Below are 57,671 nucleotides of genomic sequence, written 5' to 3' on the forward strand. Positions count from 1 at the left end.
GTCAAAAGCGGTTAAAGCTTACGCTGGACCATGGTTATCTGGACTTGGATCAAAAGTATCTCCAGACTGGATCATGTCATGGATCAAAAAACCATGGCACTATCAAGAAGATTCGATCATGCCGTCTCTTCGTCTGACAGATGCTGAAGCTAACGACATCACTGCTTACTTAATTTCACTAAGAAACAAGCAGTTCGAAAGCTTAACTTTCGCACCATTTGACTTAAAAGCTCGCGACGAACTTTTAGCTGACTACTTATCTGCATTCGACACAATCGAAAACGCAAAAGCAAAAGTAGCTAAGATGGGCGACCGTGAGAAGACTCTTGATCTTGGTAAGAGATCAATTGGTAAATACGGGTGTTTCTCTTGTCACAACATCGAAGGTTTTGAAGACTATGCTCCTATCGGACCAGAGTTAACAAAAGAAGGATCAAAGCCAATTACTCAGTTTGGTTTTGGTATCCAGCACGACGTTGCACCTAGAAGAGATGCTTGGATCACTGCTCACTTACAGAACCCAAGAAGATGGGATATCGGTATCGATAAAGTGTTCCGTGACTTAAACAAAATGCCGAACTTCTACATGGGTGAAGCTGAAGCTAAGAAAATTACAGTTGCTCTTCTTGGACAAGTTTCTGATCCACTTCCACTGGCAGGGGTGAAGAGACTGAACGCAGGAGAGACACTATATAATGATGCAATGAAAGTTGCGAACAAGTACGGATGTGTGGCCTGTCACCAGATCGACGGTCTAAGAGGTAACATTCTTGGTATGTATGCTGATGATATCAACCAAGGTCCACCTAGACTTGTTAACGAAGGACATAGAATTCAGACTGACTGGTTCTACCACTTCTTAACAAACCCTGAGATCCAAAAGATCAGACCATGGCTGTCAGTAAGAATGCCAACATTCAACCTGACAACTGCAGAGAAAAACACTCTGATCGCAGGATTCCAGCAAGGCGCTCACCAACCAACGTTTGAAGAGCCGGCAGAATTTGTGAAGTGGGCACCAGGTGAACGTGAAGAAACACTGAAACTTTTCACAGCTCTAAACTGTGTTCAGTGTCACACTCAAGGATTCAATGGAGAAACTCCACTGGCTCCGGATTTAAGAAAAGCTAGCAAGCGTCTGAGACCATCATGGATTAAAAAGTGGCTTACAAACCCACAAGCAATCCTGCCTGGTACGACAATGCCAAGTTTCTTCGGTGAAAATGGTAAAGAGCCAATCGAACCAAGTTACTTTGGTGGAGATGCTGAAAAGCAAATTAACGGTTTAACTAAATACATTATTGAATTAGGACAATAGGAGTAAAGACATGGGACACTCTCATACTCATGATGGACCACAACCATACCACGAGTATCCACACGATCCTCAGTTTGCAAAAGCAAGCCCGGGGAAAATCGGGATGTGGTTATTCCTTGCAACCGACGGTATGTCGTTTTCAGGGTTTCTTATCTCTTATGCAGTTCTAAGATGGACTCGCGCATGGCCAAACCCAGCTGAAGCCCTTGGTGGAGTTGAGCTTTCAGGTTTCATGACATTCCTTCTAATCTGTTCTTCAGTATCAATGGTTCTTGCGATTGATGCTTGTAAGCAGAAAAATAGACAAGCAATGCTAAGATGGTTAGCAGCTACGATCTTTGGTGGGGTTGCCTTCCTTTCGATCCAAGCTTACGAGTACTGGCACCTTCACCATGCAATGGGGATGAGTTTCAATACTTATGCTCACGGTGATGCACTTTTCTCTTCAACATTTTTTGCAATTACAGGATTCCACGGTCTGCACGTTCTCTCAGGGGTTATCTACCTGATCACTATGTTCGTTCACGCTTACCGCGGTGATTTCGATAATGGAGACTACAACCAACTAGAGATCGCTGGTCTTTTCTGGCACTTTGTTGACCTTGTTTGGATTCTTGTATTCACGTTCGTTTACCTACTGTAAAAAATTTATGTTAAAAAAATTATCATTGGTCTCGACATTATTACTCATTACATCTGGCCAGGCGCTTGCCTGTCCAGTGTGTATGGGGTCGAGTCCAAATGATAAATACTATCTTTGGGTCGTTGGCGCTTTCATTCTGGTCATCTACTTCCCAATGTTCTACTTGTTCAAAACCTTCATTAAGTTCAGAAACATCAACAACACTGACCTTAACCCTAAAAGCTAAATCCTATGCGCTCTGATAAAACAGTATTTGCAATCATCGGACTTCTTAGTGCCGCTGTTATTGGTTTTCTTTTTTGGTTAATTTACTTTAAGACTGGGGCAAGTGTCGGTGACAACGGATGGGTGAGTTCACTTCCGGCCGTGAATGCTTTCTTGAATGCATTGACTGCTATTTTTTTAGTGACCGGCTACTACGCGATTAAAACCAATGACCGCGAACTGCATGTTCGTTTGATGTTGGCAGCAACTTTAACATCGGCCTGTTTTCTTGTAAGTTATGTAACTTACCACCATTTCCAGGGAGACACTAAGTTTCTGGCCCAAGGGTGGATTCGTCCTGTCTATTTCTTTATTTTGATCACTCACATTCTGCTTTCAATCGTCCAGGTTCCATTAATCCTGACGACTTTATACCTGGCCTTCACTAAAAAATTCCAAAAGCACAAGAAAGTGGCGAGATACACTTTCCCAATCTGGCTTTATGTTTCAGTGACAGGTGTTCTGATTTTCGTGATTCTGAAGTGGTTTAACTAAGATTTTTTAAGCGCACTCAGGTCGATACACTCATTTTGATAAATCCCAAATCCAAAACGCAGCCTGCTTCCGCGGAAGTCTGTCCATACATTGATCGCTCGAAGTTCATCATGAAGTTTTTTTGTATGTTCCGGGCTTGGCATAGCAAAAGTTAAAAAGTGCCCATGGTTATCGTAATCGACACTGAGAATATTCTTTTCAACTAAGTAATTGTGATCAATTTCCAGAAGATGATTGCGGAAATTTTTCTGCATCTTTTGAACGTGAGCATGAATTTTTTCAACGGTTAATCCTTCTTTTTTAAAGAGAGAAAGAACTGCGTTTAAGCGATAAAGAGCAGAGAAGTCCATTGTCGATCCGGCAAAACGATAACCGTCTCGAGAGTAGCCTGTGTTTCCACCGTCAGTGGCCAGGCTGGTGAATCCAGCAAACCATCCAGTATAAAGAGGGCGAAGAGTTTCAGCATGAGGGGGCACTACCATAAAACAAGCGCCTTCTCCACCTTGAGCGTATTTGTATGAACCCGCGATATAAAAGATGCGCTCTTCGATTGCACTTAAGTCTGTCGGCACGGCCATGAATCCGTGGTAGCCATCGATGACGATCATAGTATTTTTTTCTTTTATAGCATCGACAATTTTTTTAAGATCTTTAACCACCATTCCCGAATTAAAAAAGACATGACTTAAGAAAATCATATCGTAGTGACTCGCAGTAATTTTTTCAATAAAACGATCTTCAAAGTTATCAAAAGGCTGAGTGGCAATCTTCTCAACTGAAACAATCTTATTTTCACTTAAGCGATTCACCTGGCGGTCAAAACTATAAAACTCAGAGTCAGTTGTTAAAACAGAAATCGTTTTTCCTGGTTCAAAACAAGAAAAGAGCCTGTACACAAACTCATGTGTGTTGGGAGCAAAAACAATTTGCTCGGGACGAGAAACGTTTAAAACTTCAGCAATCAGCTTTTGAGTGGCCGGAAGTTTTGTTGAAAAAATCTGGCTCCATTTATCATCCACATATTTTGCCGAATCATCCCAGTACTCCAGTGTCGCTTCGCGAGTGACATCCGGCCAGTAGTGATGGCTATGGCTGGCGTAGTGCTGGATATGTGGGTTAGCCGTTAAAAAGTGTGAATAATATTTTTTATACATGGAAACTCATCTTCTTTTTAACTTCAACCGGAAGCTTTGGCAGTCTCGAGTTTGGAATTAAAAATGTTGAAAGGTTAAATAGGTCTAAGAACACGCGGTTGTTGTCAGCGGCCCTCTTTAAATACTGATGTCCTGATGATCCACCTGTTCCAATTTTTGTCCCCAGCATTCTTTGAGCAAGAAGAGCGTGACGGTATCTCCAGGTTGTGAAGTTCTCATCAATATTCATAAGCCCGGTGATAACCTGGAAAGGAAGAGCGAGCATCGATTCATGACGATACAGAAGAATGAAAAGGGCATTGAGAATCGCTTTTTGCGAAAGCTTTCTTTGATTTTTTTCAATTAAGTCTTTATGTTTTGTTTCATCAAATAAACTTGAAAATGTTTCGCGAGTAAGTTTTAGATTTTCTAACTGGATTTGTTTTTGTCTGTCAGAAAGGTGAGCACTGTTGGTCTCAATAATATCCTGGTCATCTTTTAGAATATCGTTGATTGATTTTTGATATTCACTCCAGAAGTTGAAGCCTTCCATGTTGGTATATGGAATTCTCTCAAGCCATCCTTCCAGGCATTTTAAAATCGTCGGTGACTTTTCTACTTGAGTAAGATGAGCTCTGTCTTTTTCATCCAGACGTCCCATGAAAAATTCACGGTCCACATCTAAACGATCATTCGTATGAAGGCCTAACTTGATTTCAATTTCTCTAAACTGCACACTCTGGAATCCTGAAGCCGGAATGAGGAGGTCTCTGAACTCCAGAAAATCCATTGGGGTCATTGTTTCTAAAACATCGAACTGGCCAATCAGGAGCCCCTGTATCTTTTGGATGCGTTCAAGCTTCTGAACAATTGAAGAGAGTTCTACCTCTGGGATGTAAGTTTTCTTGAAAACCGAAAGAACAGAGTCCAGGTCGTGGATAATTTGTTTAAACCAAAGTTCATAGACTTGGTGGACCACAATAAAAAGCATTTCATCATGACATTCGCCGTTAGTGCTATCGGCATATTTACGGCTCAAGGGCAGTTGTGAATCGAGGAGCTTAGGCAGTTGTAAATAGTCCCCATAATAGACCGGACCTTTGTTTTTATGCATGTGCTTACTCCTTACGAAAATGACCCTTTTTACAGCGAAATTATCCTCAAGAACTGTATGACTTTGCAAGAAAGATTTAGTATAAAATGGGGCACCGATTACAGCCCTAATACAGAGTAAAAGATATGCGTCTTAAGAATCTTTCACTGACTAACGTCATCTTCACATTTGCACTGCTAATGTGGGGGGCAGTTGTTCACAACACTCAATCAAGTCTTGCTTGTCCAGATTGGCCATTATGTTATGACCAGGTTTTTCCAAACATGGAAGGAGCGATTCTAATCGAACACGGCCACCGTCTACTGGCGAGCTTTGTTGGTTTACTGACAATTGGTATGGTGGTGTTTTCTTTTAACGATAGAAAAAAATCAGAAGCTCACTTACATTTATTCAAAGCTTCTCTTCTGGCCCTTTTCTTGGTTATTGCTCAGGGAGCTCTTGGTGGGATCACTGTTATCTATAAACTTCCTACTATTGTTTCGACATCTCACTTAGGTCTTTCATTAATCTTCTTTTCTTTTATCGTTTACATTCACCACAAAGCTGCGACGCTGGTTAGTCCTGCTCGCGAACTTTCGGCCGCTGTAAAAGAGAAGTTCCAGAAGAACTGGAAGCCTGTTGTTCGTCATGGAATTTTATTTTCCCTGGCACTTCTTTATTCTCAAATCCTTCTTGGTGCGTTCATGAGACACGCCGGAGCAGGGGCTGCCTGTGGTCTTGGGCCAAACAGTGCTTTCCTTTGTATGGACGTGGCGAGCTGGTCACTAAAGCTTTGGCCTTCGATGCACCCATCTCAACTTCACATGATTCACCGTATGTACGGCGTGATCGTGTTCCTTGTTGTTTCATTCTTCTCTGTTAAGACTTACCACTTTTTTAAAGGTGATAAGACTTTAAGATCAGCAAGTATTCTTCCTTTTATTTTTGTTTCATTCCAGGTGTTCATCGGAATCATGACTATCTGGCTAAACATGAGTGTTCTTCCAACAACTCTGCACTTAGCAGGGGCTGCTCTTTCTCTGATTTCCCTATGGAAATTAAATTTAATGATGAAGGATGTGGAAGACTCTTTTTTTTTAGGTAATCGTCACTCATTCTTATCTGATGTGGTTGATTTAACAAAACCAAGACTGTCGTTACTAGTTATGGTGACGGCGATGGTGGGGGCTTTAATCGCTCCGGACAAAATCAATTTCTTCAAAGCACTACTGGCATTCTTTTTAATTACGATGGTGGTTATCGGCGCAGCGGCACTTAACTGCTACATCGAGCGCGAAGTCGATGCGAAGATGAATCGTACAAAAGACCGCCCTCTACCAGCTCAAAGAATGAATCCAAAAACAGCACTAATCTTCGGTGCGGTTATGATCCTTGTTTCAGTTCCGGCCCTTTGTGTGTTTATCAATCTGACAACCGGGGTGCTGGCATTAATTGCCGCAGCTCTTTATCTATACGCTTATACTCCGATGAAACAAAAGAGTGAGCTTGCTGTCTATGTAGGGGCAATTCCAGGAGCGATTCCTCCAGTTATGGGGTGGACTGCTGTGACGGGTCAAATTGATATTATGGCCATCACGCTCTTCTTGATTCTTTTTGTTTGGCAACTTCCACACTTCTTAGCGATTTCTCTTTACCACGCAGATGATTATGGTGCGGCAAGCATTAAGGTTTATCCTAACCTAAAACGTGGAATCACTATTACGAAAGTAGGGATTTTCGTTTTCACAGGCTTTTTGTTTGTGACTTCGCTTCTTCCGTCGATTTTTTCTCATGCAAGTTTTATTTATACTAGAGCAGCATTCGTCCTTAGTGGCCTTTTCCTTGTTTACTCGGCCTTCGGTTTCTTTATTAAAAAAGAAGACCAGGCCCGTGAAAGAGAGTGGGCAAGAAACTACTTTTATGGATCGCTTTTTTACCTGCCACTACTACTGATGGCGCTCATCTTTTTTAAGTAGACCGAAAAAATGCTCCAGCGGAGCATTTTTACTATGAGTGAATGACTAATGAGGTCAGCTGGTGTTTTAAGGGTTCGGGCTACCCCCGAAAAAATGGAGGACGGATAGCTTATCATCGGACCACTTTTTATAAGATTAGCTAGTGGCTAAAATTAGAATTTTTGATTATGATATACATCAATAATTGATAATAATAACGCATCTTTAACTTTCCCAAGACAGGATTGCTGATATGAATCTTCTTTTGAACTTTTTTATGAAATACTTCGTGGCCGGCGCTCAAGCTAATGTTAGCTTTTTTGAAGCGATCAAACCACCAGTTGATATTTCAACAACAGGACACTTAATCGATAGCTTATTCATGCTGACGACTTGGTTGATCCTTTTCTTCTTCGTGCTGGTATGTCTTGGACTATTTGGTTTCTCATACCTTTACTCAAAAAAGAAACACCCTAAAGCACACTACACTCACGGAACAAGCAGAAAGCAAATCGCAATCGTTGCAGCTATCGGTGCCTTAGTATTCATCATGGTAGATATGCAAATTACGACTATCTCTAACCGTGACTTCGTAAACGTATTCTTAAAATACCCAGATGAAAAAGAAGATATCATTCGCGTGGAAGTACTTGCTCAACAATGGGCATGGAACTTCCGTTACCCAGGTAAAGATGGAATCTTCAACACTGAAGACGACGTTGTCACTCTTAATGATCTTCGCCTTCCAGTAGGTAAAAAAGTTATCTTCCAAGTAACATCTAAAGATGTAATTCACTCATTATACTTCCCGAACGCTCGTCAAAAAGTCGATGCAATGCCAGGAAGAATTTCAAGACTTTGGTATGAACTAACAAAACCTGGTCTATACGATATTGCCTGCGCGGAAATGTGCGGGACTTTCCACTACAGAATGCAAGCGAAGCTTACTGTTTACACTCAAGAAGAATACAACACTTGGATGGGTGAGATGCAAGAGCGCGCGCTTAACGTAACTGAAAAAGACAACGCTGACATCTTCTGGGGATGGAAGTGGGTAGCATCTAACTAATTATTTGATTTTGATTTATTAAAGATAGAGAGGAAACTCATGGCATTTTTTGAACAAGAAATTCACGACGCACCTACGACATTCTTGTCGAAGTACGTTTTCTCATTTGACCACAAAGTCATTGCAAAACAATTCCTGTGGTACGGAATTGCTTTCCTTGGAATTGGCGGGATGATGGCACTTCTTATCCGTTGGACACTGGCTTTTCCTGGAGAACCATTTCCAGTTCTAGGTCAGATCCTTTTCCCACACACGGGAGGAGTTGTTCCACCAGATACATACGCCATGCTGTTCACACTTCACGGTACAATCATGATCTTCTTTGCCATTACTCCAATTCTGATTGGTGCTTTTGGTAACTACTGTATCCCGCTTTTAATTGGAGCGCGCGATATGGTTTTCCCAACGCTAAACATGCTTTCTTTCTGGTTAGCATTCCTTTCAGCTATCCTTTTACTAGCTTCACTTTTCACTCCATTAGGGGGAGCAGCTGGTGGATGGACTTCTTATCCAACTCTTTCAACATTAATTGGTTCGGCCGGAGTTGGTCAGACTCTTTGGTGTTTATCTTTATTCGTTCTTGGGGTTTCTTCGACAATGGGTGCGGTAAACTATATCGCTACTATCATTACACTAAGAGCACCTGGAATGGGTTACTTCGACATGCCACTAACGATCTGGGGACTTTGGCTGACAGCAATCCTGAACGCTATCTTCCTTCCAGTTCTTGGAGCAGGTCTCCTTCTTCTAACTTTTGACCGCGTATTCGGAACTACATTCTTCCTTGCTGGAGCAGCTGCTACATCAGGATCAGGGGACCCGGTACTATTCCAGCACGTTTTCTGGATTTTCGGTCACCCGGAAGTATACATTCTTATTCTTCCAGCTTGGGGTATCGTATCTGACCTTCTATCTTTCTTTGCTAGAAAGCCAGCATTCGGTGCAAAAGCTACAGCACTTGCGATGACATCAATCACGATTCTTTCGACTCTGGTTTATGGTCACCACATGTACTCAACTCAAATGTCTCCACTGTTAACTCAATCTTTCATGATGTTAACAATGACGATCTCGATTCCTTCTGCAGTCTTCTTCGCTAACTGGCTTGGGACACTTTGGAAAGGAGCGATCAGATTCCAAACTCCAATGTTATTTTCTCTTGGGGTAGTATTCGTATTCGGTTTAGGTGGATTAACTGGTCTATACCTGGCAACTGTTTCAACTGACTTATATCTACACGATACATACTTCGTAGTAGGTCACTTCCACTACACTATGGCCGCTTCGGTTCTTCTTGGTGGATTCGCAGCTACATATTTCTGGTTCCCAAAAATGTTCGGTCGCATGATGAACGAAACACTAGGGAAGTGGCACTTCTGGATTTCAATGATCGGTCTAAACGGAATCTTCATGGGAATGATGGTTATCGGACACGCGGGTATGCACCGTCGTATCTACAACCCATTCGTCTATGAGTTCCTACAAAACCTGATCCCGCTGAACATGTTCATTACAATTTCAGCGTTAACAATGGGTGCTGCTCAGTTATTCTTCGTATACAACTTTGTTTACTCAATGTTCAAAGGTCCAATTGCAACTCAAAACCCTTGGGAAGTTGGAACACTTGAATGGACGATTCCTTCACCAGCTCCACACTATAACTTCAAAGAAGTTCCAGTGGTGAAGTGTGGACCACATGAATTCGGTAACCCGAATTTATCTGGTAAAGATTTCCAATATCAAACTGAAGAACTAGTAAGAGCATAATAAAGATGGCGCAAGTACAGGCACACAACATCGCACAAGCAAAAGAAGGGGATAAAGTTATCTCTTCGATTGCTATGATCGTGACTTTAGTGTCATTCGGAATGTTATTTTTAACATTGATGATGGGCTTTGCGATTTTCCGTTTTACTGCTCCCGTATGGCCACCGGCCGGAATGGAGAAGCCATCACTTCTTCTTCCAACAATCAGCACACTGGTTATTGTTCTGAGCTCACTCATCTATATGTCTTTTGAAAAGAATGTAGCAAAAGGAGTAGCGGATAAGAGAAGCCTGACGTGGACACTGATTCTTGGTGTAGCTTTCATGGTGAGCCAGTTTTTATTTTGGAACCAACTTAAGTCTCACGGGATTTTTGTTTCTTCTGGAATTTTTGCTTCGATTATTTACGCTTTCACATGGATTCACGCTGCTCACATTGTGGCAGGCCTTGGATTATTAGTGTGGTTATATAGCGCGCTTAAGACTGCGGACTCGATGACGGCTGTTAAAGTCGCGAATGTTGGCAAGTTTTGGCATTTTCTCGGAATCGTTTGGATAATAATGTTTGTGACTATTTTCGTTTTATAATGAGGAATACTATGAAAGGTTTGAAACTAACTTTAACCGTCTTCTCACTTCTGGCATTAGTGTCATGTAGTGAAACACACTTCAAAGAAGACAAAATTTTTGCAGGTGGAGTTTATGCTCCGGCAAAGAGTTTGAATGACGGTAAATCACTTTACACTGAATACTGTATGCCATGTCACGGTGTAAACGGGGATGGAAAAGGTGTAGCTGCAAAAGGGCTAACTGTTCCACCAAGAAACTTCAAACTTGGACAGTTTAAATTTGGTAGAGTTGTGTCTGGGGAACTTCCACATGATGAAGACTTCTACGAAATCCTGAAAAAAGGTCTTCATGGTACAGCTATGCTTCCATGGGATTTATCTCAACAACAAATGCATGACGTAGTTCAATACATTAAAACTTTCGCACCAGAAAAGTGGGAAGGGGCTGACAAAAAACTGGGTGACGTAATTGTTGCAGGTAAAGATCCGTACGGAGAAGCTCATAAAGAGAGTGCAATCCAAAGAGGAAAAGAAGTTTTCCACGTAGTTGCTCAATGTTGGACATGTCACAGAGCTTACGTTTCTCACGCAGAATTTAGCCAAATCGCTCAAAAGATTAACGGTGCACCGGTCACTGAATTTGACCCGGATATGTACCACGTAAAGTTACAGCCATCTGATTATGGTGTTGCAACTATGCCACCTGATTTCACATACGACTCTGTTCGTTCTGCAACTACAGTTGAAGAACTATACGTTCGCCTAAACTCTGGTGTAGGTGGAACGGCAATGGCTTCTTGGAAAGGCGTTCTTCAGGACGACGAAATCTGGGCCGTAGCTCATTATGTAAAATCACTAATGGATATGAAGAGAACTCCAGCAAGAGCTAAGCTTCTGGAAAACATTAAGAATTAATTTATGACAACAACAGCGACTGGATTTTATAGAGAAGATAATTGGTTTCAAAAACTAGTCAGAAAGAAATCTTTCTGGCTGCTTTTTTGGGTCCTATCTTTCAGCTATCCAGTGTACAGGACACTTCACCGTACACTTCCGCCACCGCTGCCTGTTTATTACAAGGTTCCAGAATTCACTCTAACAAATGAATTCGGAAAACCTTTTGGAACAAAAGAGCTTCAGGGAAAATTCTATATCGCTAACTTTATGTTCACTTCATGCCCGACAACTTGTCCGGCACTGATGGCGAAAATGGATCTGGTCCAAAAAAGAATCAGAGGACTTGGGACAAAAGCTGCGATCGTGACTTTCACAGTTGACCCAGAAGTAGATACTCCAGAAGTTCTTTATAAGTACGCCAGAAAAAGACATTCAAACCCTTTTATCTGGAACTACTTAACTGGAACGAAGGGCGACCTGGAAAAAATCGTTATCAATGGCTTTAAAGTTCCGATGGGATCAAAAGAGCCGATTGAAAAACAATTAGCAGAAGAAAAAATTACGTTGTTCGATATCGCTCACTCAGAAAAATTAGTTCTGGTAGATGATAAAGGACAGATTAGAGGGTATTACGGAACTGAAAGAGTTGAGATGGATAAAATGATGATCGATCTTGGACTTCTAGTGAACAACAGTTTCAGTCATGCTCAACCACAACCAGCAGTACAAAATTAGTAAAGAGAGGAGATAACAATGGGTGACCATAACCACAAAGAATACAAAAGCCACACGAAAGAATATATCATCATATTTTTTGTTCTGACTTTTCTAACACTACTTGAGCTTATGATTCCAGGTCTGAAAACAGAATACTGGCACAAGGTTGTTGCTCTTGTTGGTTTAGCTTTCGGTAAAGCTTTCGTTGTTGCTTACTTCTACATGCACTTAAAGGAAGAAACAGCTTGGATGAAAGTTATCGCGGCCGTTCCTCTTTCAGCAGTCCTTTACGCTGCGGCACTAATCCTTGAAGGAATGTATCGTTAATCTTTTTGGACATTTTAAATAAAGAGCGGGCCTTTCGGGGCCCGTTTTTATTTGTCTCTTCAAGTCTCACACGATAAAAAATTCCATCATTTTATCGGGAGATGTACATATGAAAACCCTGTCACTTTTGGCCCTTCTTATTACGAGCTCTGCGATGGCAGCGAGCGATTCTGTCGGCGTATTCTACCGTCCGGAAAAAGTTGTCGTTTTAGTTAAAGAAAGAGGCGAAGAAGCAGACCTTCAAAATTTAATTAGAAGATTAGGCGCAGGAAAAAATTCTTTCCAGGCCATCTCTCAAGATAAAACAATTAAAGTTGTTTGCGGAAAATCAGAAATCGAAGCGTCTTGTACATTTACATTCTTTCCAGGATCAAATGTTGTAATTAACAGCAATCGTTCAGTTGAAGCCCAAACTTCACTTCAAGACCTTGGAATCGAGCTGGTTGACGATATCTCTGTCGGATATGAAAGCTCAATGGGCGATAAATTTACCCTGGAAGTGGCAAATGGAAACATTCACTTCTTGGGAAGCAAAAAGATTTTAAAGTAATTTTGATTTTTTACAGCTGTAGTCTTTGAAATTAACTTTCGGAATCACTAGGCCTTTGCACATTGATTTTGAAAGTTTTTTTCCAGCATTTTTCTCAATAAGATCTGCCATCCCCATAAAGGCAGGAGTCAGTCCATCGCGGACCTTTTTTACGACAGAATAAATTTTAGTCGGATTCCCGGCCTCATAACCTTTATCGCACATCTCGTTTTCAAAGATTTCTTTTCTCGACTCATTATCTCCACGGTAAATTTTGTAAAGCCCCGCCAGGTATCCCGTGCGGTCTTCACCCAAGGTGCAGTGAAAATAAATTTTTTGATTTTGGGCTTCAGCATTTTTAAGCATATTAAGCCCATCAACAGTCATTTCACATAAAGCTCCATAATCGGTGATGTCTTTCCATGGAAAATCCAAGTGCATCATGTCGCTTTTGGCAACTCCCAGTGACAGGAGAGTTTCAATCTCGCGGGCTATATCCCCGTTTGTATCAATCTTAATCATTAAAAACTTCTCAACTCCTAAGTCTAAAAGTTTTTGTAGGTCTTTTTTATTTCTTGGGCCATCCCGCGGATTACGTTTTCTGAAACCAGGTGAGAGTTAGGTATTCCTGACTCGGTGAAAGTTGAAGGCATAATAGAAGCACTACCGGCAAAGGTCTGTGATTGAATTGAAACCAATAACACTAGAGAAAGGATACAAGCTTTCATATTTTACGACCTGTTTGAGTTGGCCGGACTATATACTGAATGAGAGCACCTTCCTATGCCGGTTATAAATATTTCACTCTGTTATAATATTCCCCATCACCTTTCGATTCGCTTATTGAGTCGATAAATTCTTTGAATTATGAATATTTACGAGAGAGGCTTAAAATAGAAGGATGGATAGAAGAACTTTTTTAACATTATCCGGAACAGGACTGATGGCCATGACAGCAACAACTTATATAGGATCAAAACCCACTCAAAAAATGCCGGTGCTCTTTATCGGACATGGAAGCCCTATGAACGCGCTGGCCGATAATGCTTTTACTCGCCACTTAAGAACTTTGGGGGAAACCCTTCCTCGCCCAAAAAAAATATTAATGGTTTCAGCTCACTGGATGACCAAAGGGGTAGAGGTTCAGGCCTCTCCAACTCCTAAGATGATTTACGATTTTTATGGGTTCCCAAAAGCACTCTCTGAAATCGTCTACCCGGCCCCTGGAAATCCTGAGCTTGCTGGGGAAGTGAAAAACAATCTTCACACTTATCAGGTCGAGCTAGATCTCGACTGGGGATTTGACCACGGAGCGTGGAGTGTTCTTCATCATATGTACCCGAAAGCAGACATTCCAGTGGTGCAATTGTCACTCAATCAGAATTTTATGAACCTTCGCGATCACCACAAACTTGCCAAGGAATTAAATAAACTGCGTGAAGAAGGTGTTCTCATTATAGGAAGCGGAAATATCGTTCACAATCTTCGACAACTAAGTCGCAGCGAAAGTGCACCGGTCTTTGAATGGGCCCGCGAGTTTGATGGCATTATTAAAGATGCGATTTTAAAACACGATGTGACCCAACTGTTGGCAGAAGACCCTTCAAAGTATCCACTTTGGAAGATGGCCCACCCATCAATTGATCATTATCTGCCTCTTTTATATGTACTGGGTGCGAGTGACCCGAATGAAAAAGTGATTTTCCCTTATGAAGATTTTGAACTTGGAAGCCTTTCGATGCGCTCGGTTTTAATCGGCGCTTAAGTCCTCCTAAGACTAGAAGGGGCCTTTTCGGGCCCCTTTTTTATTTGTGATTATTGGCAAGCTTGAACTTGATTCCGTATGTAAAGCTGTAGCTTTTTGCTACTTCTTTCATAACATTATACTGAGCTTCTAATGTATTTCTTCCCGTTCCAGATTTAATCAATTTCGCTTCTACGTTTCCAGCGAAATCTTTACATCCAGCTACGCAGTAATTATTTGCTTCACGGCTTCTGATATCTTCTGTCTTAAGAACTGCGATAACGTCTGTGCAAGAGTATTTCGAAGCTACACTTTGAGTTGATAGTGTTTCTGCTTCAAGTGGCATACGTTCTTCAGCCGATTGAAGAAACCTAAGCTTCTGCTATATCATCGATCTGGCGACGAAGATCCATGTTCTCTCAAATTAGACGATCAATTGAATCATTTAATTTTCTGTTTTCTCTTCTAAGTTCTTCAACTTCTCTTCCTCCATCTGGTTCAGATGAATACAGACAAGAGATCAGTTGTTATTGAAGGTCATTGATTCTTCTATTGGCGTTATCAAGATTCTTTAAACACATTGGAAGATCATCGCGCCCACCATTTTTAACTGGAATATTAATTCCTACGCGAACGTCTGCTAATGCTTGAAAACTTAATACTGCTAGACCAAGAACAAGTGCCTCCTTCATAAAATCTCCTCAGGGAAAGATCGCTAGTTGTTTGGGAAGTTTATGAATGAAGATGAGGTGAGGATATAGCCCCTCAGTATTTCTATAAGGGGCCGTCTAAGAAATGAACAATTTGATTAATTAGCCGTAGTGTCTTTTAGATTCAAAGTAATAGAAATGATTCGATCTCCCTTAGAAAGCTTAGGAAGAATGTCTAATCCATCAACGACTTGCCCGAAGACAGTATTCTTTCCATCTAAGTGAGGGAGAGTTGTTAAGCTGATATAGAATTGCGAATCAGCAGAGTCATTATCAATCCCATGGGCCATCCCCATAGTTCCTTTGATGTGTTGAAGTTCATTGAATTCAGCTTTTAATTTTTGTCCGCTTCCTCCTGTCCCTGTACCAGTAGGATCTCCAGTCTGAATAATGAAATTAGGAATCGCTCTATGAATAATAAGACCATCATAGAACTTGCTTTGAATTAATTGCATTACTCTAGCTGATGTTCTTGGAGCAGCTTTAGTATAGAAGCGAAAAACGATATCACCATGGACGGTTTTCATTGTAGCGGAAGCAGTAGAGAGACCACCGATATCTGTTTTTAATTTCTCAATATCAATTTCTTCACCGTTAGGATTCGCTATCACTTCAATTTTATGATTGTTTCTATTGCATCCAGCGAGTGCAATTAAAGTTGCGAATAAAAATAATTTAATGATTTGCATATTCCGCCACACGTTAAGCGATTGTTATTAGATAAATTATACCGAGAATCTGAGTTTAAAAAAGTTTTTTTAAAATTTATTAATATTTTCTTAATTTTGTGTTGACACTTTATCATCGTTTGATTAAATTCCTCTTCACGTTTGAAGTTAAGACTGATTGCCGAAACACAAAATCATCGTTATAGAAATATATAGATTTTTGGGCGTGTAGCTCAGTTGGGAGAGCATCTGCCTTGCACGCAGAGGGTCGCAGGTTCGATTCCTGTCATGTCCACCATTCTTTCAAAAGATCAAACGAAACTTAGTTCTTTAAAATTCTAATAGAGATAAAAGATTTGAAACCGCAAGGTTTCGATTCAAGATGAGAAAGGTCCCAAACAAAAAAATATCTGACGTAACTATTCAGTCACGCTGTTAAAAAGCTCAAGTTGTAATAAAGTTGAAAGTGATAAAAAGTCGGAGCCAGTACATTTCCTTGTCACTGGTAATTAATGAATAGATCAATCCGTATAGTAGTTTGTTAAATTAAATTTAAATCAAATTTTATATTGAAGCTTGGAGAGTTTGATCCTGGCTCAGAACGAACGCTGGCGGCGTGCCTAACACATGCAAGTCGAACGTGAAAGTCCTTCGGGATGAGTAAAGTGGCGCACGGGTGAGTAACACGTAGGTGACCTGCCTTTTAGAGGGGAATAACCAGAAGAAATTTTGGCTAATGCCGCATACGAAGCACGGTTTTAAGACTGTGTTTGAAAGAATGCCTCTGCATATGCATTCGCTATTAGATGGGCCTGCGGGACATTAGCTAGTTGGTGGGGTAAAGGCCTACCAAGGCGACGATGTCTATCCGGTCTGAGAGGATGATCGGACACACTGGAACTGAGACACGGTCCAGACTCCTACGGGAGGCAGCAGTGGGGAATATTGCGCAATGGGGGAAACCCTGACGCAGCAACGCCGCGTGAGTGAGGAAGGACTTCGGTCTGTAAAGCTCTGTTAATGTGGAAAAATGGTAGTTGGTCTAATAGGCCGATTATTTGATGGTACACATAGAGGAAGCACCGGCTAACTTCGTGCCAGCAGCCGCGGTAATACGAAGGGTGCAAGCGTTGTTCGGATTTATTGGGCGTAAAGCGCGCGTAGGCGGACCTGCAAGTCAGATGTGAAATCTCGGGGCTCAACCTCGAAACTGCGTCTGAAACTACAGGTCTAGAATCTCGGAGGGGGAAGGGGAATATCGCATGTAGGGGTAAAATCCGTAGATATGCGATGGAACACCAGAGGCGAAGGCGCCTTCCTGGACGAGTATTGACGCTGAGGCGCGAAAGCGTGGGGATCAAACAGGATTAGATACCCTGGTAGTCCACGCTGTAAACGATGAACACTAGATATTGGAGGATTTGACCCCTTCAGTGTCGTAGCTAACGCGTTAAGTGTTCCGCCTGGGAAGTACGGTCGCAAGACTAAAACTCAAAGGAATTGACGGGGGCCCGCACAAGCGGTGGATTATGTGGTTTAATTCGAAGCAACGCGCAGAACCTTACCTAGGCTTGAAATCCTACGAATCCCTTTTAAACGAGGGAGTGCCCTTCGGGGAATGTAGTGACAGGCGCTGCATGGCTGTCGTCAGCTCGTGTCGTGAGATGTTGGGTTAAGTCTCGCAACGAGCGCAACCCCCATTTTTAGTTGCCAGCATTAAGTTGGGCACTCTAGAAAGACTGCCTGGGCTAACCAGGAGGAAGGTGGGGATGACGTCAAGTCCTCATGGCCCTTATGTCTAGGGCTACACACGTAATACAATGGTCGGTACAAAGGGATGCGAACTCGCGAGGGGGAGCCAATCTCAAAAAACCGATCTCAGTCCGGATTGGAGTCTGCAACTCGACTCCATGAAGTTGGAATCGCTAGTAATCGCGGATCAGCACGCCGCGGTGAATACGTTCCCGGGCCTTGTACACACCGCCCGTCACACCATGGGAGTTGTTTTTACCTGAAGCCGTGGCCCTAACCGCAAGGAGGGGAGCGTCTACGGTCGAAACGATGACTGGGGTGAAGTCGTAACAAGGTAGCCGTAGGGGAACCTGCGGCTGGATCACCTCCTTTTAAAGGATCCAGCTCTATAGGAGCTTTATCCGGTCAAATTGTTTGGAAGACCTTTCTTATTTTTGAATTTCTTTAGATCTATAAGAGAAATATTTTGTTTCAATCTAATTATAAAAATTGGGTTTGTAGCTCAGGTGGTTAGAGTACGTCCCTGATAAGGACGGGGTCGCAAGTTCGAGTCTTGCCAGACCCACCATTAATTAGGACGAATTGAAACATTAGCTCTTTAACATTGACATAACAGGATCAGATAGAAGACGAGAACCCATGTAAGTAACGAGAGTAATGCCCTCGTTATTTGAAATTAAATTAAATATAACTTAATAACAAAATGAAAAAAGCTATTAAGGGTGTATGGGGAATATCTTGGCAGCAAGAGGCGAAGAAGGACGTATATTAGCCAGCGAAATGCATCGGGGAGTCGGCAAATAGACTTTGATCCGGTGATGTCCGAATGGGGAAACCTTCACACGTGAAAGCGTGTGAACCATGTGATGAGTAAACTAGTCACATAGGAGCGAACGCAGGGAATTGAAACATCTTAGTACCTGCAGGAAGAGTAATCAAACGAGATTCCGGCAGTAGTGGCGAGCGAAATCGGAAGAGCCCAAACCAGAATACTTGTATTCTGGGGTTGTAGGACTCACATACGGAAAGGCAATTATAGGAGAACGGTCTGGGAAGTCCGGTCAAAGAAGGTGAAAACCCTGTATCCGAAATGATTGTCCTCTAGTGAGTATCCTGAGTAGGACGAGGCACGTGAAACCTTGTCTGAAGCTGGGGGGACCACCCTCCAAGGCAAAATACTACTTGCTGACCGATAGTGAACAAGTACCGTGAGGGAAAGATGAAAAGAACCCCGATGAGGGGAGTGAAATAGATCTTGAAACCATACACTTACAAACAGTCAGAGGGTTATTGTAAAGCCTGATGACGTACCTTTTGCATTATGATTCAGCGAGTTATGATATGTTGCGAGGTTAAGCCGTTGCAGGTGTAGCCGTAGGGAAACCGAGTCTGAATAGGGCGATTAGTAGCATGTCATAGACCCGAAACGGGATGAGCTAGCCATGAACAGGTTGAAGCGGGGGTAATACCTCGTGGAGGACCGAACTCGTGACGGTTGAAAACGTCTGGGATGATTTGTGGTTAGGGGTGAAAGGCCAATCAAATTCCGTGATAGCTGGTTCTCTCCGAAATGCATTTAGGTGCAGCGTCCGACGAATACCAATGGGGGTATAGCACTGACTTGGCTAGGGGGCTTACCAGCTTACCAAACCATATCAAACTCACAATACCATTGAGTACTATCGGGCAGTGACACGGCGGTTGCTAAGGACCGTCGTGAAAAGGGAAAGAGCCCAGACCATCAGCTAAGGTCCCAAAATCGTCGCTAAGTGGAGAAGGTTGTGGAATTACTTTGACATCCAGGAGGTTGGCTTAGAAGCAGCCACCCTTTAAAGAAAGCGTAATAGCTCACTGGACTAGTGATTCTGCGCCGAAAATGTAACGGGGCTAAAGTGACGTACCGAAGCTATGGAATATGTAAATATTGGTAGGAGAGCATTGTGTTTGCCGATGAAGGCGTACCGTAAGGAGCGCTGGAGGTCTCACAAGAGCTGATGCTGAAATGAGTAGCGATAAGAAGTGTGAGAATCACTTCCGCCGTAAATCTAAGGGTTCCTGGGCCAGGTGACTCCGCCCAGGGTTAGTCGGGTTCTAACATGAGGCCGAAAGGCGTAGTGGATGACCAACAGGTTAATATTCCTGTACTTAGTAAAAATCGTTTGACTAGATGGAATGACGGAGAAAGGTAGTGAAGCCACTTATTGGTTGTGGTTTAAGTATGTAGGGGGTCGATTAGGCAAATCCGGTCGGCGTTAACTCTGAGATACGAATACGAGCGCAAGCGAAGTTCATGATCCTCGGCTTCCCAGAAAAGTTTCGCTAGGAGATTTTTATTAACCCGTACCATAAACCGACACAGGTAGATGAGGAGAGAATCCTCAGGCGCTTGGGAGAACTCTTGTTAAGGAACTCTGCAAATTGGTGCCGTAACTTCGGGAGAAGGCACGCCTTTGATGGTAAGATCACTTGCTGGTCAAGCTGTTGGAGGTCGCAGTGAAAAGGGGGTAGCGACTGTTTATCAAAAACACAGGTCTATGCAAACACGTAAGTGGAAGTATATGGGCTGACGCCTGCCCGGTGCTGGAAGGTTAAAAGGAGAGGTTATCGCAAGAGAAGCTTTGAATTGAAGCCCCAGTAAACGGCGGCCGTAACTATAACGGTCCTAAGGTAGCGAAATTCCTAGTCGGGTAAGTTCCGACCTGCACGAATGGCGTAACGACTTCCCCACTGTCTCAACAGGAGACCCAGCGAAATTGGTGAGCGCGTGAAGAAACGCGCTACCCGCGGAAGGACGAAAAGACCCCGTGAACCTTTACTGTAGCTTGGCATTGGGTTTCGATTAACATTGCGTAGGATAGGTGGGAGTTTTTGATCCGTGCATTCCGGTGTACGGGGAGACAACCTTGAAATACCACCCTATGTTAATTGGAATCCTAACCTACGATCGTAATCCGGTCGGGGGACAATGTCTGGTGGGCAGTTTGACTGGGGCGGTCGCCTCCTAAAGAGTAACGGAGGCGCACGAAGGTTCCCTCAGGCCGAATGGAAACCGGCCATAGAGTGTAAACGCATAAGGGAGCTTGACTGTGAGGCAAACGAGCCGAGCAGGTGCGAAAGCAGGTGTTAGTGATCCGGTGGTTCCGAGTGGAAGGGCCATCGCTCAACGGATAAAAGGTACTCCGGGGATAACAGGCTGATCTCCCCCAAGAGTTCACATCGACGGGGAGGTTTGGCACCTCGATGTCGGCTCATCGCATCCTGGGGCTGGAGCAGGTCCCAAGGGTTTGACTGTTCGTCAATTAAAGCGGTACGCGAGCTGGGTTCAGAACGTCGTGAGACAGTTCGGTCTCTATCCTCCGTGGGCGTAAGAAATTTGAGTAAATCTGACCTTAGTACGAGAGGACCGGGTTGGACGAACCTATGGTGAACCGGTTATGACGCCAGTTGTATCGCCGGGTAGCTAAGTTCGGAATGGATAACCGCTGAAAGCATCTAAGTGGGAAGCCAATTACAAGATAAGATTTCTATTAAGACAACTTCTAGACTAGGAGTTTGATAGGTTGGGGGTGTAAGAGCAGTAATGCTTTGAGCTGACCAATACTAATTTGTCGTTTTGCTTTTTTTTGATTACATGGGTTCTTCTTTTATTTGGTCTTGTTTTGTGAATGTTAAAGAATGTTCAAAATGAGGTTGATTTGTTGGTGTAAAAACCATATAACGGCTTCGAAAGTATAATTTGTTAACGATATATCCAGTTTGGGTGTGTTATTAGCGAAGAGGAAACACCCGATCCCATCCCGAACTCGGAAGTTAAGCTCTTCAGCGCCGAAGGTAGTGCCAGGGAAGCTTGGTGTGAGAAAAGGTCAATGCACCCTCTTATTTTATAAAAAACCCGAGCTTGTTCTCGGGTTTTTTTATGTCTTTTTTCAATTCACAAGAACTTTATCGATGTTAAACCTGCAGTATTTAATAAGGTGTCATGAGTACTTGATACGCGGATGTTTTCAGTTGAGTTCGACAAAGCATGATGTAGAATTTAAGTATGATGAATACAAAAATACTTAAATATGAGCTTTTTACTCTTTTTTTCCTGACGATTATTACTTTGGTGGTGTTTTATTACAGAGACACTTTGCCGGATAATTATCTTTCGATATCGTCAGCATCATCGAGTGGATTTTTCAGCTACTATGGGACAAGCTTTTTAAATTTTATCAATTATTATTCTGGGCCGTGGGTTTTCGTTCCATGTGCCATCTTTACTTCATTCTATGTTTTGGTCTTTTCAAAAAGAGCAGACTGGATTGATGCCTTAAATATCTTTTCACTTTCAATTTTTTCCCTACTTACTATTTTCTATTTTCAACCATCGCTTTTAGGAGCGGGTTTATATCAAATTCTTGATATGACGTTTTCTGCTTTTTCAATGTTCTTAGTTTGGGCAGCATCGGGGACGTTGTTTTTATGGGGGGCTTTTAGAGGTGGATTCACTGAAAAAGTTCAACAAGCGACTTCTGGATTTAAGAATTTTGATTACAAGACTGCGACAGCTCCAGTTCAGGAGAAGTTTTTATTACTTAAAGACAAGTTTATTAAACCGAAAGCTGAGGGCGAGGATGAGCTTGAAGAAGAAATGGCAGAAGAGTCAATGGTGGCAGCACCGGCAGCACTTCCAATGTCAAAAGCTGCTTTAAAAGCTAAAGAAGCTGAGAAAGCGTCTAAAGAAGAAGCGGCTCCGATTTTACTTCCGGATCATTCTCTAATCGCTGAAAATGCAGAAGAAGTTAAGACTGAAGCGTTCCTTGTTCCAATTACTGAGGCGAAAAAAGTTGAGCCGGCAGTGGTTGATGAAGATGAAATGGAAGAGCATTTACCAGTGGTGGTACAGTCCTCTCATGATGACGATGAGTATGTGGATGAGTCTGAGATCTCAACATTTAAAAATCGTGCTCATAAAGTTGATAGTTTTGACGATGATCAGTACTACAACCTGGTTAAGTTAGGGAATACGAAAAAAGAGACGAAATTTCATCAACCGGATGAAAAATATTTCCACGATATTATCTCTAAAATTCAGGCGAAGCTTGGAGAATTTAAGATTCAAGGTCAGATCATCAATGTTCTTAAAGGGCCGGTGGTTGATACTTTTGAATGGGAGCTTGGACCAGGGGAGAAGGTTTCTCGTCTGACTTCAATTGCAGAAGACTTATCACTTGCGCTTTCTGGATCGCCGATTCGTATGGTTTACCCAATGAAAGGGAGAACAACAGTAGGGATCGAGGTTCCAAGAAATCCGCGTGATTTTATTTTCCTTGATGAAATTATTGGATCGAAAGATTTTACAAATACTTCTCACCATCTTCCCTTGGCGATGGGGAAAGATGCTTTCGGTGAGCCGGTTGTCGTAGACCTGGCAGCAATGCCACACATGCTGGTTGCCGGATCAACTGGTGCTGGTAAGTCGGTGTTCATTAACTCGGTTCTGGTATCGCTTTTAATTAAGAAGTCGCCTAATCAAATGAAGCTGATCCTGATTGACCCGAAACAGCTGGAGCTTGCACTTTATTCTCGTCTTCCTCATTTGCTGATGCCGGTTATTACCGAGCCAAAGACGGCGGCGACTTCGCTTCTGTGGGCATGCCAGGAAATGGATAGACGATACACAATTATGTCGGAATTTGGGGTGAGAAACATTGAAGGTTTCAACCATAAATTAAAAAATGCTCAACCTCAGGCGCTGGAAAAATTAAGAAAGCATTATGAGTATGCGAGCGAAGACACGTATGAGCTTCCATTTATTGTTATTATTGTGGATGAGTTTGCAGATCTTATTCTTTCAGCAAAAGGGAAAGAGATTGAAACGCAAATTAACCGTCTGGCGGCGAAGGCTCGTGCCGCTGGGATTCACTTAATTGTTGCGACTCAGAGACCTTCGGTTGACGTTATTACCGGGGTTATCAAGTCGAACTTCCCAACCCGCGTTTCTTTCCGTGTGACGAGTTCGCAAGACTCGAGAACGATTTTAAATGCGATGGGAGCGGAAAAACTACTTGGTAAAGGGGATATGCTCTACAAGTATGGTGTGGATACGACCCGCATCCACTCGGCATTTATTGATGAGGCCGAGATTGAAGCTCTAGCCGATAAATTGTCGGAAATGACTCCAGAATACAACCCGCACATTATGGAATTCCTGGAAAATGGTGGAGAAGAAGAACCGATTGCAGCTGTCACAACTCGCGAGGGCGGTGACTCTTCATCGGGTGGACGAGATGACAAATATGATGAGGCAGTTCGTGTGGTGTTAGAGCATCGTTCAGCGAGTGCTTCACTGCTTCAAAGGCGTCTTGGAGTAGGGTATAACCGAGCGGCCAACTTGATTGAAGAGATGGAAGCTCAAGGTGTTGTAGGGCCTGCGCAGGGTTCCAAGCCACGTAAAGTTTTGATGGGTTCTGAGTCGTTAACTTAAATAGATTTTCATTGGAGATTTGAGAGGGAAAACCCCTCTTGAATCTCTCATATTCCTTGCAAAAACTTACTCTTCCGTGTTACATATCTAGCTCATTAATAATTTCAGTTGTCTGAAATGTTGGTCCGTCTTTGGCGGCTCACAGACAATTCGATTAACCAACGGAGTATCTATGTCAGAATTATCTCTAAAAGGCCTACTAGAAGCAGGCGCACACTTTGGTCACCAGACTGAAAAGTGGAACCCAAAAATGAAAAAATACGTTTATGGTGAGAAGAACGGTATCTACATTATCGATCTTGCTAAAACTATTCCTCTTGCAAAAGACGCTTACGATTTCCTAAAGAAAACTGCTTCTGAAGGAAAGCCAGTTCTTTTCGTAGGAACAAAAAGACAAGCACAAGACGTTGTAACAAAAGCTGCTCAAGACTGTGGAGCAAACTACGTTACTTCAAGATGGTTAGGTGGAATGCTTACAAACTACAAAACTGTAGCTCTATCTATTGATAAAATTCGCAAAGTTGAAAAAATGAAAGAAACAGGAGATTTCGGTCTTCTAACTAAAAAAGAAAGAATCAACATCGAGAAAGAAGTTATTAAACTTGAAAAAGTTCTTGGTGGGATTAAAGAAATGAGAAAGCTTCCAGGAGCTCTTTTTGTTATCGATCCAAACAACGAAAGAATCGCTATCCAAGAAGCTAACAACCTAGGGATCCCTGTTGTAGCTATCACAGATACAAACTGTGACCCAACAGGTGTTGATTTCGTAGTTCCAGGGAACGACGATGCAATCAAGTCTGTGTCTATGTTCACAGAATACTTCGCTAACTCAGTAGCAGAAGGATTAAACCTTGCTAAGAAGAACAACAAGCTTGAAAAAGGTTCAAAAGATTCTTCTCGTGACCTTGCTCTTGAAAAAGAAATCATCAGCAAATTCGAAAACGATATCGATCTTGCTGACGAAGAATAATTTTTAAGAACTTAATTTAAACGATAAAGGGAATAGATATGACACAAATTACTGCAAAGCTTGTTTCTGAACTAAGAGAAAAAACTGGTGCTGGAATGATGGACTGTAAAAAAGCACTTGGGGAAACTAATGGTGACCTTGAAAAAGCGATCGATTACCTAAGACAAAAAGGTCTTGCAGCTGCTCAGAAAAAACAATCTAGAATTGCAGCTGAAGGTGCAATCGGATCATACATCCACGGTGGAAGAATTGGTGTAATGGTTGAAATCAACTGTGAAACTGACTTCGTAGCAAAGTCTGACGATTTCCAAAACTTCGTAAAAGACGTAGCTATGCACATCGCTGCTGCTGATCCAAAATTCGTAAGATCTTCTGAAATGGACCAAGCGTTCGTAGAAAGAGAAATTGCGATCTATACAGCTCAGTTAAAAGAAGAAGGAAAACCAGAAGCAATGATCTCTAAGATCGTTGAAGGGAAAGTTAAAAAACTTTCTACTGAAGTTTGTCTTCTTGATCAAAAATTTATCAAGAACCCAGACATTTCAGTTCAAGACCTAATCAATGAACTAACAATCAAAATCGGAGAGAAAATCGACGTTAGAAGATTCGCTAAGTTCACACTTGGAGAAGGTATTGAGAAGAAAGTTGACGACTTCGCAGCTGAAGTTGCTTCAATGACTGGTGGAAAACAGTAATTAAGAATTTACCAAACACAAAAAGGGGCTCAAAAGGCCCCTTTTTTTTGACCCAAATTTGAGGAAACCTAATGAAGTATAATCGCATTCTTTTAAAGCTTTCAGGAGAGGCGCTTGCTGGTGAGCAAGGGCATGGAATTTCAGCAGACGTTCTTACAAACATTGCAACTGAGGTGAAAGAACTTCAGGCCATGGGTGTTGAGATCGCAATCGTTATCGGTGGTGGTAACATTCACCGCGGGGTAGCTGGAGCTACAAAAGGAATGGATAGAACGACATCTGATCACATGGGGATGCTGGCGACAGTTATCAACTCTCTGGCACTTCAAGACAGCCTTGAGAGACATGGAATCAATACACGCGTACTGACAGCGATCGATATGCAAGAAATCGCTGAGCCTTATATCAGAAGACGTGCAGTTCGCCACCTTGAGAAGAAAAGAGTGGTGATTTTCGCGGCAGGAACAGGGAACCCGTATTTTACGACGGATACCGCTGCGGCGCTTCGTGCAAACGAGATTGACGCGCACGTAATCATGAAAGCAACAAAAGTTGATGGAATTTACGATAAAGATCCAATGAAGTTTAAAGATGCTGTAAAAATTGATAAACTAAAGTTTATCGACGTTCTAAATAAGGGCATTTCGGTCATGGACTCTACGGCCATTAGCCTTTGTATGGACAACGAAATTGATATTCTTGTTTTCAATATGTTTGAAGAAGGAAATATCAAACGCGCAGTAATGGGCGAAACAATTGGAACGATTGTAACTAACAAATAGATAACATAACTATTTCTAACTAAGGGGACGTCATTATGATGAATGAAACAAAAACTTCATTAAATGATTCAATGAAAAAAGCAGTTGATTCACTTAAGCACCAACTTACAAAAGTACGCACAGGAAGAGCATCAGCTTCTATCCTTGATGGAGTACAAGTTGAATACTACGGGACAATGAGCCCAATTTCTCAGCTAGGACAAATTTCTACTCCTGAAGCTCGTCTGCTTCAGATTCAGCCGTTTGATAAAACGATGATTGCAGCGATTGAAAAAGCAATCTTCGCGGCAAACATTGGTGTAACTCCAACGAACGATGGAAACTTTGTTCGCCTTAACTTTCCTTCTTTAACAGAAGATAAGAGAAAGGATATCGCAAAAGAAATTAAAAAAATTGGTGAAGACGCTAAAGTTGTTCTTAGAAATTTAAGACGTGACTCTAACGAAGCTGTAAAAAAAGCAGAAAAAGATAAGATGGTTTCAGAAGATGAATCAAAAAAGATTCAAACAGAAATTCAGAACATCACTGATAAATTTACAAAAGAAATCGACACTGTGATTGCGAACAAAGAAAAAGAAGTTCTTGCAATCTAATAAGGAAAAGTTTGGAACCACTCAGCCACAATATTAAACACGTTGCTGTCATCATGGATGGCAATGGCCGTTGGGCAAAACAGCGCTCGCATCCCAGAGTCTGGGGGCACGTGCGTGGGTCTGCAGTGGTTTCAACTATTGTTGAAGAAGCGGATAACTTAGGTATTGAAGCTTTAACAATGTACGCTTTTTCTTCAGAAAACTGGAGCCGTCCTCAGACGGAAGTCCGAGTTCTTTTCAATTTGCTTTTTAAATTCCTAAAAAAGGAACGCGAAAGAATTCTAAAGAATAACATCCGCTTTAGAATCATGGGAGATGTTTCTAATCTTCCAGAACAAACCAAAAAACTTATCGCTCAACTGGAAGGGGAGACTGCTCACCATACAGGATTGAAGCTGACGTTTGCTTTTGGTTACGGAGCTCGTTCAGAAATTGCTTATGCGGTTAATCGCTTTATGAAAGCGAACCCTGGCAAAGAGATGAGCGAAGATGATCTGAATGAATTTTTAATGATCCCGGATCTTGGAGACGTGGATCTGTTAATTAGAACAGGTGGAGACCACCGTGTGTCTAATTTTATGCTGTGGCAGATTGCTTATGCCGAAATGTTTTTTACTGAAACAAAGTGGCCGGATTTCACGGTGACTGAATTCAGATTCATTATCGAGCAAGTAGCAAAGAGAGAGAGAAGATTTGGGGCCATCGCTCCGACGGCTAATCTTGAAACGAACGTGATCGTTGCCCGCGAAAATCAGAGAATAATTCGAGGGTAATAGTGTCTAATACAAAAGCAAGAATCATTTCCGCACTTGTTATGGCAGCGATTGTTGTCGTAGCAGTTATTCTTGGGAAATGGACGACGTTAGCAGTTATCCTGGCAGCAGCTTTACTTTGTATTGATGAACTTCTGGTGAATTTCTCGCAGACAAGAAGAGAGGAGTTTAATTACAAATATGTGATGGGATTTTTCATCATCCTTTTTGTGTCGGTGAATGTCCTGGGAGCAAAACTCTCGCTTGGCTTCTTCACTGTCGCTGCAATCTTTTTAAACCTATTTCTTATTTATTATTTATTTAAAATTCCAAGCTCGGTCGAGTTTATGAAAAACAGCTCGAGAAAAAATCCGGCCATCATTACAACTTTTGTTATGCTGCCGCTTCTTTCATTTGGAATTTATTTCGACAGCGAATACTGGAGAGAAATTTTAGGAATGCTGTTGATCGTTACTTACTCTATGGATACTGGCGCTTGGTTTGTGGGCAAAAATTTTGGTAAACACAAATTATGGCCGGCCGTAAGTCCCAAGAAAACCGTAGAAGGTCTAATTGGTGGGATGATGATAGCAGCTATACTTGCTTCATTGGCATGGTGGCAGTTTTTCGGTGATTTCAGATGGTATTACTCAGCTATTTTTGCTGTTTGCGGAGCTATGTCTCAAGTTGGTGATTTAGTTCAGTCTAAAATGAAAAGAGAGTTTGCGATTAAGGACAGTTCAAACCTGATTCCCGGACACGGTGGGGTTTACGATCGCATAGACAGTCTAATCTTCCTATCGCCTTTTTTCGTGATTGTTGTAAAATATCTGGGACAGCACTTACTTTAGTATTCTCTCCTTTTAGAGGCTTCCATGTTATTAGAAAAAATCATTATTTTTATTGTTTTCCTAGGCCCACTCGTATTCTTTCACGAATTGGGACACTTTCTTTTCGCCAGACTATTTGGTGTAAGAGTTGAAGTTTTTTCAATCGGGTTTGGACCGAAGATTTTCAAGAAAAAATGGGGTGACACTGAATACGCCGTTTCCGCTATTCCATTAGGTGGGTACGTGAAAATGTTCGGTGATGATCCGTTTAATAAAGACGATATTCCTGAAAGCGAAAGAGCACAAAGTTTTACTCACCAGGGTAAATGGGCGCGCTTTTGGATTGTTATGGGGGGGCCGCTAGCAAACTTCATCCTGGCATTCGTTATTTTCTTCTCGCTTCTAATTGTAGGAGAAAGAATTCCTGAAATTAAAATCGGATCGATTGCTCCTGAATCTGTTCTTTATCAAAATGGTTTAAGAACAGGGGACGTTCTGGTTAAAGTAAACAACAACGAAGTGTACAATCCATCAGACCTAATGGTTGAAGGAAGCACTGTTGTTAGTCAGCTGACAATCAAGAGAAACGGAGAGCTTCAAGACCTGAGTGTAAATTTTCAGGGCGATAAGTTCTTTGATGAAGTTTTAAAATACCCGCCAATTCTAAGAAAACCGTTAGTGGTTGATCCGAGCGCTAACCGCTATGTGGTTTCTGTAAAAAAAGGCCAGGTTGATTTCTCTCATTCAATTGAAGAGCTTGGAACATTAAGTGGAATCAAAACTCTTTATTTATACCCGGTAGCTAAAACTGAAGACCTGTCTTCAGATGAAATCAAAGCAGACCTGACAAAAGGACAAGAGATCGCGGTTGAGTACACTGACTTAAAAACAATGGTGGCAGCTCTTCAGGCGAAAGACTTTAGAACAATCGACCTCATGGTCAGAAGTGTAAACATGGGTTCTCCTGCTGATAAAGTAGGGATTAAAGGGGATGACGTTTTTGTGGCCCTTGAAGGTCAGAAAGTTTCAAGCTTTGAAGAGCTGAGAGAAAAACTTCAGACTTACTCAAAAGCTTCTGTTGAAGTGGAAGTTTACTCTCAAGGAGAGTTAAAAAAGTTCACAGTTACTCCAGATGTAAGCATGCAGGACGGAAAATCGACAAAACTTCTTGGGGTGTATAGCTTTATTGAAGTTCTAAGGACAAACTTCGTTCTGACTAAATCAAAAGGATTTTTCAGTTCTGTTTCTGTGGCGGTTGCCCGCACATGGGATTCGATGAAGAAGACTGTTGATGGATTCGTAAAACTTTTAACTAACCAGGTATCTTTAAAATCAATCGGTGGACCTCTGGCGATTGGTAAAGTGGCCCATGACTCTTTCAACACATCGCTGTCATATTTCTTCCAGCTAATGGCGTTGATTTCAGTTAATCTTGGGGTCATTAACCTTTTCCCGATCCCTGTTCTTGATGGTGGTCACATTATGTTTATCGCCCTTGAGATAATTAACCGTGGGCCGCTTTCAAGAAGAAAGATGGAAATTGCTCAACAAGTGGGACTATCGGTGCTTTTAATGTTAATGGTTGGTGCAATCTTTAATGATGTGACCAGGTTCTTCTAATGCATTCTTTATATGTGGACAGTACTTCTGGGCTGGTAATCGGCCTTCTCGATGAAAACTTTAAGTGGATTGAGTATCAAGACACTAGAGAGAAAAAACCGTCGGAAGTCATCCATATAGAGATTTATAATCTCATCAATAAGTACAAACTTAATTTAAAAGACATGAATTTCTTTTTCTCAGCTGGTCCTGGTTCCTATACCGGGATGAGGCTGGGAGAAGGGATTGCTCAGGTGCTTGCCTGGGATGATAAGAAAGTTTTTTCTTTCCTTCACTTCGATGCTCCAAGGCTCTCAGGTGTAGAGAAGGGGTACTGGGTGACGAATGCCTTTAAAGGGCAGGTGTTCATTTATAACTGGGATTCACAATCTAATCTGGCGGAAAAATCACTGGTAAATGCAGTTGAGTACACGATTGTCGATCCTGCACTAGGGTATACGCTTGCCGATGATGGGAAAAACTTTGTTGGATTAAAAACGACAAAAGAATTGATTCATCAATCGTCTGAAAAAATCTTTTCAAAAGTTTTCAAAGATAAAATGAGAGAAGCTCCATACTATTTTAGAACTCTGGATGAGGAGTTCAAATAGATGTTGAAGTCTTATCTTCCACCTCGATTTAATACACTGGCCATCGTGTTATTCATTATGCTTTGGCTTTTTAGTTTCTATAAGATCCTGGGCGTTTTACTTCTGGCTTATATAGTTCTGTATGTTTCTTTAAGAAGAAGCAGAAATGACTTCCGCGATGATCCTGTTGTGACCAAAGGGGTGATCTTTTCTCCGTCTAACGGGAAGGTCGTTCATATTGAACACAATGTTTCGCACGGGATGTACGGCGATCAATTAATCGAGATCCAAATTATGATTCCATGGTGGAAAGAGATGGGAATTAACCTTCCTCTTTCTTCTGAAGTGAAGATGCTTCACGTCCTAAAAGGACAATCTTTTCTAAGAACTCATGTAGCCTCTGAAGTGATCGGGACGAAAGAAGGAAAAGGTGTGAGCCTAGCCTTGGACAATCGTGGTGAGACAGTCGGCCTCACTTTTTTTAAGTGCAAACTTGGTTTGTGGCCTGAACTAATGGTCATGCCTGGAGATCGCGGTGGAAGAAGGGTAAATATCGGATACTTTCCCTTTGGTGGAACAGTGATGCTTTATTTACCAAAAAAATATGAGATACTAGTTAAAACAAATGATGAGATTACATGCGGTGAGACAATTATCGCGGTAATTCCTGACCACGCTTAAAGGTTATTATAAATGCTAAATACTCCGCGCAGGCTCGCTTTTTTTCTTCCAAACACGTTCACAGCACTAAATATGGCCTGTGGTTTTTTCTCGATCATTCTTGGCTGGAAAGGAGAGTTCTACCAAGCTTCAATGATTTTAGTTTTAGGTGCTATCTTCGATTCAGTCGATGGAAGAGTTGCGCGTATGACTGGAACTCAGTCTGCTTTTGGTGAGCAATTCGATTCTATCTCAGATGTAGTGTCGTTCGGTGTAGCCCCGGCTTTTCTTGTTTACAATAAATTCTTTAACGATCTTGGCCGCATTGGTTTGATCACTTCTTTTATTTTCCTTTTATGTGGAGCTTTAAGACTTGCTCGCTTCAATGCCAACATTGATAAAGTAAGTTCGGAATACTTCCAGGGGTTGCCGATTCCAAGTGGAGCGCTGGCCATGGTTGGGCTTACACTGTTCTCATCAGTTGTTCCAGAGATCATGGATTTCCGTCCATTAATTATCGGTTATGTTCTTTTTTATTCCTTCCTGATGATTTCAAACATTCCATTTAACTCGTTTAAGAAATCGGAGTGGGTTCGAAAGCACAAGAAGAGAGTTCTCTTTATTATTTTCTCAATCATCATCCTGACTTTCTTATATGAAGAAATCATGATTGGTGGAGTGATCTTAGTTTATGTTCTTGGCTCCCTTGCTTATTTCTTTAAGAACAAAGGTGCTATGGAAGACATGTTCAACTGGAAGAGTGAACATGATGACGATGATCACGTCGACTAAAAAAATTAAAAAGATACTTATGTAGGAGTATTGATATGCTTGGAAGGAATCTAGCTTTTCTTATCACTCTAGCTCTATTGTCAGCGCCATTACACGCTACTGATTTACGCCAGAATGTTTCTGCAGATGGAAATGTTGAGGACGTTTTAGGGGCGAGTACGGCTTCTGGTAATAGTCCTTTCCTAGTCGATGGTGAATCATCTGATAATGTTGAAAAATCCAAAGCACAAGGTGAAGACTACATCTTTAACCACGGGGTTAAAGAAGTCAGTGACAAGGTCACACCGAAGAAAAAGTACGAAGATTTTGGTTACACACTTCCTGGTACGTACGAAAAACAGGAAAACTATATTGAGCTGGATAAGCTTAAGATGGCCAAGGATTTCAGAAAAGCTTCATCAGGCGGTTTGAATATCTCCTTCATTAAAAACAATTTTATCTACCAGTCTCCAAACGACATCATCAATCAGACTGTAGGTACTGGTTATAAAAGTATTAAAGGTGGATCAATATTTGTTCGCCACGACTCTTATATTTTCAAAACTGCTGCACTTAATGGACATTGGTCTTTTGGAGCTGGAGTTGGCTACAACTCGGGGCGAGGGCTTTTTGTTAACGGAACAAGAAGTGATACGAAGATCAGTCTTTGGGAAGTTCCTATTGATGCCGGACTTGGATTAGAGATCCCGGTTTATTCCTGGTTTAAAATTGCGGGAACCGGTGGTCCAAGTGCGCTGGGGTTAATGCAAAATAGATCAGACATTCAGCGCGGAGAAAAAGGGAAAAGAAAGATTCAATACAGCCCGGGATACTTCGCCAACGCTCAAGTAAAGATTAATCTTTCAGGATTTAATGAAGAGACAGCGTACGATCTATTTACCTCTAGCCAAATCACGAATTTATTTCTAAACCTTGAAGTCCGTCATCAGAATTATGCAAATTTCCAGGACGATATCAAGATTTCGGGGACGTCGTTTGGTGTAGGTTTTACGTTTGAATATCTATAAGATTACCATTCAATACAAAGGCACGAACTATTTGGGTTTCCAGGTTCAGCCTTCTGGAAAAACAATTCAGGGAGAAATTAATTCTGCCCTGAAAATTCTCTCTAAGTCAGATGAAATTAAGTCAGTGGGATCGGGAAGAACAGATTCAGGTGTCCATGCTTTTGGACAAGTCGTGCGCATTGAAATTCCCGTTGATATTCCTGTGGCCAGTCTTCCAAAAGCGATGAATTCAAATCTTCCGGAAGATATTCGCGTGATTTCTGCCGAAGTGGCCCCTGAAAATTTTCACCCGATTTTTAGTGCTAAATCAAAAGAGTATAATTACGTCTTTTCGAACGAAGATCATCTTTCTCCTTTTGCTCGTGAGCTTGTGACTTACTTTCCTTTTGATCTTAATATTGAAGTTATGAAAAAAGGCTGCCACCTTTTTTGCGGTGAGCATGATTTTGTGAATTACCAGTGTGTGGGTACAGAGGTTGAGAGCACTGTGCGTAAAATTATCTCATGCGAGCTTGTGCGCTTAGAGTCAACAGGTCATTGGAGTCACTTGGTAGGCGAGTACTACATCCTAAAAGTGACAGGAAACGGCTTTCTAAAGCAGATGGTGCGCCTGATAATGGGAGCGTTAGTTAGCCTTGGCAGAGGGAAAATCACTCTGGAAGATCTTGAAAAATCACTCAAAATGCCTTTACCTAATCGCCTTGGAGCTACAGCTCCGCCGCAGGGTCTTTACCTTAAAGAAGTGCACTATTAGAGTCCACTAATTTCACCCCGTTTTCATTGGGGAAAAGTTGTCTTTACATTGACAATTAGGGCCCTCTCAAATACTTTTGGAGAACTATTTTTAAGCGAGGATTTTTATGTCTTACACAGTAAAAAGCGTCAACGGATGCACAAAAAAACTTGAGTTCAATTTCGCAACTCTAGACCTATCAAAAGAAATTAAGGCTGCAGTTGTTAGAAAACAAGCTACAACAAACATTAAAGGATTCAGAAAAGGTAAAGCTCCACTTGCAATGGTAGAGCAAGTATATGGACCACAAATCGAATCAGATGCACTAAACCAATTCGTGCAATCTCAACTTTTCGAAGCAGTTAACAAAGAAAAACTTAAAACTGTTGGTTACCCATCATTCGAAAACGTAAAGTACGATGCTGGTAAATCAGTTTCTTTCGACGCTGTTGTTGAAATCTTCCCAGAAATTAAACTTGGCGATTACTCTGGATACTCTTTCAAAAAAGACAGTGTTGAAGTGTCGAATGAAGACATGGAAAAACTAACAAAGAACTACCTTGGTTCAAAAGCAGAAATGACTGAAGTAACAGATGCTAAACACGCTCTTAAAAAAGGTGACTTCGCAGTGTTTAACTTCGAAGGTGTTAAAGCTGATGGATCAAGACCAGAAAACATGAAAGGTTCAGAATACCTTCTTGAAATTGGTTCAGGGCAGTTTATCCCAGGATTCGAAGACGGAATGATCGGACTTAAGAAAGGTGATAAAAAAGATATCAACCTTACTTTCCCAGCTGATTACCACGCAACTGACCTTCAAAACGCAAAAGTAAAATTCGAAGTTGAGCTTCTTGAAATCAAAGAAAAGAAATACCCAACTCTTAACGATGAACTAGCAAAAGAATTCGGATACGAGTCAGTTGCTGATTTCAACGAGAAGAATAAGAAGAACCTAGTAGCTCAAAAAGAAAGACAAGCTCTAGAAAAACTTCACCAAGAAATCCTGGAAAAACTTGTTAAAGAAAACAAGTTCGACGTTCCAGCGACTCTTGTTCAAAACCAAGAAAAATATCTTCAAGAAGATCTAGCTAAGAACCTTAAGGCTCAAGGCTTCAATGATGATATGGTAGGTGAGTACTTCGAAAGATGGAAAGGCGATATCAACACTAAAGCTGATTTCCAGGTAAGATCAGGTCTTGTTCTAGATCACCTAGCTCAAGAGTTTAAGATTGAAACTTCTGAAGCTGACTTCAACAAGAAACTTGAAGAAAGTGCTGCTCAAGCAGGAATCGATCTAGAGACAGTTAAAAAGTACTACGCTGGGAATGCGCAAATTAAGAACAATCTTATGTACGCTATCCGTGAAGAGAAGACATTTGAGGCACTTAAGAAAAAACTTAAGATCGCATAGTGGCTGAACGAACTCTTAAAGAAGAAGTTCGTCTCTTTAAATTTTCATAACAAATAAAAATGCAGCTTCGGCTGCATTTTTTCGTTCAGCTGTACACTATCCGTGAAGAGAAGACATTTGATGCTCTTATGAAGAAACTTAAAATCGCATAGTTGATAAAAATAAAAAAGGCTCCGTAAGGAGCCTTTTTTTTGTCATAGACTTTTATCTTTATTTTAATCATACTTTTTACTTTAGTAACATTTAAGTTGTTAAGTATGAAATATCGTCAAGACATAGATGGTCTGCGTGCATTAGCTATTTTAGCTGTCGTTTTTTATCACATGTTTCCACTCGTCGTTCCAGGTGGCTTCATCGGGGTAGATATCTTTTTTATTATTTCAGGATATCTAATAGGTTCAACTATTCTTTCAGAATATGATGACAATAAGTTTAGTTTTCTAAAGTTTTATCAACGTAGACTAATTCGAATTATTCCACTCTTGTTAGTGGTTCTGGCCACTGTAGGAATTGCTGGGTATTTCTTGCTTCTGCCTATTGAATTTAAATCGCTTGGAAGACATATTGGAGCTGCCAGTTTATTTGGATCTAATTTTCAATCATTAAAAGAAGTAGATTATTTTGCTAGTGCGGCCGAAACTAAGCCGTTGTTGCATTTGTGGTCATTGGGAATAGAGGAACAATTTTATCTTGTCTTGCCTCTACTTTTGACTTTTTTGGGACGTAAAAAATGGAAAAGCTTTTTACTTATCAATGTTCTTCTAGTGACGTCTTTTATTTATAGTTGTTATTTATTAAATACAAAACAAGAGGCTGCTTTTTTCAGACCTGAAAGTAGGTTCTGGGAATTACTTTTGGGTGTGGCCTTGGCGAGATTTGAAAAACTGCAAGGCGATTTTAATTTTTATTGGAAAAAAAGTTATGGAATTGTAGGTCTCATCTTATGCCTATTTGGAATTTTCACATTCACAGGTAAAGATGCTTATCCTGGATTTAATGCCTTGGTGCCTACGCTAGGAGCAGTTTTAATTATCTTTAGTGGGAGTAGTGGATATGTAAATAAATTAATTTTTGTAAATCCAATAATTATATTTATCGGAAAAATTAGTTATTCGCTTTATCTTTGGCATTGGCCACTTTTATCGCTAACTCACATGTTTTATCCAGAAGAGGTTCCAGCGCTAGTTACTTTTCAAGTTATTTTGATAGCATTCTTGCTCTCTGTTTTAACATTTTATGTAGTTGAGAAGCCTTTAAAATCTTTAAGTGAAGAAAGAAAAAAACTCGTATCTATGTTCACACTAAGTGGTCTAATTATTTGTTTTATTTTGGGGCGCTTAATATATAAACAAATCATTTTTCAAGGATTTGTAGATGATAAAACAAAAGAGCTAATGCAGGCCTCAACTCAATGGGTGGATTTTTCAAAAATTATTAAAACAGGCGAAGTTTACTATACTGAATTTAAGGATGGTTCAATTATAACCAGAGGAAAAGGTCCATATAAAATTGCATTTATTGGAGACAGTCATTCTGAGCAGTATTATCCAGTAGTAGAAAGATTTGTGGCAAAAGATGATTCACGCTTTAGTGTGTACTTTTTAACAAGGCCAGGGTGCAGTGGTCTTCTTGATGTGAAACATAAGGATACTTCTAAGAAGGATTGCTATGACTTTTTTACAAATGGATATAAAAATCTAATTGATAATAAAATAAATAAGGTTATTTTTTCCTCGTTCTGGGGGGCTTATTTTACTAATAAAATTGATGCCTTTATTAATGTTGATGGTAGGCCTTTTAAATTGGATCAACCTGAGGGATATGCGGCAGCAATGAAAAATCTTGGAGAGAATATTAAAAGATTTTCATCCAGTGGTATTCAAACTTATGTAATTGCTTCGATTCCCTTTGGACATGAATTTCATCCTTCGTCTATGTTCGAAAGAAAGCTCGGTTATCCAAGCTTCAAAACAAATTTTAGAAAATTTGATCTATTAAGATTTTATAAAAAATACGGAAAAATAATTTCTGACATTAAAGCACTTACAATAAATAATGATGGTCTGGTAATTGATCCAATGATTTCACTCTGTAATGAGAATAAATGTGATGTCGTTGATAAAAGTGAGCAGCCAATTTACGTAGATGCAAACCATTTCAGAGTGCCTTATTCTCGCAATCAGCTCAGTTTTTTGAATTTTCTATTTAAGGAAGAATGAAAGAGGCCTCTTTAAAGAGGCCTTTTTTAATTAAGACTTAAACTGAGCGATGTTTTCCAAAAGGCTTGCGATCTTCTCACCAAGCTCTTTTTCATTTTGCATAACTTCAGCTCTTACGTTTTCCGGAGCATTTTTCATAAAGTTTTCATTCTTCATTTTTGCTTCGTATTTAGCGTAGTCGGCTTTTGTTTTTGTAAGTTCTTTTTCAAGACGTGAAATTTGCTCCGTCAGATCAATAACTCCATCTAGAGGAAGGAAGATTTCCGTGTGAGTAAGAACGTTTACAATTGATTTGTTTGGACGATTGAGTTCTTTATTTCCAACTTTAAGCTCTTTTACACGAGCTAGTTCCTGGAAGTTAATCAGGTTGTCTCTGAAGTAAGTTACCAGGTCCTGATTGTCAGTGAATAACTCAACGTTAACTTCGTCTTTTGGTTTAATGTTAACACTTGCGCGAAGGTTTCTGATCGCCGTGATAACATCAACGAACTTATTCATTTGATCTTGATCCTGCTTGAATTCAAGAGCGGAGTCGTATTCCGGGTATTCCTGAGCAATCAGCAGGTCTTCGTTAGCTTCTTTTAAATATGACCACAGTTCTTCAGTGATGAATGGAGTCAGCGGGTGCATCAGCGCCAGGATCTTTCTGAAAGCGAACTTTAATACTGAAACTCTACGTGCTTTTGCGGCTTCATCAGAACCATTTAAAATGTTTTTTGAAAGTTCGATGAACCATGAGCAGTACTTATCGTAAACGAATGAATAAATGGCCGCTGAGGCGTCGTCATAGCGGTAAACTTCCATCGACTCGTTCATTAATTTAGCTGTTGTATTTAATTCAGCTAAAATCCATCTTTCATGGTGATCGAGTTTCGATATGTCAGTGATCTTCGCCGATCCTGTCTGTAGGTGAGGGTAGATAAAGCGGAAAGCGTTCCAAACTTTGTTGATAAAGTTTCTGTATCCACCGATTCTATCCGGGTCCAGGTTGATATTGCGGTTGTATCCAGAACCAGCTGCCAGAGTGAATCTGAAAGCATCTGTTCCGTACTGAGCAATCATATCGAATGGGTCAATCCCGTTTCCAAGTGACTTACTCATTTTTCTTCCCAGCTTATCGCGAACGATAGCGTGGATGTAAGTGTCTTTAAATGGAACCTGGTTTTGCGTCTGAAGAGACATCATCATCATTCTAGCAACCCAGAAGAAAATGATATCGTAACCTGTAATTAAAACGCTTGTCGGGAAGAATGTAGAAAACTTCTTTTCTTCCATCGCTTTTGGATCAGGCCATCCCAGAGTCGACATCGGCCATAGTCCTGAAGAGAACCATGTATCTAAAACATCCGGGTCCTGGTGAATATTTTTTGACTTACAAGTAGGGCATTCAGTTTCATCGTGCTCGCTTGCCCACTGATGATTGTTGTCACAGTAGAAAACCGGAATCTGGTGTCCCCACCAAAGTTGGCGTGAGATACACCAGTCTTTAGGATTTCTTAGCCATGAGTAGTAAGTATTTTCCCACTCTTTTGGATAGAACTTCATATTGCCGCTTTCAACAGCTTCAACTGCACGACGACTCATGTCTGTTACGTTAACGAACCATTGTTTTGAAATCATCGGCTCAATTGGAACACCTGATCTCTCACCGTGTCCTACCGGGTGCATGTGAGGTTTTTTATCTAGTAAAAGTCCCATTTCATCTAGTTTTTTTGAAATTACATTGCGGGCCACTTTTGCGGCCAGGCCTTTAAATTCTCCACCTTCTTCGTTCATCGTTCCATCTTTGTTAAGGATGTTGATGATAGGAAGATTGTGGCGTTTTCCGATTTCAAAGTCGTTGAAGTCATGGCCTGGAGTGACTTTTAAGCATCCAGTTCCTTTTTCCAGGTCAACGTGCTCATCACCGATGATTGGAACTTCGCGGTTACATAGAGGAACGATCGCTGTTTTACCGATTAGGTGTTTGAAGCGCTCGTCATTTGGATTAACGGCAACAGCAGTATCGCCAAAAAGAGTTTCTGGTCTTGTTGTCGCAACTTCTAAGAAGTCCTCTGAACCTTTGATGGCGTACTTAATGTGAAAAAAGTTCCCTTGAACATCTTTGTGTTCTACTTCGGCATCAGAAACCGCTGATTGTAACATCGGGTCCCAGTTAACGATGTAGTCAGATTGGTAAATCATCTTCTGGTTGTACATATCAACGAAGAATTTCTTTACCGCTTTATTTGGAATCGGATCAAGAGTGAACGTCAGGTAATCCCAGTCACAGCTTGTTCCCATTGCTCTTTGTTGGTTAAGGATATGGTTTCCGTATTCTTCTTTCCATGCCCAGATCTTCTTAACAAATTCCTCGCGAGAGAAATCGCGGCGAGTTTTCTTTTCTTGCTCGAAAACCATTTTTTCAACTACTGATTGAGTCGAAATACCAGCGTGATCTAATCCTGGAAGAAGAAGAGTTTCAAACCCTTTCATTCTTTTAAAACGAATTAGTGAATCCTGAGTTGTAATGTCCAGTGCGTGACCAGCGTGAAGTTTACCAGTTACGTTTGGTGGAGGAACGATGATACAGAAAGGCTTGTTGGCCTTTCCTTTTTTAGGTTTAAAGTATTTTCCCTCTTCCCATGTTTTGTACCATTTGGTTTCAACGTCAGCGGGAGAGTAGGTTGTTGCTAGTTCAGTTGTATTTGTTGTCATAATTAAGCCTTCATTGTTTTTAACATTCCTTCCAGGTCATCGATTCTGAAAGAGTGTTGTTCTTTAGTTGCAAGGTTTTTGATTTGAATCTCACCTTTTGCCATTTCGTCTGATCCCATTAACGTTACGAACTTGACTCCCTTTTTTTCTGCAGTCGGGAAGACTTTTTTAAACTTCAGCGCTTCTAAGCTGGTGACGACTTTTAAACCTTGTTTTCTCATCGCCTTTGCCAGTTTCATTGAAGCTTCTAGCCCGTTGTCTTCTTGGAAAGTAACCAGGACGTCATTCGTCGGGTTATCTAAATTTGGAAGGAGGCCGTGGACGGTTAAGAAATCCTCTAACGTCACGTCACCTAAACCAAAACCAACTCCAGGAAGTGGGTCTTCGTTAAAGATTTGAAGCAGGTTCGCAAAAGCCCCTCCACCACAAAGAGCGCGGCGGTTATCCGGGTGTTTGTCGAACATTTCAAAAACGATCCCTGTGTAATAGTCGAGACCTCTAACGATACTTGGATCGTAGACCAGGTATTCATTAAGGCCGTTGGCGTCTGTAAGCTTAATGAAGTCGCTAAAAGCATCAGCGATTTCATTTTCATTGTGCTTCTTTAGGAAAGCGTCTACATCAGCAAATGTTTTTAATTGTAGATAACTGTAAAAAATATTTTCAGCTTCTGGAGTTAATCCCACTTCTCCAACCATCTTTTTCACGGCTTCTTCATTTACCTTTTTTGATTTGTCGGCAATTTTATAAAGGCGGTAAGTTTGTTTCTCATCCGCTTTCATCATGCGCTTAAAGACGGCGTCGACAATAGCACGGTCATTTAAAACGATTTCAAAGTGCTTATTAGTTGCTCCGTAGCTTTCAAAAAGTTCGATAGCTACTTGAAGGATTTCAACTTCACCTGTTCTTCCTGGAGCTCCGAAGATATCGCAGTTTAATTGCCAGAACTCGCGCATTCTTCCGCGTTGAGGTTTTTCATATCTCATCATTCTTGGAATTGAAAACCAACGAAGAGGTTTACTAGACTCGCGGTGAACTTGAGCTACCATGCGGGCAACAGTTGGAGTCATCTCTGGACGTATGGCCACATGTCGATCCCCTCGATCAGTGAAAGAGTAGATTTGTTCATTGATTAGCTCTTCGCCAGACTTTGCCAGGTAAAGATCGACTTCTTCTAAAAGTGGACCTTCGTAAGATTCGTAACCGAAGCTCTCTGCCGTTTTAGTCATGACTGAAAAAAGATAATCTTGGACCCTTTTAGACTTTGGAAAAAAGTCACGGGTTCCGCGGTAGGGCTGTTTATTAAGCGCCATTGGTAAATTCCTTAAAAACATTATCGAAAATGAAGGCATTTTCAGAGTGTGATTTTATCACGAAAGGGACTAAAAGTCTTCTAGCCAATCAGCGTCATTACTTGGTTTTGGAAGATTTTGCAGAGACGCAGGAGTGTTTTCATCCTCAAGCCAATTTTCTTGGGTCGGCTGAGGAAGTTCTTCCGGTTTTATGTCGGTGACAGGGGCCAGGATTTCTTCCACGCTCTTAGACTCACTGGTCTGAGCAGCCGCTTTGGCAGGGGTGGGGGCCACATCTTTGACGGCAAAAAATTTAAGCTCAGTTTCGTCTTTAAGTGCCGGGGCCAAAGGTGAAAGGCTACTTTCTTTGGCCATGAGTTCAAAACTTCTCGAGATGTTTTTTAACGTCTCAAGCATTTTTGGAGTGAGGTCATTTTTTAGAGTGTCGGGAAAATCCTGGGCATTTGGATTGATTTTAGAAATCCAATACTGCAGAAGTTCACCTTTTTTCTCCAGCTTGCGGTATTCAACTTTTTCTATTTTAAGCCCGTTGTTTTTTTGCAGCAAAAACTCTTTATAAAGTTTGTTGCTCATCAGGTCCTCGCAGTCTTTTAATAAGGCCTGAAGAAACCATTTAGTGAAATTGTCTTTCGTTTTGCCCAGAGCTGCTTTGAGAGTCGTTAAACTCGTTCCATCGACCGGTTGTTTAATGGCGGCATCGTAATTTTTAAGCAATGTCTTATAAACTTCGATTTTTCCAACCAGGAAAATGTCTTCTTTACTCATCGAGCGGGCAAAGCGGTCGATTTTGAGAAGATCCGGGAGAATTTTTGGGAAAATATCCGGGTTACTGTTCTGAAGATTATCGACTAATAGGTTCACTTCCAAAGGCAATTCTTTGGATCCTGTTGCCACTTTTTCGGCGTAAGTGTTCTGCACGCTTAAAGCGAGAAGGGCAGACAGAGTGAATGTTTTAATCGCTTTACTCATTACCTAATTCATTATCAATCTGCTTAATAGCCTCACTCGCTCCGCTTGGAGGAAGGGCCTTAAGTGAGTCAATGTTCTTATAATCAATTGTTCCTTTAACAATATAGTATTTACCTTTATCCAGGGCCAGGAGTGTTCCATCCATGTTGATGACACTCGTAATGGTTTTCATTTCACTAAGCATTTTAATTTCTTTGTTGGACGGATTCAGATCGACAAGGTCGGTGCTGATTTGGTCATTGCTGCCAAAGTTTTTAATAAAAGTGATGTAGTCTTTACTAAAATCGCAGACTAATTGACCAAAGTCGTTCGTCGACGATGTGTAAATCGTTTCGCGCTTTTTAAAATCGCTTAGCGGTAAAGCCGCACGGGTAATGCTTGCGCCATTTTTAGAAAAGTTAAGTCCAAAAAGTCCCATCACCAGATAGTCGTTATGCAGGCAGATTTCTGCTTTTACCATGGGCGTGGTGGCCTTGAAGATAAGTTCTGCTTTTCCTGTGTTGCGTTTAAATTCCAAAAGCCCGACAGCTCCGTTTGCACCAAGGTCGGTATAATAAACAGTGTTGTCATCACTCATTACGACTTGAGGAGTGAAGTAAGGATTAATCCGGTTATTGAGTTTTAAACTGAATTTCAAGGCCGCGTTTGTTGTGTTTTCAAAACTCAAAACTTTTGAATAGTAGTCGTAATAAGAAAGCCACGAATCATTAAGATGAAGGGCGGCCGCTGATCCCATTCCCACTTCTTTTGGATTTGTCCCACCAAAATCCAAGAGGAAGATTTTCTCACGGGATCTGATAGAGTAGAACGTGTGGAAGTTTTCATTTTGCATGACCACGATCTTTTTTCTCGAAGGTGTACCGATTAAAGTATACTGCGTTCCAATTTGGCCTTTGATCAACTCTGCTACTTTATAATTGCTGGAGAAAAGAAGGCTTCCTGAACGCTTTTGATAATAAGTGAATTTTCCGTCCTGGCTTAGGAAGCGGATATTGTTAACGGCTTGTTTTGCTAAAAGCTCAGGTAAAATAATTTTGGCCTGGGCACTTTGGCCCAGTAGAAAGGCGAAGACTAATTTTAGTATCATATTCTTCTTATTTTCTAATGCCATATAACGTCCATGTATTTAACGGGTGTAGTTCCTGGTAGGCACTGACAGCGTTAAAGATATTCGGCCACATCAACAATCGAGGAGTGTGTACATCATCAATTGCCAGGCGAGTGACTAGCCAGGTTTCATTATTTTTCACAACGTGTCCATCTACGATAAATGGCATCGGGTGACACTGATTGATCGCTGTTCTCATAAATTGTTCAGGAATCATATCTTCAGCACAGCCAATTCCGTGGATGATTCCCGTAGGCATCTTATCCAGGAAAAACTTTACATCCGTGAGATTTCTGATCATGCGGTCTTGAGTTCCTTTGACTTCGTCTAATAAATTGGTGAAAGCGTAACGTTCATTCAAGTATGATGTCGGAAAGTAATCAAATACCGGAACACCGATAAATTTAATGTCTTGTTGAACTTTTTCTTCCCAGATAACTTTTTTATCACAAGAAAGAGTCGTACAAAGATCCGCACTGTAAACGATAAAACAGCCGAATTTAAACTCCGAGCGAGCAGGATTGTAAGTTCGGGAATCGACAATTCGACAAGTTGTCTTCTGTGGAGCTCCTTTTTGTTGGTAAAGGATTCTGGCCACAACTTGGTCTTCACTTAGAGGTTCATCAGCGCGCGAGCCTGGGATATATGTTACGCAGGCTTCTTTGTTGTCGATACGGTTCATGTAACAAACTTTTAATGGCCATCCTGCTTCGTGTTTCACGTCGAGGTTGAGTTTTGCCAGCGTGTAGTTAGCTTCACCAGCACAAGTGTCCCTTGAAGTCACAATTGTCCTAGGTGAGAAGTGGTTAACAATCCTGTGGATATTAGTCAGCCCTTCATTGTCAATGTTTCCTGGACAATCGTGGTAATCGCTAATCAATTTTGATTTGTTAAGGGCCAGAGAAATATTGCTACAATTTTGTAGAGGGAAGTTAGATGGGAAGTCTTGGTTTCCTCTGGTTTCACAGAATGTACTTTCTGTTGCCAGCTTGCTGGCACAGTTTTTCATTTCCATCGGAGTGAGCTTGTCTTTTTTGTTGTACATCTGCTGGCATTTATAACTCATCTTATAATCAGGAAGTTCTGAGTTTAAGATTTTGCTCCATACATCGCTTTTTAAATAACTCGAACAAAAAAGTTCGGGATTACTTAAAGAGTTACAGAGGTTATCCAGGTACACTCGCTGCATAAGAGGGATGCGTTCACGGTAGTAATCGGCTTGCCTTTTAAGAGAAGGCTTTTTAAAGACTTGTTGAATGCGGCACAGATAAGGCGTAAATGGATTGGCCAGCCATTCGTTGTGGATGGTTGAACATTCGGCTTTATTTTTAGGAACGCTGAATTTGATTCCTTCAATTGTCTTTTGAGCATTGATCTCACTAAAGAGAATTGAGAACTCGCGATTGTTTAAGCACTTTCTTTTATAAATCTGCTCAAAAAAATCATCTTTTAACATTGAGGCTGAATCAGTTGAGCCGTCTTTGTTTTTGTATTCAATCAGGATGTTGTCGATATTTCCTTCTGCTGTTTTAAGCAGGTTTGTTTCCAGAGTAGAAAGAAATTTACACTCATCTTGCTGAGCGTATTTTAAGAAACGCTCATCAGAGTGAAGGATGATAGACTTCACGTATTGTGGATCAAGCTTTACGTCAGCGTATCCAGCAAGACTAGAGACAGCTTTTAAGTTGGATTGAATGCGGGATTTATTTTTTTGGAATTGGTCTTTGTGAAGTTCCAAGAGGCGCTCAAAGCTTTCAATGATTCCGGGAGTAGAGGACTCTTGAGAAAAGGCCTTACCTGATAAACAGGCAAGGCCGATAAGCATAGCTATCTTATAAAACTGATTTTGCCAGAATAGATGCGATATCTTCAACTTCAAGGTTTTCCGTTTCCTTAACGTGAGCTTTCGATGAGTTAAAGTTAATCATACAATAAGAACAGGCCGTAGCCAATTTGTTAACTTCTTTTTCACCAATGTCTTTAAGTCGGTTATTCGCAATATGCTCGCCTTCTGGAAGCTCATACCACATATTTCCACCGCCCATACCACAGCATAGGGCCTTATCTTTACTTCTCTCCATTTCTTTAATCTTTAGACCCTGAATAGAGTTTAAGATCGCACGAGGAGCATTGTACTCGCCATGGTGGCGGCCTAAATAACATGGATCGTGGAATGTAAGTTCTTCGTTGATCGCTTTTTCTGGGAATAGCTTACCTTTGTCGATTAGTTCGGCCAGAAGTTCAGTGTGGTGAACAGTTTCAAACGCGCCATCTTCAAACTTAGCGTATTCTTTTCCAATCGTGTGTAGACAGTGAGGGCAGTGTGTAACAACTTTACCAAACTCGTATTGTCTCATGTTGGCGATGTTTTCAATGGCAATTTCGTAGAAAGAATACTCGTCACCAAATCTTCTAATAGGGTCACCGTTACATTTTTCAGTTTTCCCCATAACTGCGAAACTCACGCCTGCTTTTTTAAGCATCGCCACCGTATCTTTAACTACTTTTTGGTTAGAGCCATCGTAAGAACCAGCACAGCCAACGTAGTATAGGTAATCTACTTTTTTACCAGCTTCAATCACTGGTACATCAAGACCGTCTGCCCATTTAAAGCGATCGTGTTGAGCAATCCCCCAAGGGTTCCCTTGATTTTTGATTTTGTTTACAGCATCCGCGGCCGCTGGAGGAATGTCTCCAAGAGTTAGAGCTTTATAGCGTTTAGCTTCCATGATGATGTTGACGTGTTCGATGTTTGCCGGACACTCTTCCATACAGGCACCGCAAGTCGTACAAGCATCAAGTTCATTTGATTGGAAAATAGGATTGTCGCCCCAGATCTCAGCGTCTTTTTCGCCTTTAGCCTGAGTTTCAAAAGCAAGATCGCGAGTTTTAGTGATGATCTTTTTCGGGTCCAGGATTTTTCCAGCAAGGTTAGCAGGACACACTTGCGTGCAACGCCCACACTCAACACAAGTCAGAAGATCCAGGTTGTTTTTCATCGTTAGTTCAGAAAGTTTCCCTAAACCAAATGTCTCAGCATTTTCGTTTTCAAAGTTCATTGGGTTTAAAACGGCACCACGTCTAACTGGAGTTACCAGTGAGGCAACCGGCAGAAGGAAGATGTGAGAGAACTTTGTGTAACCAATACTTGCAATGAACGCCATTGTGTTGATCATGTGGATCATCCATAGCGATCTAAAGAAAAGAGCTAGAGTGGAATCATTGAAAGAGAATACTTTGAAGAAGTGAGCGATGGCCCATCCAACAGGTGACCAAGTTGCTTCGTTGATCGGCATTCCTGTTCCAAGAATACGCAGACCTTCAATCATGTATCCAAGAACAACCAGACCAATCAGCATCCAGTACATGAAAAGTTCTTGTTGTGGTTTTGTTGCAGATAAGTAGGCCGGGCGCTTGATGTAACGGCGGTGGTAAGCGATTGCAAGACCTGTTAGAATCATAATCCCAGCAACATCAGCAAGGAAAGAAACAATAATATAAACATTTCCTTTATAAATTTTAAAAGGAGTGTCGGCGTGAACCGCGACAATGTCTGTGGCAATCCATAGAATAAAAAATCCGTAGAAGATCAAACTGTGAAAAAGACCAACGTATTTAAAACGAGGAACTTTTCCAGTGAGTAGAGAAGTGTGAAGAAATCTGTCCCACTGAAGTTTTTCAGGTAAGAGACCTTTTAGTCCATCTGTTCCCTGGCCCTTGGTGACAAACATCAACTTGTCATAAAAACCTTTGATTAAAAATCCCATTGATGTCAGGAACATGATGTACATGACGATTTTAAATGAGTGTGGAATATTCCACATGACTTCTCTGGTGGCGAGTGTTGCAACATCTCCCATAGTTTCTCCCTTGAGTATGCTCGAGCAAATTAATCCGGTAATAAAAATGTAAGTGGGTCTCTGAATAGAATAGATGAGAATCGCAAAGAATTAAATGAGAAATTTAGTTAATTAGGGCATAATAAAATTCTATTATCCCTATCAGCGGAAGCGTTCCTATGAAAAGATTTTTAGCTCTACTCATTACTCTTTCGGCCTTTGGATGCGCCAGAGTACAAACATTAAATCTTGAGCCCCATGCATATTCGGAAAGGCCAGACCATATTGTCTGGATTCAGGTTGCTGGCTTTTCAGAAGAGCATATTCCACTTCTGCGCTTTAACGTGGCCGAAGCCACTCATAAAACCAACCTGGAGCAGGTGGATTGTGTAGGTAAAATGTGGAATTTTAACCTGTACCAGCTAAGACCTGAGGCCAGTAAGAGCTTTTTGTCGCAGATCACAGGATCAAAAAATATCAGAGGAACTTGCGAAGATTACACCGTCGTTCCTTCGTGGCAGTTCCTGCAAGATGTTGGCTATAGTGTCAGCGTCCTGGAAAGTGGAGCCTCTGTGGAGCAGAGTTTGGAGAAATCGTTAGGCTGCTCAAACAGCAAAATGATCGATTTAGGCAAAATGCGTTTTTACCGAATGGGGCCGGATATTGGTTCACAAAAAACATTCCACTACCAGGACTCACCTGATCAATCCAAAGAGACGGTTCGTCCGGGACTGTATTACGATCGCTCATGCCAAAAAGGGATTTGTTACTCAAGTCTTTCAAACAATTTTAGAACGCTTTGGTCGATGAATTCAAAAGATCACCGCCGCTCAGTTTTTGTGGTCCGCGATTTTAATTTTCAAAATGCACTTAAAAAGAAAGATATCAGCCTGGCGAAAGAATCACTTCAGGAAATCGACAGAATTGTCTCGGCTATTAAAAATGACAAAGGCGATGATCTTTTAGTTGTCGTCAGCGGAGCAGAGTCGATGATGCTGGAATTTCCTCTACAAGGAAAAGAGTGGTCAGACTTTGAAAAGGCCGGAAAAAATCTTTATTTCAAAAACTCATCTCTTATGTCGCCGGTTCTGGCCAAAGGATCAATGGCAGAAAACTTCTGCGGGATCTTTGATGAATCCGACATGTTAAAAAGGATGATTTATAAACCTGAAGATAAAAAATTCAACTGGGATAGTGTCAGCCCGTTCTAGTTAGAAAATTCTTCTCTGGTCATAAGGTAGCTGGTTTTGCAGTAGTCACATTTTGTTTCAATGCTTGATTCATCAGGAGCAAAAACAGCGTCAATTCCGCTAGCCCAGATGATTGAGCGAACACCTTCAAACATTCTTTGTCTTGAGCAAGTGCATTTGAATGAAACTTGTTTTGAACCAAGGAATGTAAGTCCCAGGTTTTCAAAATGAGGTTGAATATCACTTTGTTCAGTCGTACCTTTTTTGAAAAGATCTTCCACTTTTTCCTGAATACTCTTCCAGTATTGATCGATGTTCATTGTGTAGTTTGTTTCTACTTTGTTGACATTGATTTCAGGAAGTTTCATCAGCATGATACTTTGATCAGACTCCCCTGAAACATGAATAGCGCTCTTTACCTGGTATGAATCTGAAAGGATCTTGTTGACCATCGCATGGGCATCAATTTTATCCAGATTAATAATTGAAGTGTATGGATGAAGTTCGCCAGGAAGCAATTTGACGATACGGCATTTACCTGTAATTGCTCTTGGGAATTCATTAAATTGCTCAGGTAGAAGAAGTGTCCTCATCTGACCCTGGTCGCTCATTTCAATCTTTAAGCGAAAATATGGCTCTTCCGAATCGACGTAAACGCCCAGACCTTCGCCTGGCTTTAAGAATGAAATCATCGGTTGGAACGAAAGGATGGCATCGCGGAAATATTGAAATCCGGCACCAATGACTTCGTGAATAATCGCGAGATCATTAATTAACTTTTGACCCTCAAGGAAGTGGAGCGTGAAGCCCTCTTTTTGGTCAATAAAACTATACAATCGACTTTCTGGAAGCATAAAATAATTTTTACCAAATATTCCCGGTTTTGTCTTGGAGAAAAGCGTTGTGCTAGAAGTGGTTTTTTATAATTCTAACCAAGATTTACTTTCCAAGATGCAAAGGGAAAGTGCTCCTTTGGTTATTTGTCCAAGCCCACTGATTGCCGACAACCTGAGAAACCTCCTTCCAGAACTTGAAATCATTACCATTTCTAAATGGACTGCTGATCATTTAAAAGGCCTGGGTCTGGTTCGTGCCAGAAAATCAGAGCTGATGGTCAAGCTTTCGGCCGTGTGGAAACATTACTTTCCCAATGAAAAAACAACAATTTTCCTGGAGTCATTTGAGCTTTTTACTGAGTTGCGCTCATTTACTCTCAATCTGGAACTCCTGGCCGAGTTCTTTAAAGAGCTCGACGAGACCATCGTTAAATCAATTTTAGTGTTTTGGACTTACCTCGATCAGGAAAAACTTGTCGACGAGCACGCTAGTTACAAGAAGGTAACAGAATCTAAGCTTCATAGGCCGATGTGGTTTGTGGGTTTTAAACATATGAGCGGCGTTCAGCTGGATATGGTGAAAGTTTTAAGTGAAGAGCAGGAGGTCGATGTCTTTTTTCCGGCACCTGTTTACAACGAAGCTCTGCCTAACGACTGGATCAAATGGCTTTCGCAAGAAGGGCCAGAAGCGCGTGAAAAAGAAATCATCCCAACTCAAGTGAGTGTTCTTCCTAAGGGAAAGGGCAATGTCATTTTAAATAAATTTTTTGAGAGTCATTCGACTTACGATCTGCTTTTGGCTGGAACCAGAGTAGGTCTTGTTGGTTTTCAGGAAGCTCAAAGAAAAAATTCTTTTTTTAAAACGACAGAAGATCTTTTTGCTTCAGAGACTGAGTGGCTCATCGGGGATTTAAGACAAAAATTAAAAGACGTAAAAAGTTATACCGCCACCGAACTCGACTTGCATCTGGACGCTCTTAAGATCAGCGCTCAGGAAAAAGGAGAGTATCGCAAGTTTAAAGTGATCGACCTGGCCAAAGAAGCGCTGGCTTCTTATAGTGAGTTTCAATCACTGATTGACCACTTTGCCATTGATATCCTGGAAATCATCGTAGGGCTTAATTCTCCACGTGTGAGTTTTATTACCCTGGAAGAAGAAATTCAAAGATCGTTCTTAGATATGAACGCTTTGAATTTTAGAAATGATCAAAAACCTCTTGCCGTTTTGGCGACTGGAAGTCTTGGAGGCTTTAGGGCCAATGAAAAAATTTTAAGTGAAGCCATGACCAAGGCCCTAAGGGCCATTGGACCAATTAAGCGTGCGGGATTGGAATTTCTCTTTCACAAGTACGAGCTCCTTTCAGTATTAGGACATCCTGAAACAATTCTTCTGATTGAAGAGCAGGTTTTAGAAACGGATCTTTCCTGGAGAGAAGTTCTTAAGAACTTTGACGTTCAGGATTTAGACCTGGGCGTGAAGTATTCTATTAAAAAGATTCATGAATACTTACTGCCAAAAATGAAAGAAGGCCCTTTTAGTCAAAAGACTTTTTCGGCTTCTAAACTCCAGACTTTTATTGATTGTCCACAAAAATTTTATTTCACTCATATTGAGAAACTTGATAATAGGCCAATGGAGAGAGCAAGCCTGGGGCCTGATGAGCTGGGGAACCTGGAACATCAGATCATTGCTGATTATTTTCTTGAGATCGCAGCAAATATTACTGAAGAAATTAAGCTTGATTTGCATCAAGCGATTTGTGTGAGAGTTTTCAATGAATACCTCTCGACCAGCAAGCTGGTCTTAACAGAGACCGAAATGGCGAGAAGTTATAATGAAATCATGCACTACACTTGGAATGGAATTGTCTTTTTATTAGACCTCATTCGCCTTAAAAACATCACTACAATTAAATTTGAAGTTCCGCTGGGGCAGAATCCATGGAATCTTCACGGTTCTATCGACTGCTTGATGATTTCCGCTGATAACAAAGTCAGCATTTTGGATTTTAAACGTTCAAGCAGTGCTGCCGGTACTAAAACAGAGACGGTAGAGTTTAAGAAAATTCAGTTATGGGTTTATCTTCTAGTGCTAAAACACCAAGGACACGAGATCGATGCTTTCGGTTACTTAAATTTAAGTGACCTGACAGATGATAAATTATTCTTTGATACCGATGAGGCCCAAAAACTTTTAGGAGCTTCTTTGGAAAATGTTGCAACTGTCGTTGAAACGGCCATTGCCGATATTCAAACGATGAAAATTTTCCGTCCCAACCCTAGAGAAAATAAAGTCTGCTATTTCTGCCCGGTGAACTTGTTTTGCTTAAAAGGAGTAACTTGTGAGTCTTAATTCAGGCGCAAAGTCTCCGAATGCAGAACAAAAAGTGGCCATTCACCACGAGGGAGGAAAAATCCTTTCTGCGGGAGCAGGATCAGGAAAAACCTTCGTTCTGATTGAGCATATCATCACTTGGCTGGATAATTTGAGAGCGAAGACTCCGTCTTCTGAATGGTTACACGTTGTTCCTTTCCAGTTGCCTAAACTTGTCTTGATGACCTTTACTAAAAAGGCCGCAGGGGAAATGTCGATTCGTATGATGAAGAGAATCGATGACCTATGTGAAAATGCATCAGATGCAAAGACTTTGGAGTATTGGTCGCTTATCAGGCAGTATCTTTCGATGATGAATATCACGACGATTTCATCTTTTTGTCATCAGCTTTTATCTCAAGGCTACTTTGCTGACGTCGGTAGCGACATTCAGATTTTAAGCAGTGTGGAATTTAAAAATAAAATCTCCAACCTTTTTAACTTGTGGTTTATCTCTAAAAATAATCGTTTAAATCAAATCTTTCAGGCGAACTCGCAGGCCTTGATCGGAGCGATGATTGAAATCTACAACTCACCTGAATTAAGGCTGATGTGGAAAGAGCCATTAGTTAAAACCTCTCCGGAAAAAGAACTGGAATCATTTATCACTGACTTGATTTCGACACTTGATCTGGAAGAATTCCTTCGTTCATCAGTTGATATAAACGCTGACGCCAAAGAAAGAGAGAAGAGATGGTTTGTCTTCCTTCAAAGTTATGATGAACTTTATTCAAGACTTGGAAGCTTTAAGGCCCAAAACTTCCGCGAATACGCCCAATGGGCCTTAAGTGTGGGAACTCTTCCTCGCGAAGTTAAAGCGATGAATGAAGACCAGAAATATGCACTGGAAAAATTAAAAATTTTAGTTAAAGAATTAAGAGAGATTCATGAAGACCTGACCAATTTCATTGATCACTACGATATCTACTGGTCATGGGTTGAAACTTTTAAAGAAGTTTATAACTTTATTGATGAAAACTACTTCCTGGAAAAAGGTTTTGCCTTTTCCGATCTGGAGTACTTTGCCTGCGTTGGACTTAGACATCCGCAAATTAGAGAAAAAATAAAAAAGAACTACGACTATTTTATTGTCGATGAGTTCCAGGATACCTCTTCAGTTCAATATGAAATCATTAAGCACCTGATTGGTGATAACCATCAAAGACTGTTTTGTGTTGGGGATAAAAAACAGGCGATCTACGGTTTTAGAGGCGGAGAACTTCTGGTTTTTAACCAATGCTCAGAAATGTTGGGAACTGAAAATAATATCTGGCTGAAAAATAATTTCAGATCATTTGGAAAAGTCATTAAGTTTAATAACCATTTCTTTGAAACGGTTTTTCCGTTAGGTTATGGCTTTGAAGGACAAGATCCGAATACGGTTTTAATGGAGCCTCAGAGTATCCCGGAGATTAAAAATACTTTAGGACAGGTTGAGCGTTTTAGAACAGAGATTGAAGGATTAGAAAGCGATAAGAAACTCGATCTGGATTTTTATGAAGCTGAAGCCCTTTATGAAATCATTCGTGAGCTTTTAAACCGTGATGATATGCAAAGTGTTTGCGTGCTTTACCGCAAACTTCGTCCTAGTGCGCTCCTTTTAGATTTATTGGCAGAAAACGAAGTGGCCTTTAGTGCCCAGGTTAAAGTGCAATATGCTGAAGACCCGATCATTAATTTATTCTTAAGAGCGATTGAGTTAAAGCTTAATCTTAATGAAGAAAAGAAATTACGCTCGACTCATTTCCTGCTTAATTCTCTTTTAGAAGTGTTGAACGTAAAAAGCACAGCTAAAGAAATCGAAGAAAAGTTCTTAGGGGATCTCGAGATTTTAGGGCTTCGCCTGGCCTTCCATAAACTGGTTTACTCACTTGGAATCAGCAATTCTCAATACCAAGAAAACAGCGCACTGATTGATTCTATTTGCCGCGTTTGTAATGAAGACCCAATTAAGGTTTTCCATCTACTTTCAACAGAAAGCGAAGAACAGTACTCACTTGAGTTAATGAATGGGGCAAGAGCTAAAAGAGTTATTATTATGTCTGCCCACGCTTCAAAGGGGTTGGAATTTGATGCCGTTCTATTGGGTGGCATTCATAGCAATGGATTGCAGATGGGGAAGACTGAAACTGTTGGTAAATTGCCAAAAAGTTTTAGATGGAAAAAGGCCTATAACCAAAAGAAATTTTATAAATCACCAGTTTATTATTACGAAGCAGAACTAGACCGCGCTAAAGAATTCTCTGAAAGTAAAAGGCTTCTTTATGTGGCTTGTACACGTGCAGTGAAATACTTAGGATGGGTTGACCTGTGGGCCAATATTGACGGGAAAGAAAAGCAACTTTCACCCGGAAGCAACCACTGGATTAGAGCGATGAGACTTGCTCCATCCTCAGATGTTTTAACAGAAAGAACTCTGAGCTTGGGAAAAAATACGATTCATCAGGAAGTCGATATCCCCATTATTCTAAAAGATTCACTTGGGTTAATTGCTTCTGAAGAAAAAACAAAGCTTGGGGTGTTTGCAGAGACATCGGTAACTCGACTTGCCCAGTTAGCTCAGTGTCCATTTAAATTTTACCTTTCTAATATCTGTAAAATTCCAGCTCCCGGAATTGATAGACAACTATTCTTAAAACTTGATGAAGAAGAGGCCGTTGAAGCGGAAGAAATGTTTTATTCTTCAATGGAGCGTGGGACGAAAGTTCATGCTCATCTTTCTAAACTGCTTTTAAATCAAATGGCCCTTGAACAAATCAGTGGCGCTGACAAAGACAAAATAGAGTGGGCGTTTAAAGAGGCCAATAATATCTCCAATGGAAAAAATGTCATCAGCGAAAAGCAGATTAAGTTTTCTCTTTTTGGGCAAATGATTTCTGGAACACCTGATTTAATTTTTGAAGATCAGGATTCAGTCGTTGTTTGGGATTTTAAAACAGGTCTTCGCGATGAAAAGAATGAAGAGAGTTATTGGTTCCAGTTAATGTGTTATGGCTACGCATATGCAAAGCTGAAGCATTTTACTCCGGAAAAAATGATCCCCCTCTCATTGGTTTATGTCGACGAAAAAAAGTTAGTGAACAAAACTATGAGCCTTGCCCAAATTTCTCAAATTCTCTTTGAGATCTGGACAAAAACAGAGTCGCTTAATCAGGTTAATTTGAATCACTGCCCGGCCTGTGACTACTCATCAATGTGCGTTCACTATAAAAGAACTGCCACGAGTTGCGAGTCATAGGTCCTGTGTTAAAATAATACTAAATTCTAGACCTTGGATAGACTTTAGGAAATTTTAAAAGCAGGATGCGTATGAAATCAAAAGTTTTGGCTTCTCTAGTTCTTTTCTCATTAACTTTCACAACAAATTTATTCGCCAGTGAAAAAGACATTTACGAATTTTCGTGGCTTGATCCGGATAAAGAAGTTTTCGTTCTTCAAAACAGAAAGTTTAGAAAAGCTAATCATGCCCACATTAACGTTGGTGGAGGGATCACAACTTCTGGTGCATTCGTTGATTCAACGGCCATTCAGGGGCGTGCAGGATACTTCTTCACAGAAGACTATGGATTTGAAGTTCTATACTCAAAAAACTCAGGGAAAGAAAACGAGACAGCAAAAGGTGTTCGTAACTCTGGTGGAGGGGGAACTGGTACAACTCCATTCAGAAGAATTGTCGATAGCTACATGGGAGCAATGTTCCTTTGGTCACCGTTTTACAGCAAGATCAATACATTCAACAAGATCGTTTACATGGACTGGATTTTCGGTCTTGGATACGCTCAGTTAAAAGAGAAAAATAACAAGCTTCGTTTCACTCAAGGGCAAACAGCTGAAGGGATTGAAACGGAAGAAACACACAGCGGGATTATGTGGTCTGCTGGTCTTAAGTTTTATATCAACGAAAGTTTTAGCGTGAGAACTGACCTGACAGCAGTTCACTACAGTGCTGACAATATTTCTACTTCAGGATCAAGTTACAAGTCGAACTTTGATGCGACAGCGTCTATTGGTTACACATTCTAAGATTTTAGGGAGAAGTGAAAATGAAAAAATCATGTTTATTACTTTTCTTCCTCGTCCTTGGAATGAATGCCCATGCTTCAATTCAAGGTGCAAGAAGAATTTACCAAGCGGGGGATAAGTCCCGCTATCCGCAGCTGGCAGCAGAGCTAGTGCAAGACAAAATGTATTTCAGTGCCATTCCTTTCATTAAGGAATATATGGCCTCAACAAATAGAGTGAACGATGCAGCTCTTGATAAAGTTCTTGATGAACTTATCACTCAGGTTGGGGTTAAGCAGTTTGAGGTTCTTCCAGCAAATATCCTGGAAAAATCGAATGCACCAACAATCCGTTACATTCTGGCGAGAAAGGCTTTCCGCCAAGGTAAGTTTGACCAGGCCCTTAAGTATCTTGACCGCAAGATCGAAGACTGGCACCCGGTAAAACCATTTGCTCTTTTGCTTGAAGGGAGTGCTTACTCTGTAAGTAAGAGAGAGGATAAAGCGGCCGGAGTTTTTAGAGAGTGCATTGAAGTTGCAGAATCTCAAATAAAAAAAGAAAGCAACAAAGACCGTATCAGACAGCTAAATATCACCCGCGATTATTGTGTCGTAGGGATTCCTCGTTCTCAGTTTGCTTTAGCTAAGTTTGACCTGGCCTATTCATCGTACCTGGATCTTCCGAAGTCATCTTATATCTGGCCGGAAATCCTGTTTGAAGAAGCCTGGAACAGCTTTTATCAAAAAGACTACAACCGTACTTTAGGGAAGCTTGTAACGTACAAGGCGCCAGTGTTTAGCTACACTTTTAACCCGGAGATTGAAGTTTTAAAGGCCCTTTCTTATATGGAAATGTGTCTTTGGGATGACTCAAAAAAAACGGTAGAAGATTTCTATACATATTATGAAACGGCCAATATTGGTTATAAGAAGTTCATTGATTCTCTTGGGAAAGATTACCGTCAGTATTACCTTCTAGTTAAAGACCGCGAAGAAGGAAAGTATAGAGAGAATAAGATCCTAAGTACGGCGCTGGCTTCGATTGGGAAAGACCCGGCTTACCTGGAGCTTTACAACTCGTTTAATAACGGACGCGATGAAATCGAAAGATTAAAAGGTCTTCCAAATGATGCTCTCAAAGGAGCTCTAAACGAAAACCTTCGTGAGTCTCTAAGTTTACAAAGAAACCTGATTGGAAGTTATATCCGTGGGCAACTTCAATTATATGCTGCTCAGGTTGTGCGCGCTTTCGAGGATATGAGTTATATCAAACTGGAAGTTTTATCGAAGAGAAAAACAGAGTTATACGAAGACATCTCTATGCGCGGTGATGGCCGAGCAAGAGGGAACGTCGCTCACTTACGTAGAACAGATAAACAATACTTTTGGACATTTAACGGCGAGTTCTGGGCCGATGAACTTGGTGACTATGTATTCTCGCTTAAATCGGAATGTAAGTAATGATGAAAAGAAAAATGCTACTCTCATTTTGTTTAGGACTTTTTTTAACAAACTCTCTGGTCATCAAAGAGGCGAGGGCTGATGTTGAGCAAAGAAGAGCTGAGTTAATTAAGGTTTTAGATGAAGAACTTC

48 protein-coding genes, 2 tRNA genes and 3 rRNA genes (2 of these 53 only partly in view) are annotated in these 57,671 nt (G+C 41.0%); 39 read left to right on the forward strand and 14 right to left on the reverse strand.

Annotation, left to right across the window (positions count from 1 at the left end; all coding sequences use genetic code 11):
• The 4 genes in view from ACN20O_RS09210 to ACN20O_RS09225 are tightly spaced (at most 10 nt apart) and all read left to right on the forward strand, a layout consistent with a single transcriptional unit that may run on beyond the window.
• Window positions 1-1,318: the final stretch of a c-type cytochrome gene (locus tag ACN20O_RS09210; RefSeq protein WP_491633679.1), read on the forward strand. It extends 1,496 nt beyond the left edge of the window; only the last 1,318 of its 2,814 coding nucleotides appear in the window; the start codon falls outside the window, past its left edge; its stop codon occupies window positions 1,316-1,318.
• 10 nt (window positions 1,319-1,328) lie between these two features.
• Window positions 1,329-1,961 carry a cytochrome c oxidase subunit 3 gene (locus tag ACN20O_RS09215; RefSeq protein ID WP_491633680.1) on the forward strand — a complete coding sequence of 211 codons (633 nt, stop codon included), beginning with the start codon at window positions 1,329-1,331 and terminating at the stop codon, window positions 1,959-1,961.
• 7 nt (window positions 1,962-1,968) lie between these two features.
• On the forward strand, window positions 1,969-2,187 hold the full coding sequence (locus tag ACN20O_RS09220; protein WP_491633681.1) for a hypothetical protein: 219 nt from the start codon (window positions 1,969-1,971) through the stop codon (window positions 2,185-2,187).
• Window positions 2,188-2,192: 5 nt separating this feature from the next.
• Window positions 2,193-2,720 (forward strand): DUF420 domain-containing protein, encoded by a 528-nt coding sequence (locus ACN20O_RS09225; protein ID WP_491633682.1) that lies wholly within the window; start codon window positions 2,193-2,195, stop codon window positions 2,718-2,720.
• Here the strand turns inward: ACN20O_RS09225 and ACN20O_RS09230 are convergent.
• Window positions 2,717-3,874, reverse strand: coding sequence for an aminotransferase class V-fold PLP-dependent enzyme (locus ACN20O_RS09230; RefSeq protein WP_491633683.1), 1,158 nt, complete (start codon window positions 3,872-3,874; stop codon window positions 2,717-2,719). The genes ACN20O_RS09225 and ACN20O_RS09230 overlap by 4 nt on opposite strands.
• Window positions 3,867-4,967, reverse strand: coding sequence for a tryptophan 2,3-dioxygenase family protein (locus ACN20O_RS09235; RefSeq protein ID WP_102242030.1), 1,101 nt, complete (start codon window positions 4,965-4,967; stop codon window positions 3,867-3,869). The genes ACN20O_RS09230 and ACN20O_RS09235 overlap by 8 nt, the downstream gene beginning before the upstream one ends.
• Before the next feature lie 125 nt (window positions 4,968-5,092).
• On the opposite strand from ACN20O_RS09235, the gene cyoE reads away from it, so the two are divergent.
• From cyoE to ACN20O_RS09275, 8 genes are all read left to right on the forward strand, one after another.
• A complete protein-coding gene (gene cyoE, locus ACN20O_RS09240) occupies window positions 5,093-6,922 on the forward strand; it encodes a heme o synthase (protein ID WP_491633684.1) in 1,830 nt (609 codons plus the stop codon).
• Window positions 6,923-7,154: 232 nt separating this feature from the next.
• Window positions 7,155-7,970: a cytochrome c oxidase subunit II gene (gene coxB, locus ACN20O_RS09245; protein WP_491633685.1), complete on the forward strand. Its 816-nt coding sequence runs from the start codon at window positions 7,155-7,157 to the stop codon at window positions 7,968-7,970.
• Window positions 7,971-8,009: 39 nt separating this feature from the next.
• Window positions 8,010-9,737, forward strand: coding sequence for a cytochrome c oxidase subunit I (locus tag ACN20O_RS09250; protein WP_491633686.1), 1,728 nt, complete (start codon window positions 8,010-8,012; stop codon window positions 9,735-9,737).
• Window positions 9,738-9,742: 5 nt separating this feature from the next.
• A complete protein-coding gene (locus tag ACN20O_RS09255) occupies window positions 9,743-10,324 on the forward strand; it encodes a cytochrome c oxidase subunit 3 (RefSeq protein ID WP_491633687.1) in 582 nt (193 codons plus the stop codon).
• A gap of 11 nt (window positions 10,325-10,335) precedes the next feature.
• Window positions 10,336-11,220 (forward strand): c-type cytochrome, encoded by an 885-nt coding sequence (locus ACN20O_RS09260; RefSeq protein ID WP_491633688.1) that lies wholly within the window; start codon window positions 10,336-10,338, stop codon window positions 11,218-11,220.
• 3 nt (window positions 11,221-11,223) lie between these two features.
• Window positions 11,224-11,937 carry an SCO family protein gene (locus ACN20O_RS09265; RefSeq protein ID WP_102242036.1) on the forward strand — a complete coding sequence of 238 codons (714 nt, stop codon included), beginning with the start codon at window positions 11,224-11,226 and terminating at the stop codon, window positions 11,935-11,937.
• Window positions 11,938-11,955: 18 nt separating this feature from the next.
• Window positions 11,956-12,246: a cytochrome C oxidase subunit IV family protein gene (locus ACN20O_RS09270; protein WP_158649515.1), complete on the forward strand. Its 291-nt coding sequence runs from the start codon at window positions 11,956-11,958 to the stop codon at window positions 12,244-12,246.
• Window positions 12,247-12,355: 109 nt separating this feature from the next.
• Window positions 12,356-12,796, forward strand: a complete 441-nt coding sequence (locus ACN20O_RS09275; RefSeq protein WP_491633689.1) for a hypothetical protein — start codon at window positions 12,356-12,358, stop codon at window positions 12,794-12,796.
• Here ACN20O_RS09275 and ACN20O_RS09280 read toward each other — a convergent pair.
• Both ACN20O_RS09280 and ACN20O_RS09285 read right to left on the reverse strand, forming a co-directional pair.
• Window positions 12,788-13,297: a hypothetical protein gene (locus ACN20O_RS09280; RefSeq protein WP_491633690.1), complete on the reverse strand. Its 510-nt coding sequence runs from the start codon at window positions 13,295-13,297 to the stop codon at window positions 12,788-12,790. The genes ACN20O_RS09275 and ACN20O_RS09280 overlap by 9 nt on opposite strands.
• 23 nt (window positions 13,298-13,320) lie before the next feature.
• Entirely contained in the window at window positions 13,321-13,503 is a 183-nt protein-coding gene (locus ACN20O_RS09285; RefSeq protein WP_491633691.1) for a hypothetical protein, read from the reverse strand.
• A 173-nt stretch (window positions 13,504-13,676) separates the two neighbouring features.
• On the opposite strand from ACN20O_RS09285, the gene ygiD reads away from it, so the two are divergent.
• Window positions 13,677-14,540 (forward strand): 4,5-DOPA-extradiol-dioxygenase, encoded by an 864-nt coding sequence (ygiD, locus tag ACN20O_RS09290; RefSeq protein ID WP_491633692.1) that lies wholly within the window; start codon window positions 13,677-13,679, stop codon window positions 14,538-14,540.
• Window positions 14,541-14,580: 40 nt separating this feature from the next.
• Here the strand turns inward: ygiD and ACN20O_RS09295 are convergent, their stop codons facing one another.
• From ACN20O_RS09295 to ACN20O_RS09305, 3 genes are all read right to left on the reverse strand, one after another.
• Window positions 14,581-14,865, reverse strand: a complete 285-nt coding sequence (locus ACN20O_RS09295; protein ID WP_491633693.1) for a hypothetical protein — start codon at window positions 14,863-14,865, stop codon at window positions 14,581-14,583.
• Between the two features lie 181 nt (window positions 14,866-15,046).
• Window positions 15,047-15,211 (reverse strand): hypothetical protein, encoded by a 165-nt coding sequence (locus ACN20O_RS09300; protein ID WP_491633694.1) that lies wholly within the window; start codon window positions 15,209-15,211, stop codon window positions 15,047-15,049.
• 116 nt (window positions 15,212-15,327) lie between these two features.
• The gene (locus ACN20O_RS09305; RefSeq protein WP_491633695.1) at window positions 15,328-15,918 is read right to left on the reverse strand and encodes a peptidylprolyl isomerase; all 591 of its coding nucleotides are present in this window, start codon (window positions 15,916-15,918) and stop codon (window positions 15,328-15,330) included.
• Between the two features lie 201 nt (window positions 15,919-16,119).
• On the opposite strand from ACN20O_RS09305, the gene ACN20O_RS09310 reads away from it, so the two are divergent.
• The 20 genes from ACN20O_RS09310 to ACN20O_RS09405 all read left to right on the forward strand — a co-directional run bounded on the left by ACN20O_RS09310 (window position 16,120) and on the right by ACN20O_RS09405 (window position 37,751).
• A tRNA-Ala gene (locus ACN20O_RS09310) sits at window positions 16,120-16,195 on the forward strand.
• 275 nt (window positions 16,196-16,470) lie between these two features.
• Window positions 16,471-18,021: ribosomal RNA gene (locus tag ACN20O_RS09315) — 16S ribosomal RNA — on the forward strand.
• 119 nt (window positions 18,022-18,140) lie between these two features.
• A tRNA-Ile gene (locus ACN20O_RS09320) sits at window positions 18,141-18,217 on the forward strand.
• 138 nt (window positions 18,218-18,355) lie between these two features.
• Window positions 18,356-21,274, forward strand: a 23S ribosomal RNA gene (locus ACN20O_RS09325).
• Between the two features lie 133 nt (window positions 21,275-21,407).
• A 5S ribosomal RNA gene (rrf, locus tag ACN20O_RS09330) occupies window positions 21,408-21,524 on the forward strand.
• The 16S, 23S and 5S rRNA genes sit together here with 2 tRNA genes alongside, the layout of an rRNA operon.
• Window positions 21,525-21,691: 167 nt before the next feature.
• Window positions 21,692-24,118 (forward strand): DNA translocase FtsK, encoded by a 2,427-nt coding sequence (locus ACN20O_RS09335; RefSeq protein ID WP_491633696.1) that lies wholly within the window; start codon window positions 21,692-21,694, stop codon window positions 24,116-24,118.
• Window positions 24,119-24,290: 172 nt separating this feature from the next.
• Complete coding sequence (gene rpsB / locus ACN20O_RS09340) at window positions 24,291-25,088, forward strand: 30S ribosomal protein S2 (protein WP_102242043.1); 798 nt, start codon at window positions 24,291-24,293, stop codon at window positions 25,086-25,088.
• Window positions 25,089-25,126: 38 nt separating this feature from the next.
• Window positions 25,127-25,783, forward strand: a complete 657-nt coding sequence (tsf, locus tag ACN20O_RS09345; RefSeq protein ID WP_102242044.1) for a translation elongation factor Ts — start codon at window positions 25,127-25,129, stop codon at window positions 25,781-25,783.
• A 71-nt stretch (window positions 25,784-25,854) separates the two neighbouring features.
• Entirely contained in the window at window positions 25,855-26,565 is a 711-nt protein-coding gene (gene pyrH, locus ACN20O_RS09350) for a UMP kinase (RefSeq protein ID WP_102242045.1), read from the forward strand.
• Window positions 26,566-26,600: 35 nt separating this feature from the next.
• Window positions 26,601-27,158 carry a ribosome recycling factor gene (gene frr / locus ACN20O_RS09355; RefSeq protein ID WP_491633697.1) on the forward strand — a complete coding sequence of 186 codons (558 nt, stop codon included), beginning with the start codon at window positions 26,601-26,603 and terminating at the stop codon, window positions 27,156-27,158.
• Between the two features lie 11 nt (window positions 27,159-27,169).
• Entirely contained in the window at window positions 27,170-27,931 is a 762-nt protein-coding gene (gene uppS / locus ACN20O_RS09360) for a polyprenyl diphosphate synthase (protein WP_491633698.1), read from the forward strand.
• A gap of 2 nt (window positions 27,932-27,933) precedes the next feature.
• A complete protein-coding gene (locus ACN20O_RS09365; RefSeq protein WP_491633699.1) occupies window positions 27,934-28,761 on the forward strand; it encodes a phosphatidate cytidylyltransferase in 828 nt (275 codons plus the stop codon).
• A 24-nt stretch (window positions 28,762-28,785) separates the two neighbouring features.
• A complete protein-coding gene (gene rseP, locus ACN20O_RS09370; RefSeq protein WP_491633700.1) occupies window positions 28,786-30,360 on the forward strand; it encodes an RIP metalloprotease RseP in 1,575 nt (524 codons plus the stop codon).
• Window positions 30,360-30,950, forward strand: coding sequence for a hypothetical protein (locus ACN20O_RS09375; protein WP_491633701.1), 591 nt, complete (start codon window positions 30,360-30,362; stop codon window positions 30,948-30,950). Before rseP ends, ACN20O_RS09375 begins: the two co-directional genes overlap by 1 nt.
• Complete coding sequence (locus ACN20O_RS09380) at window positions 30,951-31,610, forward strand: phosphatidylserine decarboxylase (RefSeq protein ID WP_491633702.1); 660 nt, start codon at window positions 30,951-30,953, stop codon at window positions 31,608-31,610.
• A 12-nt stretch (window positions 31,611-31,622) separates the two neighbouring features.
• Window positions 31,623-32,381 (forward strand): CDP-diacylglycerol--serine O-phosphatidyltransferase, encoded by a 759-nt coding sequence (pssA, locus tag ACN20O_RS09385; protein WP_102242051.1) that lies wholly within the window; start codon window positions 31,623-31,625, stop codon window positions 32,379-32,381.
• A gap of 35 nt (window positions 32,382-32,416) precedes the next feature.
• Entirely contained in the window at window positions 32,417-33,388 is a 972-nt protein-coding gene (locus tag ACN20O_RS09390) for a hypothetical protein (RefSeq protein WP_491633703.1), read from the forward strand.
• On the forward strand, window positions 33,375-34,142 hold the full coding sequence (truA, locus tag ACN20O_RS09395; RefSeq protein WP_491633704.1) for a tRNA pseudouridine(38-40) synthase TruA: 768 nt from the start codon (window positions 33,375-33,377) through the stop codon (window positions 34,140-34,142). The genes ACN20O_RS09390 and truA overlap by 14 nt, the downstream gene beginning before the upstream one ends.
• Window positions 34,143-34,248: 106 nt before the next feature.
• Window positions 34,249-35,532, forward strand: a complete 1,284-nt coding sequence (gene tig, locus ACN20O_RS09400; RefSeq protein WP_491633705.1) for a trigger factor — start codon at window positions 34,249-34,251, stop codon at window positions 35,530-35,532.
• A gap of 257 nt (window positions 35,533-35,789) precedes the next feature.
• The gene (locus ACN20O_RS09405; protein ID WP_491633706.1) at window positions 35,790-37,751 is read left to right on the forward strand and encodes an acyltransferase family protein; all 1,962 of its coding nucleotides are present in this window, start codon (window positions 35,790-35,792) and stop codon (window positions 37,749-37,751) included.
• 30 nt (window positions 37,752-37,781) lie between these two features.
• Here ACN20O_RS09405 and ACN20O_RS09410 read toward each other — a convergent pair whose 3' ends face one another.
• From ACN20O_RS09410 to ACN20O_RS09435, 6 genes are read right to left on the reverse strand one after another with little or no spacing between them, the layout of a single operon-like run.
• Window positions 37,782-40,448, reverse strand: coding sequence for a valine--tRNA ligase (locus ACN20O_RS09410; protein ID WP_491633707.1), 2,667 nt, complete (start codon window positions 40,446-40,448; stop codon window positions 37,782-37,784).
• Between the two features lie 2 nt (window positions 40,449-40,450).
• The gene (gene hisS, locus ACN20O_RS09415) at window positions 40,451-41,800 is read right to left on the reverse strand and encodes a histidine--tRNA ligase (protein WP_491633708.1); all 1,350 of its coding nucleotides are present in this window, start codon (window positions 41,798-41,800) and stop codon (window positions 40,451-40,453) included.
• Between the two features lie 30 nt (window positions 41,801-41,830).
• Window positions 41,831-42,730, reverse strand: coding sequence for a hypothetical protein (locus tag ACN20O_RS09420; protein ID WP_491633709.1), 900 nt, complete (start codon window positions 42,728-42,730; stop codon window positions 41,831-41,833).
• Window positions 42,723-43,817, reverse strand: coding sequence for a hypothetical protein (locus tag ACN20O_RS09425; RefSeq protein ID WP_491633710.1), 1,095 nt, complete (start codon window positions 43,815-43,817; stop codon window positions 42,723-42,725). The genes ACN20O_RS09420 and ACN20O_RS09425 overlap by 8 nt, the downstream gene beginning before the upstream one ends.
• A gap of 7 nt (window positions 43,818-43,824) precedes the next feature.
• Complete coding sequence (locus ACN20O_RS09430; protein WP_491633711.1) at window positions 43,825-45,663, reverse strand: hypothetical protein; 1,839 nt, start codon at window positions 45,661-45,663, stop codon at window positions 43,825-43,827.
• Window positions 45,664-45,670: 7 nt separating this feature from the next.
• On the reverse strand, window positions 45,671-47,698 hold the full coding sequence (locus tag ACN20O_RS09435) for a heterodisulfide reductase-related iron-sulfur binding cluster (RefSeq protein ID WP_491633712.1): 2,028 nt from the start codon (window positions 47,696-47,698) through the stop codon (window positions 45,671-45,673).
• A gap of 158 nt (window positions 47,699-47,856) precedes the next feature.
• Between ACN20O_RS09435 and ACN20O_RS09440 the strand changes: the two genes are divergently transcribed.
• Window positions 47,857-48,888, forward strand: a complete 1,032-nt coding sequence (locus ACN20O_RS09440; protein WP_491633713.1) for a hypothetical protein — start codon at window positions 47,857-47,859, stop codon at window positions 48,886-48,888.
• Here the strand turns inward: ACN20O_RS09440 and ACN20O_RS09445 are convergent.
• Window positions 48,885-49,721 carry an Hsp33 family molecular chaperone HslO gene (locus ACN20O_RS09445; RefSeq protein WP_491633714.1) on the reverse strand — a complete coding sequence of 279 codons (837 nt, stop codon included), beginning with the start codon at window positions 49,719-49,721 and terminating at the stop codon, window positions 48,885-48,887. The genes ACN20O_RS09440 and ACN20O_RS09445 overlap by 4 nt on opposite strands.
• Before the next feature lie 49 nt (window positions 49,722-49,770).
• Here ACN20O_RS09445 and ACN20O_RS09450 point away from each other — a divergent pair, with 49 nt between their 5' ends.
• The 5 genes from ACN20O_RS09450 to ACN20O_RS09470 form a co-directional block, all read left to right on the forward strand.
• On the forward strand, window positions 49,771-52,056 hold the full coding sequence (locus ACN20O_RS09450; protein WP_491633715.1) for a PD-(D/E)XK nuclease family protein: 2,286 nt from the start codon (window positions 49,771-49,773) through the stop codon (window positions 52,054-52,056).
• A complete protein-coding gene (locus tag ACN20O_RS09455; protein WP_491633716.1) occupies window positions 52,046-55,315 on the forward strand; it encodes a UvrD-helicase domain-containing protein in 3,270 nt (1,089 codons plus the stop codon). Before ACN20O_RS09450 ends, ACN20O_RS09455 begins: the two co-directional genes overlap by 11 nt.
• Window positions 55,316-55,386: 71 nt before the next feature.
• Window positions 55,387-56,100 (forward strand): outer membrane beta-barrel domain-containing protein, encoded by a 714-nt coding sequence (locus ACN20O_RS09460; protein WP_491633717.1) that lies wholly within the window; start codon window positions 55,387-55,389, stop codon window positions 56,098-56,100.
• 20 nt (window positions 56,101-56,120) lie between these two features.
• Window positions 56,121-57,539: a tetratricopeptide repeat protein gene (locus ACN20O_RS09465; RefSeq protein ID WP_491633718.1), complete on the forward strand. Its 1,419-nt coding sequence runs from the start codon at window positions 56,121-56,123 to the stop codon at window positions 57,537-57,539.
• On the forward strand, window positions 57,539-57,671 hold the 5' portion of the coding sequence (locus ACN20O_RS09470; protein ID WP_491633719.1) for a tetratricopeptide repeat protein. The gene runs 2,759 nt beyond the window's last position; 133 of the gene's 2,892 nt are visible here — the first part of the coding sequence; its start codon is at window positions 57,539-57,541; its stop codon lies off the right edge, out of view. The genes ACN20O_RS09465 and ACN20O_RS09470 overlap by 1 nt, the downstream gene beginning before the upstream one ends.

It is taken from the genome of Bacteriovorax sp. As-1, from assembly GCF_058446905.1.

Coding starts and splice junctions, on each gene's coding strand:
- ACN20O_RS09215 (WP_491633680.1), top strand. CDS start 1,329: ATGGGACACTCTCATACTCATGATGGACCACAACCATACCACGAGTAT.
- ACN20O_RS09220 (WP_491633681.1), top strand. CDS start 1,969: ATGTTAAAAAAATTATCATTGGTCTCGACATTATTACTCATTACATCT.
- ACN20O_RS09225 (WP_491633682.1), top strand. CDS start 2,193: ATGCGCTCTGATAAAACAGTATTTGCAATCATCGGACTTCTTAGTGCC.
- ACN20O_RS09230 (WP_491633683.1), bottom strand. CDS start 3,874: ATGTATAAAAAATATTATTCACACTTTTTAACGGCTAACCCACATATC.
- ACN20O_RS09235 (WP_102242030.1), bottom strand. CDS start 4,967: ATGCATAAAAACAAAGGTCCGGTCTATTATGGGGACTATTTACAACTG.
- cyoE (WP_491633684.1), top strand. CDS start 5,093: ATGCGTCTTAAGAATCTTTCACTGACTAACGTCATCTTCACATTTGCA.
- coxB (WP_491633685.1), top strand. CDS start 7,155: ATGAATCTTCTTTTGAACTTTTTTATGAAATACTTCGTGGCCGGCGCT.
- ACN20O_RS09250 (WP_491633686.1), top strand. CDS start 8,010: ATGGCATTTTTTGAACAAGAAATTCACGACGCACCTACGACATTCTTG.
- ACN20O_RS09255 (WP_491633687.1), top strand. CDS start 9,743: ATGGCGCAAGTACAGGCACACAACATCGCACAAGCAAAAGAAGGGGAT.
- ACN20O_RS09260 (WP_491633688.1), top strand. CDS start 10,336: ATGAAAGGTTTGAAACTAACTTTAACCGTCTTCTCACTTCTGGCATTA.
- ACN20O_RS09265 (WP_102242036.1), top strand. CDS start 11,224: ATGACAACAACAGCGACTGGATTTTATAGAGAAGATAATTGGTTTCAA.
- ACN20O_RS09270 (WP_158649515.1), top strand. CDS start 11,956: ATGGGTGACCATAACCACAAAGAATACAAAAGCCACACGAAAGAATAT.
- ACN20O_RS09275 (WP_491633689.1), top strand. CDS start 12,356: ATGAAAACCCTGTCACTTTTGGCCCTTCTTATTACGAGCTCTGCGATG.
- ACN20O_RS09280 (WP_491633690.1), bottom strand. CDS start 13,297: ATGATTAAGATTGATACAAACGGGGATATAGCCCGCGAGATTGAAACT.
- ACN20O_RS09285 (WP_491633691.1), bottom strand. CDS start 13,503: ATGAAAGCTTGTATCCTTTCTCTAGTGTTATTGGTTTCAATTCAATCA.
- ygiD (WP_491633692.1), top strand. CDS start 13,677: ATGGATAGAAGAACTTTTTTAACATTATCCGGAACAGGACTGATGGCC.
- ACN20O_RS09295 (WP_491633693.1), bottom strand. CDS start 14,865: ATGCCACTTGAAGCAGAAACACTATCAACTCAAAGTGTAGCTTCGAAA.
- ACN20O_RS09300 (WP_491633694.1), bottom strand. CDS start 15,211: ATGAAGGAGGCACTTGTTCTTGGTCTAGCAGTATTAAGTTTTCAAGCA.
- ACN20O_RS09305 (WP_491633695.1), bottom strand. CDS start 15,918: ATGCAAATCATTAAATTATTTTTATTCGCAACTTTAATTGCACTCGCT.
- ACN20O_RS09335 (WP_491633696.1), top strand. CDS start 21,692: ATGATGAATACAAAAATACTTAAATATGAGCTTTTTACTCTTTTTTTC.
- rpsB (WP_102242043.1), top strand. CDS start 24,291: ATGTCAGAATTATCTCTAAAAGGCCTACTAGAAGCAGGCGCACACTTT.
- tsf (WP_102242044.1), top strand. CDS start 25,127: ATGACACAAATTACTGCAAAGCTTGTTTCTGAACTAAGAGAAAAAACT.
- pyrH (WP_102242045.1), top strand. CDS start 25,855: ATGAAGTATAATCGCATTCTTTTAAAGCTTTCAGGAGAGGCGCTTGCT.
- frr (WP_491633697.1), top strand. CDS start 26,601: ATGATGAATGAAACAAAAACTTCATTAAATGATTCAATGAAAAAAGCA.
- rseP (WP_491633700.1), top strand. CDS start 28,786: ATGTTATTAGAAAAAATCATTATTTTTATTGTTTTCCTAGGCCCACTC.
- ACN20O_RS09375 (WP_491633701.1), top strand. CDS start 30,360: ATGCATTCTTTATATGTGGACAGTACTTCTGGGCTGGTAATCGGCCTT.
- ACN20O_RS09380 (WP_491633702.1), top strand. CDS start 30,951: ATGTTGAAGTCTTATCTTCCACCTCGATTTAATACACTGGCCATCGTG.
- pssA (WP_102242051.1), top strand. CDS start 31,623: ATGCTAAATACTCCGCGCAGGCTCGCTTTTTTTCTTCCAAACACGTTC.
- ACN20O_RS09390 (WP_491633703.1), top strand. CDS start 32,417: ATGCTTGGAAGGAATCTAGCTTTTCTTATCACTCTAGCTCTATTGTCA.
- tig (WP_491633705.1), top strand. CDS start 34,249: ATGTCTTACACAGTAAAAAGCGTCAACGGATGCACAAAAAAACTTGAG.
- ACN20O_RS09405 (WP_491633706.1), top strand. CDS start 35,790: ATGAAATATCGTCAAGACATAGATGGTCTGCGTGCATTAGCTATTTTA.
- ACN20O_RS09410 (WP_491633707.1), bottom strand. CDS start 40,448: ATGACAACAAATACAACTGAACTAGCAACAACCTACTCTCCCGCTGAC.
- hisS (WP_491633708.1), bottom strand. CDS start 41,800: ATGCCTTCATTTTCGATAATGTTTTTAAGGAATTTACCAATGGCGCTT.
- ACN20O_RS09420 (WP_491633709.1), bottom strand. CDS start 42,730: ATGAGTAAAGCGATTAAAACATTCACTCTGTCTGCCCTTCTCGCTTTA.
- ACN20O_RS09425 (WP_491633710.1), bottom strand. CDS start 43,817: ATGATACTAAAATTAGTCTTCGCCTTTCTACTGGGCCAAAGTGCCCAG.
- ACN20O_RS09430 (WP_491633711.1), bottom strand. CDS start 45,663: ATGCTTATCGGCCTTGCCTGTTTATCAGGTAAGGCCTTTTCTCAAGAG.
- ACN20O_RS09435 (WP_491633712.1), bottom strand. CDS start 47,698: ATGGGAGATGTTGCAACACTCGCCACCAGAGAAGTCATGTGGAATATT.
- ACN20O_RS09440 (WP_491633713.1), top strand. CDS start 47,857: ATGAAAAGATTTTTAGCTCTACTCATTACTCTTTCGGCCTTTGGATGC.
- ACN20O_RS09445 (WP_491633714.1), bottom strand. CDS start 49,721: ATGCTTCCAGAAAGTCGATTGTATAGTTTTATTGACCAAAAAGAGGGC.
- ACN20O_RS09460 (WP_491633717.1), top strand. CDS start 55,387: ATGAAATCAAAAGTTTTGGCTTCTCTAGTTCTTTTCTCATTAACTTTC.
- ACN20O_RS09465 (WP_491633718.1), top strand. CDS start 56,121: ATGAAAAAATCATGTTTATTACTTTTCTTCCTCGTCCTTGGAATGAAT.